The organism is Blastococcus sp. LR1 (genome assembly GCF_020166105.1).
In the GTDB taxonomy this organism is placed as follows: Bacteria; Actinomycetota; Actinomycetes; order Mycobacteriales; family Geodermatophilaceae; genus Blastococcus.
This window is the reverse complement of sequence record NZ_JAIUJY010000001.1, coordinates 168,966-226,636: the sequence shown is the minus strand read 5'-3', so window position 1 is coordinate 226,636 and position 57,671 is coordinate 168,966. Positions and strand designations below refer to the sequence as shown.

General features: G+C 73.4%; 50 protein-coding genes and 1 tRNA gene (2 of these 51 cut by a window edge). 34 read left to right on the top strand and 17 right to left on the bottom strand.

Annotation, left to right across the window (positions count from 1 at the left end; translation table 11 throughout):
- Nucleotides 1–329 carry the 3' portion of a hypothetical protein gene (locus tag LBW97_RS01115; RefSeq protein ID WP_224497563.1) on the top strand. It extends 235 nt beyond the left edge of the window, so 329 of the gene's 564 nt are visible here — the last part of the coding sequence; its start codon lies off the left edge, out of view; the stop codon is at nucleotides 327–329.
- Between the two features lie 31 nt (nucleotides 330–360).
- Here LBW97_RS01115 and LBW97_RS01110 read toward each other — a convergent pair whose 3' ends face one another.
- Nucleotides 361–1,155 (bottom strand): LON peptidase substrate-binding domain-containing protein, encoded by a 795-nt coding sequence (locus LBW97_RS01110; protein WP_224497562.1) that lies wholly within the window; start codon nucleotides 1,153–1,155, stop codon nucleotides 361–363.
- A 129-nt stretch (nucleotides 1,156–1,284) separates the two neighbouring features.
- Here LBW97_RS01110 and hisD point away from each other — a divergent pair, with 129 nt between their 5' ends.
- The 7 genes from hisD to LBW97_RS01075 all read left to right on the top strand — a co-directional run bounded on the left by hisD (nucleotide 1,285) and on the right by LBW97_RS01075 (nucleotide 8,276).
- Nucleotides 1,285–2,589: a histidinol dehydrogenase gene (gene hisD / locus LBW97_RS01105; protein WP_224497561.1), complete on the top strand. Its 1,305-nt coding sequence runs from the start codon at nucleotides 1,285–1,287 to the stop codon at nucleotides 2,587–2,589.
- On the top strand, nucleotides 2,586–3,713 hold the full coding sequence (locus tag LBW97_RS01100; protein ID WP_224497560.1) for a histidinol-phosphate transaminase: 1,128 nt from the start codon (nucleotides 2,586–2,588) through the stop codon (nucleotides 3,711–3,713). Before hisD ends, LBW97_RS01100 begins: the two co-directional genes overlap by 4 nt.
- 5 nt (nucleotides 3,714–3,718) lie before the next feature.
- Nucleotides 3,719–4,315 (top strand): imidazoleglycerol-phosphate dehydratase HisB, encoded by a 597-nt coding sequence (hisB, locus tag LBW97_RS01095; RefSeq protein ID WP_113812170.1) that lies wholly within the window; start codon nucleotides 3,719–3,721, stop codon nucleotides 4,313–4,315.
- 3 nt (nucleotides 4,316–4,318) lie between these two features.
- Complete coding sequence (locus LBW97_RS01090) at nucleotides 4,319–4,492, top strand: hypothetical protein (RefSeq protein WP_224497559.1); 174 nt, start codon at nucleotides 4,319–4,321, stop codon at nucleotides 4,490–4,492.
- A gap of 7 nt (nucleotides 4,493–4,499) precedes the next feature.
- A complete protein-coding gene (locus LBW97_RS01085) occupies nucleotides 4,500–5,090 on the top strand; it encodes a nucleotidyltransferase family protein (RefSeq protein ID WP_224497558.1) in 591 nt (196 codons plus the stop codon).
- Nucleotides 5,091–5,234: 144 nt separating this feature from the next.
- Nucleotides 5,235–5,873 (top strand): imidazole glycerol phosphate synthase subunit HisH, encoded by a 639-nt coding sequence (hisH, locus tag LBW97_RS01080; RefSeq protein WP_224497557.1) that lies wholly within the window; start codon nucleotides 5,235–5,237, stop codon nucleotides 5,871–5,873.
- Between the two features lie 72 nt (nucleotides 5,874–5,945).
- A complete protein-coding gene (locus tag LBW97_RS01075; protein WP_224497556.1) occupies nucleotides 5,946–8,276 on the top strand; it encodes a M28 family peptidase in 2,331 nt (776 codons plus the stop codon).
- A gap of 6 nt (nucleotides 8,277–8,282) precedes the next feature.
- Here the strand turns inward: LBW97_RS01075 and LBW97_RS01070 are convergent, their stop codons facing one another.
- Genes LBW97_RS01070 through LBW97_RS01060 form a run of 3 tightly spaced genes read right to left on the bottom strand, consistent with a single transcriptional unit; the run spans nucleotide 8,283 to nucleotide 10,202 of the window.
- Nucleotides 8,283–8,984 (bottom strand): hypothetical protein, encoded by a 702-nt coding sequence (locus tag LBW97_RS01070; protein ID WP_224497555.1) that lies wholly within the window; start codon nucleotides 8,982–8,984, stop codon nucleotides 8,283–8,285.
- A 39-nt stretch (nucleotides 8,985–9,023) separates the two neighbouring features.
- Complete coding sequence (locus tag LBW97_RS01065) at nucleotides 9,024–9,623, bottom strand: nitroreductase family protein (RefSeq protein ID WP_224497554.1); 600 nt, start codon at nucleotides 9,621–9,623, stop codon at nucleotides 9,024–9,026.
- Nucleotides 9,624–9,653: 30 nt separating this feature from the next.
- The gene (locus tag LBW97_RS01060) at nucleotides 9,654–10,202 is read right to left on the bottom strand and encodes a TIGR03086 family metal-binding protein (protein ID WP_224497553.1); all 549 of its coding nucleotides are present in this window, start codon (nucleotides 10,200–10,202) and stop codon (nucleotides 9,654–9,656) included.
- 38 nt (nucleotides 10,203–10,240) lie between these two features.
- Here LBW97_RS01060 and LBW97_RS01055 point away from each other — a divergent pair, with 38 nt between their 5' ends.
- Nucleotides 10,241–11,080, top strand: coding sequence for a helix-turn-helix transcriptional regulator (locus LBW97_RS01055; RefSeq protein ID WP_224497552.1), 840 nt, complete (start codon nucleotides 10,241–10,243; stop codon nucleotides 11,078–11,080).
- On the opposite strand, the gene LBW97_RS01050 is transcribed toward LBW97_RS01055, so the two are convergent.
- From LBW97_RS01050 to LBW97_RS01040, 3 genes are all read right to left on the bottom strand, one after another.
- Entirely contained in the window at nucleotides 11,062–12,090 is a 1,029-nt protein-coding gene (locus tag LBW97_RS01050; protein ID WP_224497551.1) for a lipase, read from the bottom strand. The two genes, LBW97_RS01055 and LBW97_RS01050, sit on opposite strands and share 19 nt — an antisense overlap.
- Before the next feature lie 81 nt (nucleotides 12,091–12,171).
- On the bottom strand, nucleotides 12,172–14,910 hold the full coding sequence (locus LBW97_RS01045) for an FG-GAP-like repeat-containing protein (RefSeq protein WP_224497550.1): 2,739 nt from the start codon (nucleotides 14,908–14,910) through the stop codon (nucleotides 12,172–12,174).
- A gap of 118 nt (nucleotides 14,911–15,028) precedes the next feature.
- Nucleotides 15,029–15,844 (bottom strand): alpha/beta hydrolase, encoded by an 816-nt coding sequence (locus LBW97_RS01040; RefSeq protein WP_224497549.1) that lies wholly within the window; start codon nucleotides 15,842–15,844, stop codon nucleotides 15,029–15,031.
- Between the two features lie 30 nt (nucleotides 15,845–15,874).
- Between LBW97_RS01040 and priA the strand changes: the two genes are divergently transcribed.
- From priA to hisF, 3 genes are read left to right on the top strand one after another with little or no spacing between them, the layout of a single operon-like run.
- Nucleotides 15,875–16,606 (top strand): bifunctional 1-(5-phosphoribosyl)-5-((5-phosphoribosylamino)methylideneamino)imidazole-4-carboxamide isomerase/phosphoribosylanthranilate isomerase PriA, encoded by a 732-nt coding sequence (priA, locus tag LBW97_RS01035; protein ID WP_224497548.1) that lies wholly within the window; start codon nucleotides 15,875–15,877, stop codon nucleotides 16,604–16,606.
- Nucleotides 16,603–16,995, top strand: coding sequence for a RidA family protein (locus LBW97_RS01030; RefSeq protein WP_224497547.1), 393 nt, complete (start codon nucleotides 16,603–16,605; stop codon nucleotides 16,993–16,995). Before priA ends, LBW97_RS01030 begins: the two co-directional genes overlap by 4 nt.
- Nucleotides 16,992–17,786 carry an imidazole glycerol phosphate synthase subunit HisF gene (gene hisF, locus LBW97_RS01025; RefSeq protein ID WP_224497546.1) on the top strand — a complete coding sequence of 265 codons (795 nt, stop codon included), beginning with the start codon at nucleotides 16,992–16,994 and terminating at the stop codon, nucleotides 17,784–17,786. The genes LBW97_RS01030 and hisF overlap by 4 nt, the downstream gene beginning before the upstream one ends.
- A 3-nt stretch (nucleotides 17,787–17,789) precedes the next feature.
- Here the strand turns inward: hisF and LBW97_RS01020 are convergent, their stop codons facing one another.
- The 3 genes from LBW97_RS01020 to LBW97_RS01010 form a co-directional block, all read right to left on the bottom strand.
- A complete protein-coding gene (locus LBW97_RS01020; RefSeq protein ID WP_224497545.1) occupies nucleotides 17,790–18,287 on the bottom strand; it encodes a hypothetical protein in 498 nt (165 codons plus the stop codon).
- A gap of 65 nt (nucleotides 18,288–18,352) precedes the next feature.
- Nucleotides 18,353–18,964: a TIGR03085 family metal-binding protein gene (locus LBW97_RS01015; RefSeq protein WP_224497544.1), complete on the bottom strand. Its 612-nt coding sequence runs from the start codon at nucleotides 18,962–18,964 to the stop codon at nucleotides 18,353–18,355.
- Between the two features lie 49 nt (nucleotides 18,965–19,013).
- Nucleotides 19,014–21,356 (bottom strand): hypothetical protein, encoded by a 2,343-nt coding sequence (locus tag LBW97_RS01010; protein WP_224497543.1) that lies wholly within the window; start codon nucleotides 21,354–21,356, stop codon nucleotides 19,014–19,016.
- A 153-nt stretch (nucleotides 21,357–21,509) separates the two neighbouring features.
- Between LBW97_RS01010 and LBW97_RS01005 the strand changes: the two genes are divergently transcribed.
- The 19 genes from LBW97_RS01005 to LBW97_RS00915 all read left to right on the top strand — a co-directional run bounded on the left by LBW97_RS01005 (nucleotide 21,510) and on the right by LBW97_RS00915 (nucleotide 46,513).
- The gene (locus LBW97_RS01005) at nucleotides 21,510–23,288 is read left to right on the top strand and encodes an ABC transporter ATP-binding protein (RefSeq protein ID WP_224497542.1); all 1,779 of its coding nucleotides are present in this window, start codon (nucleotides 21,510–21,512) and stop codon (nucleotides 23,286–23,288) included.
- Entirely contained in the window at nucleotides 23,285–25,120 is a 1,836-nt protein-coding gene (locus LBW97_RS01000) for an ABC transporter ATP-binding protein (RefSeq protein ID WP_224497541.1), read from the top strand. Before LBW97_RS01005 ends, LBW97_RS01000 begins: the two co-directional genes overlap by 4 nt.
- A 59-nt stretch (nucleotides 25,121–25,179) precedes the next feature.
- Nucleotides 25,180–26,034 carry a hypothetical protein gene (locus LBW97_RS00995; protein ID WP_224497540.1) on the top strand — a complete coding sequence of 285 codons (855 nt, stop codon included), beginning with the start codon at nucleotides 25,180–25,182 and terminating at the stop codon, nucleotides 26,032–26,034.
- Between the two features lie 9 nt (nucleotides 26,035–26,043).
- Nucleotides 26,044–26,526, top strand: coding sequence for a hypothetical protein (locus LBW97_RS00990; protein WP_224497539.1), 483 nt, complete (start codon nucleotides 26,044–26,046; stop codon nucleotides 26,524–26,526).
- A 10-nt stretch (nucleotides 26,527–26,536) separates the two neighbouring features.
- Nucleotides 26,537–28,204, top strand: a complete 1,668-nt coding sequence (locus tag LBW97_RS00985) for an FAD-binding dehydrogenase (RefSeq protein ID WP_224497538.1) — start codon at nucleotides 26,537–26,539, stop codon at nucleotides 28,202–28,204.
- A gap of 10 nt (nucleotides 28,205–28,214) precedes the next feature.
- The gene (locus LBW97_RS00980) at nucleotides 28,215–28,940 is read left to right on the top strand and encodes a hypothetical protein (protein WP_224497537.1); all 726 of its coding nucleotides are present in this window, start codon (nucleotides 28,215–28,217) and stop codon (nucleotides 28,938–28,940) included.
- A gap of 25 nt (nucleotides 28,941–28,965) precedes the next feature.
- A complete protein-coding gene (gene hisI, locus LBW97_RS00975) occupies nucleotides 28,966–29,343 on the top strand; it encodes a phosphoribosyl-AMP cyclohydrolase (protein WP_224497536.1) in 378 nt (125 codons plus the stop codon).
- Complete coding sequence (locus LBW97_RS00970; protein ID WP_224497535.1) at nucleotides 29,340–30,863, top strand: anthranilate synthase component I; 1,524 nt, start codon at nucleotides 29,340–29,342, stop codon at nucleotides 30,861–30,863. The genes hisI and LBW97_RS00970 overlap by 4 nt, the downstream gene beginning before the upstream one ends.
- Entirely contained in the window at nucleotides 30,860–31,495 is a 636-nt protein-coding gene (locus tag LBW97_RS00965) for a Trp biosynthesis-associated membrane protein (protein ID WP_224497534.1), read from the top strand. Before LBW97_RS00970 ends, LBW97_RS00965 begins: the two co-directional genes overlap by 4 nt.
- A gap of 110 nt (nucleotides 31,496–31,605) precedes the next feature.
- Complete coding sequence (trpC, locus tag LBW97_RS00960; protein WP_224497533.1) at nucleotides 31,606–32,415, top strand: indole-3-glycerol phosphate synthase TrpC; 810 nt, start codon at nucleotides 31,606–31,608, stop codon at nucleotides 32,413–32,415.
- A gap of 47 nt (nucleotides 32,416–32,462) precedes the next feature.
- Complete coding sequence (locus LBW97_RS00955; RefSeq protein WP_224497532.1) at nucleotides 32,463–32,795, top strand: hypothetical protein; 333 nt, start codon at nucleotides 32,463–32,465, stop codon at nucleotides 32,793–32,795.
- A 100-nt stretch (nucleotides 32,796–32,895) separates the two neighbouring features.
- Nucleotides 32,896–34,410, top strand: coding sequence for an HNH endonuclease signature motif containing protein (locus LBW97_RS00950; RefSeq protein WP_224497531.1), 1,515 nt, complete (start codon nucleotides 32,896–32,898; stop codon nucleotides 34,408–34,410).
- Nucleotides 34,411–34,478: 68 nt separating this feature from the next.
- A complete protein-coding gene (trpB, locus tag LBW97_RS00945; RefSeq protein WP_224497530.1) occupies nucleotides 34,479–35,828 on the top strand; it encodes a tryptophan synthase subunit beta in 1,350 nt (449 codons plus the stop codon).
- The gene (gene trpA, locus LBW97_RS00940) at nucleotides 35,825–36,625 is read left to right on the top strand and encodes a tryptophan synthase subunit alpha (RefSeq protein WP_224497529.1); all 801 of its coding nucleotides are present in this window, start codon (nucleotides 35,825–35,827) and stop codon (nucleotides 36,623–36,625) included. Before trpB ends, trpA begins: the two co-directional genes overlap by 4 nt.
- Nucleotides 36,622–37,560 carry a prolipoprotein diacylglyceryl transferase gene (gene lgt, locus LBW97_RS00935; protein WP_224497528.1) on the top strand — a complete coding sequence of 313 codons (939 nt, stop codon included), beginning with the start codon at nucleotides 36,622–36,624 and terminating at the stop codon, nucleotides 37,558–37,560. Before trpA ends, lgt begins: the two co-directional genes overlap by 4 nt.
- A 355-nt stretch (nucleotides 37,561–37,915) precedes the next feature.
- Nucleotides 37,916–42,589, top strand: coding sequence for a glutamate synthase large subunit (gene gltB / locus LBW97_RS00930; protein WP_224497527.1), 4,674 nt, complete (start codon nucleotides 37,916–37,918; stop codon nucleotides 42,587–42,589).
- 44 nt (nucleotides 42,590–42,633) lie between these two features.
- Nucleotides 42,634–44,124 carry a glutamate synthase subunit beta gene (locus LBW97_RS00925; protein ID WP_224497526.1) on the top strand — a complete coding sequence of 497 codons (1,491 nt, stop codon included), beginning with the start codon at nucleotides 42,634–42,636 and terminating at the stop codon, nucleotides 44,122–44,124.
- A 101-nt stretch (nucleotides 44,125–44,225) separates the two neighbouring features.
- A complete protein-coding gene (pyk, locus tag LBW97_RS00920) occupies nucleotides 44,226–45,641 on the top strand; it encodes a pyruvate kinase (RefSeq protein ID WP_224497525.1) in 1,416 nt (471 codons plus the stop codon).
- Nucleotides 45,638–46,513: an acyl-CoA thioesterase II gene (locus LBW97_RS00915; protein ID WP_224497524.1), complete on the top strand. Its 876-nt coding sequence runs from the start codon at nucleotides 45,638–45,640 to the stop codon at nucleotides 46,511–46,513. The genes pyk and LBW97_RS00915 overlap by 4 nt, the downstream gene beginning before the upstream one ends.
- A gap of 13 nt (nucleotides 46,514–46,526) precedes the next feature.
- Here LBW97_RS00915 and LBW97_RS00910 read toward each other — a convergent pair whose 3' ends face one another.
- Together LBW97_RS00910 and LBW97_RS00905 are read right to left on the bottom strand one after the other, a co-directional pair.
- A complete protein-coding gene (locus LBW97_RS00910; RefSeq protein WP_224497523.1) occupies nucleotides 46,527–48,167 on the bottom strand; it encodes an aminotransferase class V-fold PLP-dependent enzyme in 1,641 nt (546 codons plus the stop codon).
- A gap of 134 nt (nucleotides 48,168–48,301) precedes the next feature.
- Nucleotides 48,302–48,375, bottom strand: a tRNA-Leu gene (locus LBW97_RS00905).
- A gap of 75 nt (nucleotides 48,376–48,450) precedes the next feature.
- Between LBW97_RS00905 and LBW97_RS00900 the strand changes: the two genes are divergently transcribed.
- Together LBW97_RS00900 and LBW97_RS00895 are read left to right on the top strand one after the other, a co-directional pair.
- Nucleotides 48,451–49,050 (top strand): ANTAR domain-containing response regulator, encoded by a 600-nt coding sequence (locus LBW97_RS00900; protein WP_224497522.1) that lies wholly within the window; start codon nucleotides 48,451–48,453, stop codon nucleotides 49,048–49,050.
- A gap of 238 nt (nucleotides 49,051–49,288) precedes the next feature.
- Nucleotides 49,289–50,614: an ABC transporter substrate-binding protein gene (locus tag LBW97_RS00895; RefSeq protein ID WP_224497521.1), complete on the top strand. Its 1,326-nt coding sequence runs from the start codon at nucleotides 49,289–49,291 to the stop codon at nucleotides 50,612–50,614.
- A 301-nt stretch (nucleotides 50,615–50,915) separates the two neighbouring features.
- On the opposite strand, the gene LBW97_RS00890 is transcribed toward LBW97_RS00895, so the two are convergent.
- From LBW97_RS00890 to LBW97_RS00870, 5 genes are all read right to left on the bottom strand, one after another.
- On the bottom strand, nucleotides 50,916–51,767 hold the full coding sequence (locus LBW97_RS00890) for an ABC transporter ATP-binding protein (protein WP_224497520.1): 852 nt from the start codon (nucleotides 51,765–51,767) through the stop codon (nucleotides 50,916–50,918).
- Entirely contained in the window at nucleotides 51,764–52,768 is a 1,005-nt protein-coding gene (locus tag LBW97_RS00885) for an ABC transporter ATP-binding protein (protein WP_224497519.1), read from the bottom strand. Before LBW97_RS00885 ends, LBW97_RS00890 begins: the two co-directional genes overlap by 4 nt.
- Complete coding sequence (locus tag LBW97_RS00880; RefSeq protein WP_224497518.1) at nucleotides 52,758–53,756, bottom strand: branched-chain amino acid ABC transporter permease; 999 nt, start codon at nucleotides 53,754–53,756, stop codon at nucleotides 52,758–52,760. Before LBW97_RS00880 ends, LBW97_RS00885 begins: the two co-directional genes overlap by 11 nt.
- A gap of 3 nt (nucleotides 53,757–53,759) precedes the next feature.
- The gene (locus tag LBW97_RS00875) at nucleotides 53,760–55,067 is read right to left on the bottom strand and encodes a branched-chain amino acid ABC transporter permease (RefSeq protein ID WP_224497517.1); all 1,308 of its coding nucleotides are present in this window, start codon (nucleotides 55,065–55,067) and stop codon (nucleotides 53,760–53,762) included.
- Nucleotides 55,068–55,271: 204 nt separating this feature from the next.
- Entirely contained in the window at nucleotides 55,272–55,688 is a 417-nt protein-coding gene (locus LBW97_RS00870) for a PaaI family thioesterase (RefSeq protein ID WP_224497516.1), read from the bottom strand.
- A gap of 65 nt (nucleotides 55,689–55,753) precedes the next feature.
- Between LBW97_RS00870 and polA the strand changes: the two genes are divergently transcribed.
- Nucleotides 55,754–57,671, top strand: partial view of a DNA polymerase I gene (gene polA, locus LBW97_RS00865; protein ID WP_224497515.1) — the 5' portion only. Its footprint extends 821 nt past the window's final position; 1,918 of the gene's 2,739 nt are visible here — the first part of the coding sequence; its start codon is at nucleotides 55,754–55,756; the stop codon falls past the right edge of the window.

Below are 57,671 nucleotides of genomic sequence, written 5' to 3'. Positions count from 1 at the left end.
CGGGCGCGGACGCCGTCTTCGTCCTGGTGCTGCTCGGCCTCGGCCTGCTGGTCGGCGCGGCGTCCTGGGCGCTGCGCAGCCGGCGCGGAGTAGGCACCCTCGGAGTGCTCGCCGTCGGCGGCAGCCTCGCGTCCGTCGTCGCCTGGCAGCTCGGCGAGCTGCTCCGCAGGCCGCCGAGCCGGGCCGACCTGGCTGACGTCGGGGCCACGGTCACCACCGGGCTCTCGCTCGGTTCGCTGCCGGCGCTCGCCGCGACGTCGTTCGCGGCGCTGCTGGCCTACCTGATCTGCGCGATGCTCGCCGCCGACGACGGCCTGAACCGCAGCTAGGCCCGCGCGCTCCGAGGGACGGGGTCCCTCGTCAGTTCACGGTCATCGGGGTGGCGAATTGCTGCAACGGCGCGGGCACCGCGCTCAGCTCCTGCAGCAGCGTCAGCTCCCGGCGCAGCAGCCGGGACTCCGCGGCCAACCGCCGCCGGGTCGCCGACTCGGCCAGCAGCGCCTGCCGGTCCTCGGTGGTGAGCAGCGCCGAGGACGCGACCAGCCAGGAGAGCGCGCTGGGGTCGTCGGCCGCGGCGGCCAGCCGGACGGCCGCCTCCACGCCGTCCCCGTGGGAGCCGGCCCCGAGCGCCGACACCTCCGCCACGTAGCGGGTGAACAGGTCGCCGACGCCGCGGGCGAGCAGGTCGAGGGAGCCGCGGGCCACCGACGAGGCGACCTCGTCGGGGATGGCCAGCCCCGGGGCGTCGGTCACCGACTCGGCGTCCCCGGCCGCCTCCTCGGCGGCCTCCTCCTCGGCCATCCACTCGACCTCCGCCTGGAGATAGGGCGGGTCGTCGCCCACGACGACGTCGAGGATGCGGAAGCGCTCGCCGCCGACGCTCACGATGCGGAACCCGCCGTCGGGCTGCGGCTGGACGCGCTGCAGCCGGGCGGTGCAGCCGATGTCGTAGAGCGCCGCCGCCGGGGCGACGCGCTCGACCTCCCAGCCCTGCCGGATGGCGACCACGCCGAAGAACCGGCGGTCGCCGTGCTCGGGCAGGTCCATGAGGTCGCGCATGAGCCGGCGGTAGCGCGGCTCGAAGATCTGCAGCGGCAGCACCACGCCGGGGAACAGCGGCCGCCCCAGCGGGAACAGCGGGATCAGTTCACCCATCCGGGCAAGCGTACGGCCCGCGGGCACCCCCACCGGGCGGGACGCCCCGGGTGCGCCCCGAGGGCTCCGGAACCGCTGGCTACCCTGAGAAGCCCCGGCACCCCCTGCCCAGATCTCGGAGGCACCCCCGTGCTCGCACGCATCGACCTGCGCGGAAACGCCCTCCCCGGCGTCCGCGAGCTCGCCGGACTGCTGCCCCGGGCCGCCACCGACATCGACTCGGTGCTGGCCACGGTCCGCCCGCTCTGCGAAGACGTCCGGGTCCGCGGCGCCCAGGCGGTCCGCGAGATCACCGCGCGCATCGACGGCGTGGACGCCGAGGACTTCGCCGTCCCCCAGGAGGCGCTGGACCGCGCGCTCGCCGAGTGCGACCCGACGCTGCGGGCGGCGCTGGAAGAGGCCATCTCGCGGGTCAAGAAGGTGCACGAGGACCAGCGGCGCACCGACGTCACCACCCAGGTCGTGCCCGGCGGCACCGTGATGGAGCGCTGGCTGCCGGTCCGCCGCGTCGGCCTCTACGTGCCCGGTGGCCTGGCGCCGCTGCTGTCCAGCGTCGTCATGAACGTCGTTCCCGCCCAGATCGCCGGCGTGGAGTCGATCGCCGTCGCCTCCCCGCCGCAGCGCGACCACGGCGGCCTGCCCGACCCGGGCGTCCTCGCGGCATGTGCGCTGCTGGGCGTCACCGAGGTCTACGCCGTCGGCGGGGCCCAGGCGGTCGCCGTCTTCGGCTACGGCGCCGGCTCCTGCGAGCCGGTGGACATGGTCACCGGTCCGGGCAACGTCTACGTCACCGCCGCCAAGCGGCTGCTGCGCGGGCTCATCGGCATCGACTCCGAGGCCGGCCCGACCGAGGTGGCGATCCTCGCCGACGACACCGCGGACCCGGCGCACGTCGCGGCCGACCTGATCAGCCAGGCCGAGCACGACCCGCTGGCCGGCGCGGTGCTGGTGACGACGAGCGAGGAGCTCGCCGACGCCGTCCTCGCGCTCGTGCCTGGGCAGGTGGCCGCCACCAAGCACTCCGACCGGATCGGCACCGCGCTCGACGGCAGCCAGTCCGGGATCGTCCTCGTCGACGACCTCGAGGCGGGGCTGCGCGTCGTCGACGCCTACGCCGCCGAGCACCTGGAGATCCAGACCCGCAACTCGCGCGAGATCGCCATGCGGGTGCGCAATGCCGGCGCGATCTTCGTCGGCGCCTGGTCGCCGGTGTCGCTGGGCGACTACGCGGCCGGCTCCAACCACGTCCTGCCCACCGGCGGCTGCGCCCGGCACCAGAGCGGGCTGAGCGTGCAGTCCTTCCTGCGCGGCATCCACGTCATCGAGTACGACGAGGCGGCGCTCGCCGAGGTGGCGCCGCACATCGACGCCCTCGCCGGGGCGGAGGACCTCCCCGCCCACGCGGCCGCCGTGCGGATCCGGCAGCGGTCGTGACGTCGCTCGACGGGCTCCCGCTGCGGCCGGAGCTGCGAGGACGTGTGCCCTACGGCGCCCCGCAGCTCCCCGCGCAGCACCGGCTCAACACCAACGAGAACCCGCACCCCCTGCCGGCCGAGCTGCTGGCCGACCTGGGCGCGGCGCTCGGGCACGCGGCCCTCGAGCTCAACCGCTACCCCGACCGGGACGCCGTCGCGCTGCGCACCGATCTGGCGGCCTACCTGACCCGCACCAGCGGCGAGCCGATCGACCCGGCGCAGGTGTGGGCGGCCAACGGCTCCAACGAGGTGCTGCAGCAGATCCTGCAGACGTTCGGCGGCGCCGGTCGCACCGCGCTCGGGTTCACGCCGTCCTACTCGATGCACCCGATCATCTCCGCGGGCACCGGCAGCGGCTGGGTCGACGGGCACCGCGCTGCTGACTTCACCATCGACAGCGCCGCCGCCGTCGCCCAGGTGCGCGAGGAGCGGCCCGACGTCGTCTTCGTGACCAGCCCGAACAACCCGACCGGCACCGCGGTCGACCTGGACACGATCACCGCGCTGTACGAGGCGACCGAAGGCGTCGTCGTCGTCGACGAGGCGTACGCCGAGTTCGCCCGGCCCGGCACGCCGTCGGCGCTGACCCTGCTGCCGGGGCGTCCGCGGCTGATCGTCAGCCGCACCATGAGCAAGGCGTTCGGCATGGCGGGGCTCCGCCTGGGCTATCTCGCCGCCGACCCCGCCGTCGTCGACGCGATCCAGCTCGTGCGGCTGCCGTACCACCTGAGCTCGCTCACGCAGGCGGCCGCGCGGGCGGCGCTCGCGCACACCGACGCCCTGTTGGCGACGGTGGCCGCGGTCATGGAGCAGCGGGACCGGATCGTCGACGCGCTGCCCGGGATGGGGCTCACCAGCGTGCCGAGCGACGCCAACTTCGTACTCTTCGGCCACTTCGCCGACGCGCCCGCCGTCTGGCAGGCGCTGCTGGACCGGGGCGTGCTGGTCCGCGACGTCGGACTGCCCGGCTGGCTGCGGGTCACCGCGGGCACCGCCGAGGAGACCGACGCGTTCCTCACCGCGCTGCGTTCCACCACTACAGGTGAGATCGCGCCGGACCACCGCACGACTCTGGGAGACTGACGTCCATGACCCGCACCGCACGCGTCGAGCGACAGACCAGCGAGACGAAGCTCGTCGTCGAGCTCGACCTCGACGGCACCGGCACCAGCTCGATCAGCACGGGCGTGGGCTTCTACGACCACATGCTCACCGCGCTGTCCAAGCACAGCGGGATCGACCTCTCCGTGCGGGCCGACGGCGACCTGCACATCGACGCGCACCACACCGTCGAGGACGTCGCGATCGCCCTGGGCCAGGCGTTCGCGGAGGCGCTGGGCGACAAGCGCGGCATCACCCGCTACGGCGACGCGACGATCCCGATGGACGAGGTGCTCGCGCAGGCCGCCGTCGACCTCTCCGGCCGGCCGTACTTCGTGCACGCCGAACCCGAGAACATGACGCCGATGATCGGGCCGGACTACCCGACGTCGCTCACCAAGCACGTGCTGGAGTCCTTCGCGTTCAACGCGCGGATCAGCCTGCACGTGCGGGTGCTCTACGCCGGCCGCGACGCCCACCACATCGTGGAGGCGCAGTTCAAGGCGCTGGCCCGCGCGCTGCGCGTCGCCGTCGCCCTCGACCCGCGGGTCACCGACGTCCCGTCCACCAAGGGTGCGCTGTAACCGGTGAACTTCGGTCTGGCCCTGCTCCTGATGGGCGGGTTCCTGCTCGGCGGGGCGTGGAGCATCTGGCGCGCCGACTCCGACACCAAGGGGCGGACGGGTCCGCAGGTCGTCTTCGCCGTGATCCTGCTGGCCGGGGCGGTGCTGGCCAGCGTCTCGGGCATCCTCCGGATGTGAGCCGGGCGTGCCCGGAGGCGACGAGGAGCGCTTCCTCGGCATCGTGACGGCCGACCCGACGGTGCGGGCGGTGCTGGAGCGGGCGCCCGTGCTCGGCCTGACGGACTGGTGGCTGACCGCCGGCGTGCTCTTCCAGACGGTGTGGAACTCGCTCACCGGCAGGCCGCCGGGCACCGGCATCCGCGACGCCGACTTCTTCTACTTCGACGCCGACACGTCGTGGGAGGCGGAGGACGCCGTCATCCGCGCGGGGGCGGAGCTCTTCGCCGATCTGCCGGTGCCGGTGGAGATCCGCAACGAGGCGCGGGTGCACCTCTGGTACGAGCAGAAGTTCGGGGTGCCGGCGGAGCCCTTCCGCGACTGCGCCGACGCGATCGACCACTTCGCCGCCGTGTGCTGCTGCTACGGGATCCGGGTGGACGGCGCGGGCGCGGTCGAGGTCTACGCCCCGCACGGCTACGACGACCTCTTCGACCTGGTGGTCCGTCCCAACCGGCGCCTCGCCCCGCGGCACGTCTACGAGGCCAAGGCCGCGCGGTGGAAGCAGCAGTGGCCCGAGCTCACCGTGCTGCCGTGGGAACCGGCTCCCACGGACTGACCCGGCCGACTCCGGGAGGACCTCCGAACCACACGAACTCGTGGCCATCACCGCCTGATGGCCACGAGTTCGTGCAGTTCGGCACTGTGCGCCCGGGCGGGAATCCCGTCGGCCGCCGAATTGCTGGTCGGTAGCGTGGCAGGTGTGAAGAAGGTGGCGGTCCTCGACTACGGCTCGGGCAACCTGCGTTCGGCCGAGCGCGCGCTCCAGCGGGTCGGCGCCGACGTGACGGTGACCGCGGACGCCGACGTGGCGCTCGCGGCCGACGGCCTCGTCGTGCCCGGCGTCGGTGCGTTCGCGGCCTGCATGACCGGGCTGGACGCCGTGCAGGGACGCCGGATCATCGGCCGCCGCCTCGCCGGCGGCCGCCCCGTGCTGGGCATCTGCGTCGGCATGCAGATCCTCTTCGAGCGCGGCGTCGAGCACGGCGTGGACTCCGAGGGCGTCGGCGAGTGGCCCGGCGTCGTCGAGCAGCTCAAGGCGCCGGTCCTCCCGCACATGGGCTGGAACACCGTGCAGGCCGCTCCGGGCAGTGCGCTCTTCGCCGGCCTCGAGGACGAGCGCTTCTACTTCGTGCACTCCTACGGCGTGCGCGAGTTCCCCCTCGCCGAGGACGGCGTCACGGCGCCGCTCGCTCCACCGAAGGTGACCTGGGCCGAGCACGGCGACCACTTCGTCGCCGGCGTGGAGAACGCGGCGCTCTCGGCGACGCAGTTCCACCCGGAGAAGAGCGGCGACGCCGGCGCGCAGCTGCTCACCAACTGGCTGAACACCCTCGACTGAGCCTCCCCGCGCGGAAGGACGTCGTCACCTAGGGTTCCCCGGACCCGTTCCGGTGCTGCCCTGGAGGTCGGCGTGCCCGCTCCGCGTCCTGCCCACGACGGTCGGCCGGGCCGTCTCGCGGGCCTGCTCACCGCCGTCCTGCTACTGGCGCTGAGCGTCTGGACCGTCGCGAGCCTCCAGCCCCCGGACCCCCGGCCGGCCGACGCCCCGGCTGCCGAGTTCAGCGCCGAGCGCGCTTTCGCACACGTCGAGCGGATCGCCGAGGCCCCGCACGTCGCCGGCAGCCCGGAGAACGACGTCGTCGTCGCCGGCCTGGTCGAGACGCTCACCGACCTGGGCCTGGACACCCGGGTGCAGAACGCCGTCGGAGCGCGCGAGGGGGCACCGGGCGAGGCCGGGATGGCCCGGGTCCGCAACGTCGTGGCCGTGCTGCCCGGGACCGACCCGACCGGCCGGCTCTACCTGATGGCGCACCACGACTCGGCCGAAGCCGGGCCCGGAGCAGCCGACGACGCGGCCGGCGTCGCCGCGCTGCTGGAGTCGGTGCGCGCGCTCACCGCCGGCCCGGCGCTGCGCAACGACGTCGTCGTGGTGCTCACCGACGCGGAGGAGGCCTGCCTCTGCGGTGCGGACGCGTTCGCCGCCTCGCACCCGCTGGCCACGGGCGGCGTGGTCCTCAACTTCGAGGCCCGCGGCACCAGCGGCCCGCCGATCATGTTCGAGACGTCGCTCGGCAACGCCGGCCTCGCTGCCGCCTTCGCCGAGGCCGCGGAGCACCCGGTGGCCAGCAGCTTCGCCGTGGAGGTCTACCGCGCGCTGCCCAACGACACCGACTTCAGCGTGCTGCTGGCCGACGGCGACTTCACCGGCATGAACACCGCCTTCATCGACGGCGCCGCCGGCTACCACTCGCCGCAGGACACCCCCGACCGGCTGGACCGCGGAACCCTGCAGGCCCTGGGTGACAACGCGCTGGCCCTGACCCGCTCGCTCGGCGACCGGGACCTGACCGTCCTCGCCGAGCCCGCGGACGGCGACGCCACCTACTTCCCGCTGCCCGGCATGCTGGCGCAGTACCCGGGCACCTTCGTGTGGCCGCTCGCCGGGGCAGCTCTGGTCGCCGTCGCCGGGCTCGCGCTGGTGCTGCGGGTGCGCGGGATCAGCTCGCTGCGCCGCAGCGCCGGCGGTGCGCTGCTGGCTCTGCTGCCGCTCGCCCTCGGCCCGCTGGCGGCCCAGGGGCTGTGGCAGCTGCTGGTCCTCGCGCGCCCCGGGTACGCCACGATGCTCGACCCCTGGCGCCCCGGCTGGTTCCGGCTGGCCGCGGTCGCCGTCGTCCTGCTCGTGGTGCTGCTCTGGTACGCCCTGCTGCGCCGCCGAGTGGGGACGGCACCGCTGGCGGTGGGCGCACTGACGTGGCTCGCCGTCGTCGCCGCGGTGCTCGCCGCCGTGGCGCCGGGCGGCTCCTACCTGGCCGCCTGGCCCGCCCTGGTCGGTGCGCTGACCGGGATCGTCGCCGCGCTGACGTCCTCGCGCGTGGTCCGGGTCGGCGCCGCGCTGCTCACCGGTGCGGCGGCGGTCCTGGTGCTCGCGCCCACCGCCGCGCTCTTCTTCCCTGCGCTCGGGCTCTCGCAGGCGCTCGCCCCGTCGGTGGTCGTCGTCCTCGCCGCCCTCGCGCTGCTCCCGGCCGTGGAGCTGCTCTTCCCCGATCCCGGCGAGCGGGCCCGGCTCGCGGCGACCGGGGTGCCGGCGGCGGCGCTCGTCGCCGCCGTCTTCTGCACGGGCACCGGGTTGACCGTGGACCGCTTCGACGCCGCGCACCCGGTGCCTAGCCGGCTGGGCTACCTGCTGGACGCCGACGCCGGCGAGGCGCGCTGGGTGACCACCGAGACGCCGCCGGGGGAGTGGACCGCCGGTTTCGTCGACGGTCGCGGCACCCTCGGCGCGGACTACCCGTACTTCGCCGGCCGCGAGGTGCAGACCGGTCCCGCCGAGGCCGCCGACCTGTCGGCGCCGGAGGTCACCGTCGTCTCCGACACCGTGCTCGGCGAGCGCCGCGAGATCACCGTGCGGGTCACGCCCCGGCGCGACGACGTCCGGCTCGTCGACCTCGCCCTGGCCGTCGACGGCGGCAGCGTCGTCCGCGGCCGGATCGGTGGCCGAGCCGTGCCCGAGGGCGCGCTCGGCGAGGACTTCCTGCGGATCACGTTCCACGCACCGCCGGCCGACGGGCTGCAGGCCGCCTTCACCGTCGAGGGCGACGGTCCGGTGCGGCTGCGCGCGACCGACGCGAGCAACGGGCTCACCGGTCTCCCCGGCTACGAGGAGCGGCCGGAGGACGTCGACACCGCCGGCACGCACGGCGCGGACCTGGTGCTGGTCACGGGGGTCACCCAACTGGGCTGAGCGGCGTCAGCTCGCGAGTGGATCGGTGACGAACTCGAGGAACTGCTGACCCCACTGCGTGATCCGCGCCTTGTAGAGACTGTCGCCTGTCATCACCGCGTTGAGGCCGGGCGCGTTGATCAGGCCGTCGCGTCCAAGGTCCGCTATCGCAAGATCAAGGACGATCTGTCGGTTGGCGAGTTCGGGGATCCCAGCCTCAATCACCGATGCAAGTCCTCCGCTGAGCAGATTCAGCTTGGGAATCTGGTGGCGCGTAAACCAGTCGCCAGGGTCTGCCAGGAAGCTGAGCAGTATGAGGTGGGTGGGCGTGTAGTCATCGATCAGCCGCATGAAGATGGACTGCTCTTCTGCGTTCGGGGCCCCCGGTAGCGCCGAATTGAGTACAGCGTTTCGCAGCGCCTCCCGCTTCTCCGTCAAGGAGGATCGCTCGGCGATGCGCGTGGCTGCCGCGACCGCGTCCAGGAACCGATCCTCATGGGTCAAGGCAACGAGCTCGAGGTCTTCCACCCTGTCCACTAGGTCCTCCACTGCTGCGCCGAGGTCTCGAAGCCAAGCCTGCAGCCGTTGGTCATAGGCATGGGAGATGGCGTAGTCGAATGCCACTCCTGCGGGGCCGCCGACGACAGGGACCGCTGAGATGGCGCCTTCGACGGCCTTCTCGACGATCTCCTGGCCGGTCGACTTGTCGGGGATGGGGCCGAGAGTCATGCGGTATCCCTACCGGGAGCCACGTCGAGTGGCCACCGGTCACCAGCGACCGCGGTGCACGACCTCGTCGACGCCGCGGCGCCCGCGCTTCAGTGACGGCGACCGCCGGTCCTCGGCACCGGGGTAGCCGACGGAGACGCAGCCGACCGGCCGGTACTCCTCGGGCACCCCGAACGCGGCGCGGAATGCCTCCACCCGCTCGGCCGGCACACCGAAGAAGCACGCGCCCAGCCCCTCGTCGACGGCGGTGAGCAGCATCAGCAGCGAGGCCATGCCGGCGTCGACGTCCCAGTAGGGCACCGGCCAGCGGCCCTCGTCGCGATCGGTCCAGCCCTTGTCCGGCTCGGCGTAGCGGTCCAGGTAGGCGGCCTTGTTCGCCAGCGGCACGATCAGCAGGGGCGCCCGGCGCATGCGGGTCAGCCAGCGGTCGGGAGCCCCCTCGCTGGTCGTCGCCGCCCAGAACCGGTCGCGCTCCTCGGCCGACTCGAGCACCAGGAAGGCCCAGCCCTGGCTGAACCCGGCCGACGGCGCCCGGATCGCGTGCTCCAGCAGCCGGTCCCGCACCTCGGGGGACACGGGCCGGTCGGGGTCGTAGTCGCGGACCATGCGGCGGCGGCGGACGACGTCGGCGAACTCCACGCCGTCCACCCTGTCATCCGCGCGACCGGGTCAGGCCGCCCGGCCGAGACGGGCGAGCACGCGGGTCGCCCGGTCCGCGTCCTCCGGCACCTCGACGGCGGGCCGGCAGATCCCGTCCATGTAGAGCGCGGGGCCGAAGCTGTCGGCGCCGGCCTCCATCCGGTCCAGCTCCCCGTCGGTCAGCGCAGGGTCCGCGCCCACGGCCCGGGCGACGTCCCAACGGTGCCCGAGCATGTCCCAGACGTAGAACTGGAGGAAGGCGGCGCCCACGGTCGTCCGGCCGAAGAAGCCGTCGAACTCCCGCGCGGGCACGGAGTCGTCGGCGAGCGCCTCGGCCACCCGCGCCGCGTGCACCCGCCAGGCGGCGGCGGGGTCGGCGGCCACCTCGGGTGCCGGCCCCGCGTCCACGCCGTGCGTGCCGAGGAAGTCCCGCTGGGTGTCGATCAGGTGACCGACGACGTCGGCGGCGGTCCAGCCCTCGCAGGGCGAGACGCTCGACCAGGCGGCGGCGGGCACGCCGTCGAGGAGCGCGGTGAGGGGGCGGTCGGCGGCGGCGAACTGCGCGGCGGTCTCGTTCATGCCCCGGAACCTAGGGACGTGCGGCAGGCTCGGTCTTGATGAAACCCGACAGCCGCGAGCCGATGGACTCCATCGAGCGGGCTCACCTCAAGGACCCCGACGACGCCTCGCACGTGATGTACCGCTACTCGACGCCGCCGGAGTTCGACGGGTTGCTGCAGCGGTTCTGGATCCCGGTCTGGTCGGTGCCGCCGGGGCAGGAGGCGCCGCAGCGGGTGCTGCAGTACCCGGTGTCCCTCGTGGTCGTGGCGAGCGACTACGCCCGGTTCTACGGCGTCGTCTCCGGGCTCTCCACCACGACGCTGAGCGGAACCGGCTGGGCGTTCGGCGTCATGTGCGCGCCGGCGGCGGGGGCGCTGATCGCCGGCGGCCCGATGAGCGCATACACCGACCGGTACGTCGACGTGGTCGACGTCCTGGGCGCCGAGGGCGAGCGCCTGACCACCCGGGTCCGCGCGGCCATGGCGGACGACCCGCACGCGGAGGGCTCGCACGCTGCCGCCATGGCGGCGTTCGGCGACGCGCTGCGGCCGCTGCTGCCGATCGACGACGAGGGCCGGCTGGTCAACGACGTCGTCGCCTTCGTCGAGGGCGACCGTGAGGTCATCCGGGTGGCCCAGGTGTGCGACCGCTTCGACCTCTCCGAGCGGGCGCTGCAGCGGCTGGTGCAGCGCCGGATCGGGTTGAGCCCGAAGTGGCTGATCCAGCGGCGGCGGCTGCAGGAGGCCGCCGAGCGGCTGCGCGCCGGATCGGACGGCCTCGGGGAGGTGGCGGCGGTGCTGGGCTACGCCGACCAGGCGCACTTCACCCGCGACTTCGCGCGGATCACGACGATGACGCCGGGGGAGTTCGCCGGCCGTCAGCGGCGGAACACGTAGGGCTTGAGCGGCGGCTCGGCCGGCACGTCGGGAGCGTTCCCCGCGGGGTTGCCGGCGTAGGCGACCATCTCGAGGAAGTCGGGAACGGCCGTCGCCGGGTTCACCCCCGGCTGGAACGGCTGCGCGCACACGAGGGGGGAGATGCGCGCGCGCTTCGCCGGGCCCTCGTGGTCCAGGGCGTCGGCGACGAGGGCGTAGCCGACGGCGTCCGAGCTGCCGATCTGGAAGTGGTCGGCGACGTGGCCGGGGCACACCTCCTGCAACGCGATGTTCGCGATCCGGCCCTTTCCGGTGCGCAGCGGGGAGCTGGCCCCGGGGCCGACGTTCGGGACGACGACCTCGTCGGTGTTCGTGTAGGCGACCGTGTAGTCGATGCCGGCGAAGGTCTCGGCGCCGCTGTTGAGCGCCTGCAGGAACCGTGACCGCGAGGCCTGCTGGTGGAACGACGGGTTGCAGGGCCGGCGGCAGGCGATGTCGGCGACGAGGGTGCCGTGGTTGGACGGGCTCAGGCCGATGACGTCGTCGACGAGCGCGCGGGTGTCCGGCCAGAAGCGCAGCGCCCACCGCGGCACCATGCCGCCCTGGCTGAACCCGACGACGTCGACGTCGCGGCGCGCCTGGGTGCTCATGGTGCGCAGCGCGTGCACCACGTACTCGCCGGCGACCTGGATGTCGCCGGTGGCGTCGAACGGCAGCGTGACGCTGCACCAGCGGCGGCCCGCCTGGTCGAAGGCCCGCTGGTAGTTCCAGTCGAAGTTGACCTCGGGCGTCAGCGTCGTGCCCGGCACCAGCAGGATCGGATCGCGCTTCAGCTTGTCCAGCCGGCCGTTGCAGCGGAGCGACCTCTGCAGGTCGGCCGTCGGCACGCTCAGCCGGGGTCCGCGCTGGTCCAGCGACGCGAACTCGCCGGTGGCGGAACCGCGGTGCGGAGTGGCGGAGGCGGTGCCGACGCCGGCGGCGAGCAGCGCCGCGACCAGCAGGACGAGCAGGCGGAACCGGGGCAGGCGCACGAGCGTCTCCAACTTCTGGGTCCGCCGCGTCGCGCACCCGCGAGGACAACGAGACGACCGCGACCAGGTTGCGCCCCCACCTCACCGGTAGGTGACGCTCACCGCCCCGGTCCGGGAGTTCCAGGTCAGCGATCCGCCCTGGAAGTCGGTGCGCCGGCTGCCGGTCACCGCGTACTCGTCGCGGGTGGGCAGGCCCAGCCGCGAGCCGGGGCCGCCCAGCTCGGTGTACCGCCGCCCGATGGAGCCGTAGACGGAGTGCGTGCCGGTCGTGGCGCCGGTGTAGATCGCGCCGTAGTTCTGGAAGGTCGTGTACCGGGCGCCGGACGCCGTCGTCCGCTCACTGGCCGTGGGATAGCCCAGCGGACCGCGCTCCCAGCCGGTCGAGGCCCACAGCGACCGGGCCGCGCCGGTGACGGCGTGCGCCTTGGTGGCCGACGACCAGTAGATCGAGGCGTTCCCGGCGAAGTGGTTGTACCGGCCACGGCCGTCGGGGGTGCCCAGCTCGTCGGTCGTGGGGACGCCGTGCGGCCAGCCGAGTCCGCCCAGCGCCGTCCAGCGGTCCTCGATCGAGCCCTGCACCATCTTCGCCCCGCCGGTCGGCGTCCAGGTGACCACGCCGTTGACGAACGTGGAGTACCGCGTGACCCCGTCCGGGCCGCTGCGCTCGTCGGCGGTCGGGTAGCCGACCGGGCTGCGCTCCCTGCCCCGGTTGGCCCAGTGCTGACGGATCGACCCCTGTACGACCCACGCTCCGGTGGCCTGCGTCCAGTAGATCGACGCCGAGCCGAGGTCGTTGTACCGCCCGAGCCCGTCCGGCGTGGTCCGCTCGTCGGTCGTGGGAGCACCCAGCGCGCGGTGGCCACCGAGCGCCAGGTACTTGGTCAGGACGGGCCCGGCCATGAGGCGCACGCCGGTCGACGGCGACGAGTACAGGCGGCCGTTCGCGTACTGCTGCCAGGCGACCAGCCCGTCGGTCTGCTCGGCGCCGACCGGAGCGCCGAGGCGGGTGCGGAGCGCCGGCTCGGCGGCGTAGCGAGCGGCGATGCCGCTGGCGACCGGCTGCGCGCAGGGCCCGCCCACGACCAGGCTCTGGTTCACCGCGACACCGGTCAGGTCGGTCGCGCCGGTGGGGGAGCCCGCCGGCGGCAGCACCCGGACGTCGACCGTCGCCGGGCCGGCCGAACCCAACCCGAACCGCGCCTCGACCGGAACGGCGGAGGTGTACCCGTCGGTGGCCAGGACGGTGCGCCGGCCGAGGAGTCGCCCGGGATCGCCCAGGCCGCCGGCGGCGTAGACCTCGACCACGGCACCCGGCCCGGTGAAGCTGCGGCTGTCCAGGCCGACGGAGAGCCAGCTCCGGCTCGCCGAGGCCCCGCTGAACAGCCGGACCCCGGTGCCGGTGAAGAAGTAGTCGCCGACGACGTCGAGCCGGCCGTCGCGGTCGTAGTCGGCCCAGGGGGTGGCCACCCACGCCATCGAGGCGTTCGGCGTCGTCGGGCCCTTCACCGCGGCGATCGCGGGGGGCCGGGTGAACTGCGGAACGCCGTCGGCGGTGGTGGCGCCGGTTCCGCGGAACACCGCCGGAACGGCCGCGCCCAGCGACGTGCCGCTGGAGACGCCGGCGAGGATGTCGACGACGCCGTCGTTGTCCATGTCCTGCGCGTGCACCGGCGCCGACTTCGAGTCGATCCTCAGCGGCAGGCCGGCTGCCGCCGTCTCGTCGGTGAACCGCGGCAGGCCTGCCGAGTCCGGGCCCCGGTTGAGCAGCAGCCGCACCGGCGGCACCTCGTTGCCGGAGTGCTCGACGCTGATGTAGTGGGCGCCGAGCAGCAGGTCCAGGCGGCCGTCGCCGTTCAGGTCGGCGCTGGAGGAGCCGGTGTAGAAGTCGTTGACCAGCGCGCCCGGGCCCTTGTCGACCGGAGGGGGACCGGCCGGGACGTTGCGGCTCGCCTCGACGAAACCGCCACCGGCCCGGCGGACGAACAGCCGGTCGCTGCCCGCGACGAAGAGGTCGGCCAGGCCGTCGCCGGTGAGGTCGGTGGTGGTGGCGGAGAACCCCTCGACGTCGAGCGGAAGGCCGGCAGCGGCGGTCACGTCGGTCCAGGTCGCCCCGAGCGAACCGGGGTTGCGCAGCAGCCGGCTGGAGGCGCCGGAGTACCGGTCCTGCACGAAGTAGAGGTCCAGGTGGCCGTCGGCGTCGTAGTCCAGGACGCCGACGCTGCGCCCGCCGAGGCGGCCGCCGGGGCCGGCGGGCAGCGCGGCCGTCCGGACGAACTTCCCGCCGTCGTTGCGCAGCAGCACGGTGTTGCCGGCGGTGGCCCGGTCGAACTTCGCCTCGGCGAACCGGGAGACCACGAGGTCGTCGTCGCCGTCGCGGTCGAGGTCGGTGAACACGACCCCCGACGTCCACCCGACCAGGCTCGGGAACGTGGTGTCGACCCGGAAGCCGTTGCCGGTGTTGATCAGCAGCCGGTCGGGCTGGTAGTCGTTCCGCGGGTCGGTCCACGCAGGGTTCTGCATGAGCGGCGGATAGGCGGCGTAGGTGCCCAGGAAGAGGTCGAGCAGACCGTCGCCGTTGGCGTCACCCCACCCGGCCGCGTGGCCGTAGCGCCCGCGCAGCACCTCGGGCGGGAGCTGGGCGGTGCGGTCGGTGAAGGACGGCGCGGTCGAGCCGGCTGCCGGGGCGGCGGTGTAGCAGGTGGTCACGACCGGCGCGGCCGACGCCGTGCCGGCCGGCAGCGCGACGGCGAGCGCCGCGGCGGTCGCCACGGCGGAGAGCGATCCGAGGACGGCGCGCGGACGGAACCGATGGAACTCCACGCGAACCCCCGTTGCGCCGTGTGCCTCGAAGCGGCTCGACCGTAGGCGGCACCCGCGCTCCGGGGCAGAGTCCTAGTACCCCCGCAGGCCCTCGTGCTCCCGCGGACCGGACCGTGGGTCAGCGGGGAGCGAGGTCGGTGACGGCCCGCACGAGCTCGGCGCCGTCCAGGAGCACGAGGTCGTTGTGGCCCGCGCCGGGCACCTCCACGAGCGCGTGCAGCCGCCCTGCGGCCTCGGAGACGCGCCGGCTCTGCGCCGGCGGCACAAGGGTGTCGGCGGTGCCCAGCACCACCGTCGTCGGCACGTCCAGCCGGGCCACCTGCTCGGCGACCGGATAGCGGTCGCGCAGGAGCAGCCGGACCGGCAGGAACGGGTAGTGCTCGCCGCCCACCGCCGCGAGGTCCGTGAAAGGGGAGCGCAGCACCAGCCCGGCGGGCGGGTGCTGCAGCGCGAGCTCGGTGACGACCGCGCAGCCGAGGCTCTCGCCGAGGTAGACCAGCCGGTCCTGCGGCACGCCGGCCTCGGTGACCAGCCACTCCCGTGCGGCGCGGACGTCCAGCGCGAGCCCGTCCGCGCTGGGGCTGCCGGCGTTCCCGCCGTAGCCGCGGTAGTCGAAGAGCAGCACGGCCAGACCCTCGGCGGCCAGGGCGCGGGCCAGCGGGATCCGGTGCTCCCGGTTGCCGCCGTTGCCCGCGGCGACGAGGACCGCGGGGGCGTCCGGTGCCGGCCCCGGGACGAACCACGCGCCCAGCCTCAGCCCGTCGGCCGTGGTCAGCTCGACGTCGCGGCCGCCGGGGAGGACGTCGGCGGCGGCGGGCACCGGACCGTCGGCGGGGAGGTAGATCAACCGGCGCTGGAACGCCCACAGCAGGCCCACGAGGACAGCACACACGAGGGCGGCCACGAACGCCGTCCGGAGCAGCCGCCGCAACACGTCGTCATGGTGCTCCCTAGGCTGGTCGCCGTGCCGAAGCTGCAGCTGCTCCCCGCCGTCGACGTCGCCGACGGCCAGGCCGTCCGTCTCGTGCAGGGGGAGGCCGGGAGCGAGACCTCCTACGGCGACCCCCTCGAGGCCGCGCTGCAGTGGCAGCGGGACGGCGCCGAGTGGGTGCACCTGGTCGACCTCGACGCCGCCTTCGGCCGCGGCACCAACCGGGAGCTGCTGGCCCGGGTCGTCGGCGAGCTGGACGTCGACGTGGAGCTCTCCGGCGGCATCCGTGACGACGCCTCGCTGGAGGCCGCGCTGGCCACCGGCTGCCGCCGGGTGAACCTCGGCACCGCCGCCCTGGAGTCGCCCGAGTGGTGCGCCCGGGCGATCGCCGAGCACGGCGATCGGATCGCCGTCGGCCTCGACGTGCGCGGCACCCGCCTGGCGGCCCGCGGCTGGACCCAGGAGGGCGGCGAGCTCTACGAGACCCTCGCGCGCCTGGACGCCGAGGGCTGCTCGCGCTACGTCGTCACCGACATCACCAAGGACGGCACGCTCAAGGGCCCGAACCTCGAGCTGCTGCGCGAGGTCTGCGCCGCCACCCCGCGGCCGGTCATCGCCTCGGGCGGGGTCAGCTCGCTCGAGGACATCCGGGCGCTGGCCGGACTGACCGCGATCGGCGTCGAGGGCTCGATCGTCGGCAAGGCGCTGTACGCGGGGGCCTTCACCCTGCCCGAGGCGCTGCGGGTGACCGAGGAACTCGCGTGACGGTGATCCGGCTGGGCAGCGGCGCGCCCTGGGAGGGGCTCGTCGGCTACAGCCGGGTCGTCGTCCGCGGCGACACCGCCTGGGTGAGCGGCACGACCTCGACCGTCGACGGCGAGGTCGCCCACCCCGGGGACGCCGCCGCGCAGACCCGGCAGGTCCTGGAGACCATCGAGCAGTCGCTCGAGCGGGCCGGCTTCACCCTGCACGACGTCGTCCGCACCCGGATGTACGTCACCGACATCGCGCGCTGGGAAGAGGTGGGCCGGGTGCACGGCGAGTTCTTCGGCGACGTCCGGCCCGCGAGCACGATGGTCCAGGTGGCCGGGCTGATCGACCCGGAGCTGCTGGTCGAGATCGAGGCCGACGCCGTCCGCGAGGGCGCCGCGTGAGCCTCTCCGTGCGCGTCATCCCGTGCCTCGACGTCGACAAGGGGCGGGTGGTGAAGGGCGTCAACTTCGTCGACCTGCGCGACGCCGGCGACCCGGTGGAGATGGCGCGCGTCTACGACGCCGAGGGCGCCGACGAGCTGACCTTCCTCGACATCACCGCCAGCTCCGGCGACCGCGAGACCACCTACGACGTCGTCCGCCGCACCGCGGAGAGCGTGTTCATCCCGCTGACCGTCGGCGGTGGGGTGCGCAGCGTCGACGACGTCGACAAGCTGCTGCGGGCCGGTGCGGACAAGGTCGCCGTGAACACCGCCGCCGTCGCCCGCCCGGAGCTGATCGCCGAGATCGCGCACCGCTTCGGCAACCAGGTGCTGGTGCTCTCGCTCGACGCCCGGCGCACCCGCGACGGCGCGACCACCGACTCCGGCTTCGAGATCACCACGCACGGCGGACGCCGGGGCACCGGCCGCGACGCCGTCGAGTGGTGCGTGCAGGCCGCGGAGCTCGGCGTCGGCGAGATCCTGCTCAACTCGATGGACGCCGACGGCACCCGCGCGGGCTTCGACACCGATCTCATCCGGCAGGTCCGCCGCGAGGTCGCCGTGCCACTGATCGCCAGCGGGGGAGCGGGCGCGGTCGAGCACTTCCCGCCCGCGGTGGAGGCAGGCGCCGACGCCGTGCTGGCCGCCAGCGTCTTCCACTTCGGCCAGCTGCGGGTCGGTGACGTGAAGGCCGGCCTCGCGGCGGCCGGTGTCCCGGTCCGCCACGAGGCCGACACCCCGCTGGACTGACCGTCAGGGCCGGGCGGTTCCCGGCGTACGCCGGTGCAGCGCGGTGCTCGCGGTCATCACGAACAGCGACAGGCCGGTCTGCACCCAGGTCCACCAGCCGACGGGCGTGTGCCCGGCCAGCGGGCAGACCATCGTCATGACCGCCATGAGGCAGCCCGCGACCAGGCCGAAGGGGGCGGCCAGGCGGGAACCGCGCCACAGCAGGACGACCGCGAGGACGGCGGAGGCGAACGAGGCGAGTTCGATCGGCAGCTGCCACATCGGGTAGTGCACGTCGTCGCTCGGCATGGGCTCCACGAGTGGGCACGCGAGCCAGGCGAGGGCGAACGCCACCGCCAGCGACCTCTGGACCGTCGTGCCGGAGGGACGCGGAGCCGGGGGCGCCCACTGCTGCGGGGCGGTGGCGTGCCGCGGCACGGCTGCGGACACCGGCAGGGCGGCCGGAGCGACCTCGGCCGGATGTGCCGCCGTGACGACGGGCCCGGGCTCGGTGAGCGACATGGGCGCACCGTAGCGCCGCGCGGGACCGACGACGAGCAGGTTCGGGAACTCGGCCCCCGGGCGGGTCAGGCGACCTGGACCCGGGCGACGTCCCGGCGGCCGGACGCCCACAGCATCAGCTCCAGCGGCTCACCGGTCACCGTGCGGCTCCCGGCCCCGATGCGCTTCTCGACCCCGGGGGCGTCGCTGCGGCGCAGCACGAGGCCGCGGCGGCCGGCGGCGCGGCGGGCGTGCAGGGCCAGGCCCGACCACAGCTGGTCCTGCTCCTCCCGCGGGAGCTGTCGCGGCTCCCAGTCCGGCTGGGCGCGGCGGACGTCCTCGTGGTGGATGGCGAACTCCGCCACGTTCAGGGCCTTCGCCGCGGCCGGCAGGGTCATCGGGGACCACGACGGCGGACCGGTGCGCACCTGATGGACCACCTCGGCGTACGGGGTCGAGCTGCGCAGCCGGTCCTCGAGCCGGTGCGACCACCAGGCGAGCCGCTCACCCCCGGGCAGCAGCTCCAGCCCGTAGCCGGGCAGGGCGTCCGGGCGCCGGTCGCGCACGGCGAGGTGCGCGGCCAGATGGGCGGTGGTCCATCCCTCGCAGCAGGTGGGGGCGTCCGGACCGACCGTCTCCAGCAGGTCGGCGAGCGCAGCGCGCTCGCGCTCGGGCAGGGACTGCGGGGAGAGGCTCACCTGCGCGAAGCTACCCAGGAGCCGGGCCGCGCGACAGCCGACGACGTCCTCACCTGCCCGGCTTCCCCCGCTGGACCGTGTACGTGTGCTCGCCGGCGGCCACCGGCAGGGTCAGGCCGGCCTTGTCGATCGTCACCCGGACCGGGCGGCCGTCCTGCAGCACCCGGGTGCCGCCGGGGAAGTGCCCGACCAGACGGACGGCGCCCGCGCGGTCGGCCTGCGTGGCCACGGTCAGCTCCTTCTTCGGGTCGAGCCGGGCCCGTGCGAGGTCCACGGAGGCGGAGCCGGTGTTGGTCAGCCGCAGGTCCAGCCGGTTGGCCACCGGGATGCGGGGCTCGGCGCCCCACGAGCGGTTCACCTCGGTGTAGGGCAGCACCCCACCGACGACGCCGGCGCCGACGCCGGGGGAGCTGGGTGCGTCCCCGCGGCCGAAGCCGTGGCTGAAGGCGTCGACGAGTGCCTTGGCAGGGTCGCCCGGCTCGGATCCGGCGCCGGGCGCCGTGGAGGCCGGCCGCACTCCGGACATCCAGTACGCGTGGTCGTGCACCAGGCCGAGCGCGCGGTCGTCGGCGGCCGGCACGTAGGCGAAGGACACGTGGTGCGGGTTCCGGTCGACCCGTGACTCCCCGAGGAACTGTGTCGCGATCGGGACGTCGTAGCTCCGCAGGGCGAGCGTGAAGTGCTCGGCCGCCGGAACGAGGACGAAGCGGTAGCGGTAACCGAGCTGCTCGAAGCCCCGGACGCCCACCTCGGGCGCGCCCAGGTTCTGCGCCCGCGGGCCGACGATCGGCACCAGCTGGTCGGCGCCGGCGGCGACGTTCAGGTAGGGCACGTTGCGGGCGTTCTCCAGCCACAGGTTGGACAGCGTCTCGATGCCACCGGTGGGCGGGGCCGGCGGCAGCCAGATGCCGTCCCCGGGCGGGCCGACCGTGGAGAAGGCCCGGCCGAAGAGGTCGGGGTACAGGGTGCCGAGGCGGTAGGTCGCGTAGCCGCCCATCGAGTAGCCGCTGATCGCCGTCCGGTCCGGGTCGAGCGAGAAGCGCCGGGCGACGTCGTTCCACATCTCGAAGACGTCGTACTCGGCCTCGTGCTGGTACCAGCCGTCCGGACCGCGGGAGAGCGAGGTGGCCACGATGTTCCCGCGTGCCTCGCCGATCTGCTGGATGCCGGTCGAGCCGTTGTACTGCCAGTGCTGCTGCCCCAGCGAGTGCAGGGCGAGGGTGAAGCCGGTGCGGGTGCCGGGACGGTAGCCGCTGGGCACGTAGAGGCTGTAGGGCTGCAGCTGCCCGCGGTACTGGGGGAAGGTCGCGTCCAGGTCGCGTCCCTCGCCGAGCTGCAGCCGGCTGGGGAAGATCCGGATCGTCGTGCCGTGCGCGGGCACCGTGGTGCGGTTCTTCTTGGCGGCCAGCGCGGCGAAGTCGATGTCCCGGGCGTACCGGGTCGGGGCGTCGTCCCTCAGCACCGGAGCCTGCGCGGTGTCCGGCGGCGTGTTCGCCCCGGTCACCGGCTCGTCGAACCGGAAACCGAGGTTGTAGATGCCGTTCGGGGCGGGGTCCAGCACCCCGGCGCCACCAGGGCTGTCGGCATCGGCCACGGGCTGCGGGCGCAGCCAGCCGCCGGTCGCCCGGTCGAAGAGACCGGTCGCCAGCGTGGTGCGCCACGTCCGCACGGGATTGCTGACGGCGCGCGGCACGGTGACGGTGAGCTGGTTGGCCTGCAGGTCGGTGCGGACCTCGACCTTCGTCGTCCGCCGCGCCGCGCCGCCCGGGGCGAAGGAGGTGTGCTCGGCGCCGGTGCCCCAGACGGTGAGCACCTCGTCGGTGCCGGGGAACGGCGCCCCGGGGTCGCGCGGCAGCGTGGCGGTGCCGGTTGCGGCGTTCCGGTCGGTGTCGAAGGCGACGGCGAGGATCGTCGAGTCCTTCTGCAGCAGCGTGTTCAGGGTGAAGCGGTAAGACACCCGGTCGCGCTCCGGGGCGATCCGGAACTCCACGAGGTCGGCCGCGTTGCCCCCGTACCGCGCCGCGTCGGTCGGGTACGTGATGTCACCGGCCCGCTCGGACAGCGACGAGCCGCCCTGGCCGTTCGTCTCGGAGCCGTAGTCGTCGAAGAGGTGGTCCTGGTACAGGTACTCGCCTCCGACGTAGGCCTCGTGCCCGGAGACCAGGATCGGCTGCGCGCGGAACCGGGGATCGCGGTTCTCCAGCTGCGGAGCGGCCGGGCGCGGCGCGTAGAGCACGTCGGGGCCCGGCCGGGCGCCGCTCGGGACGGCGGGCAGCGAGCCCGCGGCGGGGTCCGGGGGGCGCCGGTCGCCGGTGCCCGAGGCGCTGCCCGGCGCGACCAGGCTCAGGGCGACGAACGCGGCGCAGCCGACGGCGAGGGACGCTCTGCTCATGCCGACCACAACGACCGGAGCGGCCAGGGGTTGCGACGCGCGTCACGAGCCGTCGGCGCGGAGTGGGAAGAACGCCGGTGCCGCCGCTGTTGCGCGCGGTGAGCGGGCCTGAGGAGAACTGGGCCGGCAGCGCTGTCGAACCCGAGGAGTTCCGTGTCCCGCCGCAGAGACGCCGTCGTGCGGCGCGGGCTCCGCCACATCGGCCGGGCCATCCACGAGCAGCCGGGCATGTTCACCCTCGCCCTGCTGGCCAGCAGCCTGTACGGCGCGATGACTGTCGCCAGCGCGTACGTGATCGGCGAGATCACCGACCGGGTGCTGCTGCCGTCCTTCGACGACGGCGTCACGACCGCCTCGGCGCTGACCCTCGCGGCGCTGGCGATCCTGGGCGTCGCCGTCCTCAAGATCCTCGGCATCATCGGCCGGCGGCTCTTCGCCGGCGTCATGAGCTACCGGCTGCAGGCCGAGTACCGCCGGCGGGTCACCGGTCAGTACCTCCGGCTGCCGCTGTCCTGGCACCAGCGCCATCCCACCGGCCAGCTGCTGTCCAACGCCAACTCCGACGTCGAGGCGTCCTGGTTCTTCGTCGCCCCGCTGCCCTTCGCCTGCGGAGCGCTGGTGATGATCGCGATCACCAGCGTCGCACTGGTGCTCACCGACCCGCTGCTGGCGGTGGTGGGGCTGATCGTGTTCCCGCTGGTCTTCGCCGCCAACGTCATCTACTCGCAGGTGATGAGCCCCCGCATGCAGCGGGCCCAGCAGCTGCGCGCCGAGGTCAGCGAGATCGCCCACGAGAGCTTCGACGCCGGCCTGGTCGTCAAGACCCTCGGCCGCGAGGACAGCGAGACCGAGCGCTTCGCGGTGCGCACCGACCAGCTGCGCGACGGGCTGATCGCGGTGGGGCGGGTGCGCGGACTGTTCGACCCGCTGATGGAGGCGTTGCCGAGCCTGGGCACGCTGGCCGTCCTGCTGATCGGCGCCCAGCGGGTCGCCGACGGCGTCACCGGCGCCGGCGAGCTGGTCTCGGTCGCCTACCTGTTCACCCTGCTGGCGCTGCCGATCCGCGCGATCGGCTGGGTGCTCGCCGACCTGCCGCGGGCGCTCGCCGGCTTCGACCGGGTCACCCCGGTGCTCGAGGCGTCCGGGGAGACCCCGCACGGCCCCGACTCGGCGGTCGCGACCGGCGGCGGTGCCGCGGTGGCGGTCAGGGAGGTCGGTTTCGCCTTCGACGGCGCCGCCCGGCCGACGCTGCACGAGGTCACCTTCGAGGTGCCGGCCGGCCGCACCGTCGCCGTCGTCGGGCCCACCGGCTCGGGCAAGTCGACCCTCGCCGGACTGCTGGTGCGCCTGGTCGACCCCTCCGACGGCACCGTCCTGCTCGACGGGATGGACCTGCGCCGGCTGCGGGAGGGCGAGGTCAGCGACCAGGCCGCGTTCGTCGCCCAGAGCGCGTTCCTCTTCGACGACACCGTCCGGGACAACGTCACGCTCGGCGGCCCGTTCAGCGACGAAGACGTGTGGGCCGCACTGCGCGTCGCCGCGGCCGACGGCTTCGTCTCCGCGCTGCCCGAGGGGCTGGACACCCGGGTGGGGGAGCGGGGCGCCTCGCTGTCCGGCGGCCAGCGCCAGCGCCTGGCGCTCGCCCGGGCCGTGGTGCGCACCCCCCGGCTGCTGGTCATGGACGACGCGACGAGCGCCGTCGACCCGGCGGTCGAGGCGCGGATCCTCGACGCCCTGCGCGGCAGCGAGTCCCCGGCGACGGTCGTGGTGGTCGCCTACCGCCAGGCCACGATCGCGCTCGCCGACGAGGTGGTGTGGTTCGAGGACGGCCGCGCCGTCGCCCGCGGAACCCACGACGAGCTGCTCGACCAGGTGCCCGGCTACGCCGCCCTGGTGCGCGCCTACTCCCAGGCCGCGGAGGTGCCGGCGTGACCGGCGGGCTGAGCGAGACCGCCGCCCGTTCCGAGGGCAGCCTGGCGACGCTGCGCCGGGGCCTGCGGATGATGCCCGAGTTCCGGCGCGGGCTGCCGGTGACCTTCGCGCTCGCGCTGGTGGCGACGGTCGGGCGAGTCGTCGTCCCGATCGCCGTGCAGCAGGTCATCGACCGGGGCCTGAACGCCCCGGGCGGGCCCGACCTCGGCCTGGTCCTCACCGTCGTCCTGCTCTCCGGCGTGGTGGTCCTGGTGACCGCCCTCGCCGTCTACCTGATGAACGTCCGGCTCTTCACCACGACCGAGACCGCCCTGGCCAACCTGCGGCGGAGGGCCTTCCGGCACGTGCACGACCTCTCCGTGCTGCACCAGCAGGGGGAGCGCCGGGGATCCCTGGTCTCGCGGGTCACCAGTGACGTCGACCAGCTCTCGGTCTTCATGCAGTGGGGCGGTGTGCTGGGCCTGGTGAGCATGGGCCAGCTGATCGTGGCGACGGTCGTCATGGCCGTCTACTCCTGGCAGCTGACCGTGCTGGTGCTGGTCTGCTTCATCCCGCTGGTCTTCGCGATCCGGTTCTTCGCCCGGAAGCTGGTGGACGTCTACGGCGTGGTCCGGGTGCGGGTCGGGGACGTGCTGGCCGCGGTCGCCGAGTCCGTCGTCGGCGCCCCGACCGTGCGCGCCTACGGCGTCCGGGGCCGCACCGCGGCCCGCCTGGACGCCGCGATCGACCGGCACTACCGCTCGCAGGTGGACGCGCAGAAGGTCACCGCCGCCGTGTTCGTCAGCGGCGAGTTCGTCGCGGCGCTGGCCAACGCCGCCGTCGTGGTCGTCGGCGTGCTGCTCGGCCTGGCCGGCGACATCACCGCCGGCACCCTGGTCGCCTTCCTCTTCCTCGTCACGCTGTTCGTCGCCCCGGTGCAGACGGCGAGCGAGGTGCTCAACGAGGCGCAGAACGCGGTCGCCGGCTTCCGTCGCGTGCTCGACGTCCTCGACACCGAGCCCGACGTCCGCGACCCCGCCGTCGCCACGCCCGAGCGCGCGCGGGAGCTGCCCGACGGACCGCTGGGCGTGCGCTTCGAGCACGTCACCTTCCGCTACGCGCCCGGTGCCCGCGCCGCCCTGGACGGCGTCGACCTGACCCTCGAGCCGCGCCGCCGGGTCGCCGTCGTGGGCGAGACCGGCTCGGGGAAGACGACGTTCGCGAAGCTGGTCACCCGGCTCATGGATCCCACCGGCGGCCGGGTGCTGCTCGGCTCCGATGCCGACGGCTGGGTTCCGCTGGCCGAGGTCGCCTTCTCCTCCCTGCGCTCGCGAGTGGTCATGGTGCCGCAGGACGGCTTCCTCTTCGACGCCTCGATCGCCGCCAACGTGCGCTACGGCCGGCCCGGCATGACCGACGACGAGGTCACCGCCGCCTTCGACGAGCTGGGCTTGAGCGCCTGGCTGGACGGGCTCGACGCCGGCGTCCTGACCCCGGTCGGCCAGCGCGGTGAGTCGCTGTCGGCGGGGGAGCGGCAGCTCGTGGCGATCGCCCGCGCCTACGTCGCCGATCCGCACCTGCTCGTGCTCGACGAGGCCACCAGCGCTGTCGACCCGGCCACCGAGCAGCGGCTCACCCGGGCGCTGGACACGCTGACCGCCGGGCGGACGACGCTCACCATCGCCCACCGGCTCTCCACCGCCGAGCGGGCCGACGAGGTGCTGGTCGTCGACGCCGGGCACGTGGTCCAGCGCGGCACGCACGCCGAGCTGGTGGACGCCGAGGGGCCCTACGCCCGGCTGCACGCCTCGTGGCGCCGGTCCTCGGCCGGGGAGCCCGAACCGGTCGCCTGACCTGCGCGTCCGTCGTCCAGGGGAACCGCGGAGAGCCGTTTCGGTCCTAGCCTGCGCGGATGCACCCGATCACGCAGGAGCCGGCACCGTCGGGACCCCCGGCAGCACGCCCCCCGGCGGTGGTGACGGTCGCCGGCATCCTGGCGATCGCCGGCGTCGTGCTGGGGCTGCTCCCGCTGCTCTCGGCAGCCAGGTACTTCTGGCTCGGCGACATCCCGGCACGGGTGGTCGGCCCGGCGCTCGAGAACCTCCCGCCCGCTGCCGCTTCCGTCTTCCTCCAGCTGGTCGTGTACGGACTGCCGGGCCTGCAGCTCGCCGGCGCGGTGCAGCTGCTGACCGGCCGGGGGCGCGGGCTGCTCGTGGCCTCGGGCCTGCTCGCGGTCCCGCCCACGCTGTGGGCGGTGGACCGGGTCATCGAGCGGCCGGAGGACTTCGGCTGGCCTCTGGCCGCGGCGGTGGCTGCGCTCCCGGCGCTCGCCGCCCTCCTCGGCCTCCTCCCGCAGGCCGGACGCTGGACGGCGTCGCCCACCCGGTCCGGAATGCCCGCCGCGGCGGCGGTGGCGGCCGTCCTCGCCCTGATGAGCAGCGGCCTGGTCCTCCTCCTGCGCCTGAGCGAGCTGACCGCGCGGGGCTTCGGTCTCGCGGGCGGCGAGGGGGCCGAGCCGATGGGCTTGGCGGTCGTCCGGGCGGTCGTCCTCGCCGCGCTCGTCGTCGGCGCTCTTCTCCTGCTGCTCGGGAGGTCGTGGCTGGTCCTGGCGGCCGCGGCCGCCGCCGAGGGCGCGCTCACCGCGTTCGCCGGCCTGGCGCAGGGTGGTCACGGCCTGGGCGCCGCGCTGCTGCCCCTGGCTCTGGCGGTGCTGGCCTCCCTGCCGACGGTGCGCCGGTGGGTGACCGAGGCCCGGAGCCCGTCCTAGGCTCCGGACGTGCCCTCGTCCGCCGCCCGCAGGTCGCCCCGTGCCGCGCCGGTGCAGCGCGCCGCGGAACCGGCCGGCCGCCCCGACCTGGTGCCGTACGTCGCGGTGTTCGGCCTGCTCACCGCGGGCGTCGTGCTCTACCTCGGCTGGCTGCTGCTCCAGGGGGACGAGGACGCCGGACTGCTCCTCGCCGTCCCCGCGGTGCTCGCGCTCGCCGTGGTCGCCGGGGTCGCGCTGGTGTGGCGGGGAACGCGCGGCGGCTGGGCGCTGCTCGCGGTCGCGTCGCTGGTCCCGTTCCTCGGCATCCTGTTCGTCGCGTTCCTGTTCGGCGCGCTGGGCGCGACCGGTGACATGTGGCTGGCGCTGCTGCTCGCCGTCGCCCCGCTGAACAGCCTGGTGCTCGCTCTCCGCGCACCGGTTCGCGCCTGGTGCACGCCCGCGCGGGGAACTCGCCCGGCAGGGGGGACGCGCGCCGCACGGCGTGCCCGCTAGCGTCGGCGGTGTGAGCGCGAACACCGCCTTCGAGGCCGACGTCGTCGTTGTGGGTGCGGGGCTGGCCGGACTGGTCGCCACCGCCGAGCTGGCCGACGCCGGAAAGCGCGTGATCCTGGTCGACCAGGAGCCCGAGCAGTCCCTCGGCGGGCAGGCGTTCTGGTCCTTCGGCGGGCTCTTCCTCGTCGACTCCCCGGAGCAGCGGCGGCTGCGGGTGCGCGACTCCCTCGAGCTGGCCCGGCAGGACTGGTTCGGCACCGCCGGCTTCGACCGCGACTCCGACCACTGGCCCCGTCAGTGGGCCGAGGCGTACCTGCAGTTCGCGGCGGGGGAGAAGCGGTCCTGGCTGAAGTCCCAGGGCATCGGCTTCTTCCCGATCGTCGGCTGGGCCGAGCGCGGGGGCTACACCGCCACCGGCCACGGCAACTCGGTGCCGCGCTTCCACATCGTCTGGGGCACCGGTCCCGCCATCGTCGAGCCGTTCGCCCGCCGGGTCCGCGAGGCCGCCGACCGCGGCCTGGTGCAGCTGAGCTTCCGCCACCGCGTCTCCGAACTGGTCGTCACCGGCGGCGCGGTCACCGGCGTGCGCGGCGCGGTCCTCGAGCCCAGCGACGTCGCCCGGGGCGAGGCCAGCTCGCGCGCCGAGGTCGGCGACTTCGAGTTCGCTGCACAGGCCGTCGTCGTCACCTCCGGCGGCATCGGCGGCAACCACGAGCTCGTGCGCCAGAACTGGCCGGCCCGGCTCGGGCCCGCGCCGCAGCGGATGCTCTCGGGCGTTCCGGCGCACGTCGACGGGCACATGCAGCAGGCCTCCATCGCCGCCGGCGCCAGCATGGTCAACAGCGACCGCATGTGGCACTACACCGAGGGCATCGCCAACCACTCGCCGGTCTGGGCCCAGCACGGCATCCGGATCCTGCCCGGGCCCTCGTCCCTGTGGCTGGACGCGACCGGCTCCCGCCTGCCGGTGCCGCTGTTCCCCGGTTTCGACACCCTCGGCACGCTGGCGCACATCGGCACGACCGGCCACGAGCACACCTGGTTCGTCGCCACGAAGAAGATCGTGGAGAAGGAGTTCGCGCTCTCCGGCTCCGAGCAGAACCCCGACCTCACCGGCAAGGACGTCCGGCTGCTGATCAACCGCGCGCGGGCCGGGGTCGCAGCGCCCGTGCAGGCGTTCCTCGACCGCGGTGAGGACTTCGTCGTCGCCGACACGCTGCCCGAGCTCGTCGCGGGCATGAACCGGATCACCGGCGGCAGCCCGGGGCTGACCCTCGAGCAGGTGGAGCGCGAGGTCGTGGCGCGCGACCGCGAGGTCGGCAACACGTTCACCAAGGACCTGCAGCTCACCGCCATCCGCGGCGCCCGCAACTACCTCGGCGACAAGCTGATCCGGGTCGCCCAGCCGCACCGCCTGCTCGACCCGGCGGCCGGGCCGCTGATCGCCGTCCGGCTCAACATCATCACCCGCAAGTCCCTCGGCGGTCTGGAGACCGACCTGTCCGGCCGGGTCCTGCGACCCGGTGGCGAGGTCTTCCCGGGGCTCTACGCGGCGGGCGAGGTCGCCGGCTTCGGTGGTGGCGGCGTGCACGGCTACCGCTCGCTGGAGGGCACCTTCCTCGGGGGCTGCCTGTTCAGCGGGAGGGTGGCCGGCCGGGCCGCGGCGGCCGCCCTGTGACGGTGACACGGTGAGCGATCCCTGGGCGGATCCGTCGACCCCGACGGAGCCTGGCTACACCGGGCCGCCGCCCACCGCGCGGCCGCCGGGGCAGCCTCCGTTCGGCCCGCCCGGGTACGGGGCGCCGTACGGGCCGCCCGGCTACGGCCCGCCTCCTGGCTACGGCCCTGCCTACGGGCCGCCACCGGCCTACGGGCCGCCTACCTACGGACCGCCGCCCGGCTACGGGATGCAGCTCTACGGAGGCGGGCCCTTCGGGCCGCCGCGCCCACCGGGTCGCCCCGGGCAGGTCGTCGGCGCCGCGGTGCTGGCCTTCGTGCAGGGCGCGTTGGTGCTCATCGCCTCCCTGTACGTGTGGTTCTTCGCCTCCGTCGCGGAGGTGGCGATCGAGGAGAACCCGACCGGCGCGCCCACCCCGGCGTACCAGTTCGCGGAGCTCGGCCCGACGCTCGCGATCGTCCAACTCGCCTCGGTGGTCCTGCTCGTCGCCGGCGGAATCCTGGCGCTCGTGCGGCGCGCCCGGATCTCCTGGCTGGTGCTGATATCCGCGCAGGCGGTCCAGCTGGTGATCACCGTCTACTGGGCGGTGCAGCTGCAGGACATCCTCGGTCGCATCGTGGAGATCGGGAGCGTGCTGGCGGTGTTCGCGCTGTTCTTCGCCGCCTTCCCGCTGATCTCGCTCGGGCTGGTGCTGTTCGGCACGGGGCGCAGGTGGTTCACCGGCCCGCAGGCCTGAACGCGGGGCACGGCAGACTGGCGGCATGTCCGCCGTCCCGCCCGCCGGTCCCGTGCTCGACCCGCAGGTCGCCGCGCTGCTGCGCCACGACCCGTCGGGGCTCGTCGCCGCCGTCGTCCAGCAGCACGACTCCCTGGAGGTGCTGATGGTCGCCTGGATGGACGACGAGGCCCTCCGCCGGACGCTCACCACCGGCCGCGCCACCTACTGGTCACGCAGCCGGCGGGAGTACTGGGTCAAGGGCGAGACCTCGGGCAACCGCCAGTGGGTCCGCGAGGTCCGGGTCGACTGCGACGGCGACGCGCTGCTCGTCCTGGTCGACCAGGAGGGCGCCGCCTGCCACACCGGCGAGCGCAGCTGCTTCTACCGGGAGCTGCCGGCGGTCGAGGGGGTCCGGGCGTGAGATTCGGCGTCACCACCCCGAGCCGCGAGGAGTTCGCGGCGATCGATGCGACGGTCGTCCCGGTCACCCGGCGGCTGCTGGCCGACGGGCAGACGGCGATCGGCGTCTACCGGGCGCTGGCCGGCAACCGGCCCGGCACCGTGCTGCTGGAGTCGGCCGAGCAGGGCAAGCGCTGGGCGCGGTACAGCTTCGTCGGCGTGCGCAGCGCCGGCGTGCTCAGCGAGCGGGACGGGCGCACCCAGTGGCTGGGGGAGGACGTGCCCGGCCTCACCGACGAGCTGCCGCCCGACCCGCTGGCGGCGGTCCGCCTGATGGCCCGGCGGCTGCGCTCGCCGCGCACGGAGGGCCTGCCGCCGCTCACCGGCGGACTGGTGGGCTACCTCGGTTACGACGTCGTCCGGCGGCTCGAGCGGCTACCCGAGACCAGCACCGACGACCTCGGCATGCCCGAGCTGGCGATGATGCTGGTGACCGACCTCGCCGTGCTCGACCACACCGACGGCTCGGTGCTGCTGATCGCCAACGCCTTGCAGGGGACGGAGCGGGGCGGGGGAAGGCAGGGCGGCAGCGGGTACGACGACGCCGTCGCCCGGTTGGACGACATGACCGCCGCCCTCACGGGCGCGGCCGCGCCGACCGCTGCGGTGTTCGAGCGGGCCGACGCGCCACCGGTGCGCAGCAACCTCGGCACCGGGGAGTTCGAGGCGGGGGTCGAGCGGGTGCGCGAGCACATCCGTGCCGGCGACGCCTTCCAGGTGGTGCTGTCCCAGCGCTTCGAGCTGGAGACCGACGTCGACGCCCTCGACCTCTACCGGGTCCTGCGCGCGACGAACCCCTCGCCGTACATGTACCTGCTGCGCTTCGCCGGGCGCGAGACGCCGTTCGACGTCGTCGGATCCTCGCCGGAGGCGCTGGTCACGGTCACCGGCAGCTCGGCGGTCGTGCACCCGCCCGCGGGCACCCGGCCGCGCGGCGCGACGGAGGAGGAGGACCTGCGGCTGGCGGAGGGGCTGCTCGCCGACCCCAAGGAACGGGCCGAGCACGTGATGCTGGTCGACCTGGCGCGCAACGACCTGGGCCGGGTCTGCGTGCCGGGCAGCGTCGAGGTGCCCGACTTCATGCGGGTCGAGCTCTACAGCCACGTCATGCACCTGGTGTCGACGGTGGCGGGCGAGGTGAGCCCGGACCGGGACGCCCTCGACGTCTTCGACGCGACCTTCCCGGCCGGCACCGTCTCCGGCGCACCCAAGCCGAGCGCGATGACGATCATCGAGACCCTCGAGCCGACCCGGCGCGCGCTGTACGCGGGCACAGTCGGGTACGTCGACGCCAGCGGTGACATGGACATGGCGATCGCCATCCGCACCGCCGTCCTGCACCAGGGGCGGGCCTACGTGCAGGCGGGGGCCGGGGTCGTGGCGGACAGCGACGCCGCGACCGAGGAGGCCGAGACCCGGCACAAGGCCCGGGCCGTGCTGTCGGCCATCGCGACGGCGGAGAGCCTCCGGGAGCTCGCGTGAGCGGCAGCAGTCCCCGCCGCGAGCTGACCACCGCGGTGCTGGGCGCCGCCGTCGCCGGCGCGCTCGCGCTGACGGCGGCCAGCCAGCGGTGGGCCGCCGTCACCGCCGAGCGGCGCAGTCCGCTGCCGCCGGTCGACGGGGCGCTCTCCGGTAGCGCGGCCGCGCCACTGGTCACCGCCGCCGGGCTGGTGCTGCTGGCCGCTGCGGTGGCCCTGCTCGCCGTACGCGGCGCCGGGCGCGCGGTGGTCGGGCTGCTGACCGCGGTGGCCGGGGGAGCGCTGCTGTGGTCGGCGCTGCGGGTGCTGGCCGGGGGAGTGTCCGATGCGGCGGCGGACCTGCCCGGCGTGAGCGGCGGCAGCGTCACCTCGGTCGCCGTCGACGTCTCCCCGGCCTGGCCGGTGCTCGCACTGGTCGCTGGGCTGCTCGCCGTCGCCGTCGGTCTGCTGGCGACCGTGCGCGGGCGCGGGTGGCCGGGTATGGGGCGCCGCTACGAGCGGACCCCCGCCGTGGCCCCGCCGCGCACCGACGAGGACCGGGCGCAGGAGGCGTGGAAGGCGCTGGACCGCGGTGACGACCCGACCGTGGAGCCGACCGACTCCCCGGCGGCCCCGAGGAACGGGTCCGGCGTATAGCGGAACCGCCGGGAGCCGGGGCACCGGCCCCCGGGCCGGGGGCTCCGGCGCCCCCTTCTAGAGTGGGTCCACCCAACCGCGGGCATGGACGAGCGAGAGGCAGGGACGCCGTGAACGTTCTCGACGAGATCGTCGCCGGCGTCCGCGAGGACCTCGCCGTGCGCGAGGCCGCCACGCCGCTGGACCAGGTGAAGGCAGCCGCCCAGGCGGCCCGGCCGGCGCTCGACGCCCTCGCCGCGCTGCGCGCCCCCGGCGTCGGCGTCATCGCCGAGGTCAAGCGCCGCAGCCCCTCGAAGGGCGACCTGGCCGACATCGCCGACCCCGCGGACCTCGCCGCCCAGTACGCCGCGGGCGGTGCGCGGGTCATCTCCGTCCTCACCGAGGGCCGCCGCTTCGGTGGATCGCACGCCGACCTGGCCGCCGTGCGCGCCGTCGTCGACGTCCCGGTGCTGTGCAAGGACTTCATCGTCAGCAGCTACCAGGTGCACGAGGCCCGGGCCTACGGCGCCGACGTCGTGCTGCTGATCGTCGCGGCGCTGGAGCAGAACGTGCTCACCGGTCTGCTGGAGCGGGTCGAGTCCCTCGGCATGACGGCGCTGGTCGAGGTGCACACCGAGGCCGAGGCCGACCGCGCGCTGGACGCCGGAGCGTCGGTGATCGGCGTCAACGCCCGCGACCTCACCACGCTGCAGGTCGACCGCTCGACCTTCGAGAAGATCGCGCCGGGGCTGCCGTCGGAGGTCGTGAAGGTCGCCGAGTCCGGCGTCCGCGGCCCGCACGACCTGATCAGCTACGCCGCCGCCGGTGCCGACGCGGTGCTGGTCGGCGAGGGCCTCGTCACCGCCGGCGACGCACGCCAGGCGGTCGCCGACCTGGTCACGGCGGGCTCGCACCCCGCCACCCCGCGCACCACCCGCTGATCCCGCCGGTAGCGGGTGATTGGGCACTGCGCGCGGACGAGGCGGCGATGCCGCCGCCGGGACTGACGTTGATGCCCGAGCACGGCGTCGACGTGCCGGTCTGGCACGGTCCTGACAGCCAGGACTCTGGGAACGTGACGGCCGAGGGGCTGTTGGCGTTGGGCGTGTCGAGCGGGCTCGTCGAGCGACTGCGTGCGTGGCAGGAGGGCTGGGAGCACGACCCCTTCACGCGGAGCAGCCCTCCTCAACTCCGACCGGGGACGCCGATGACCGTGCGGATGGCGCGGCACCTGCAGGCGGAACTGCCCGGCTACCGAATCTTTCTGGCCGTCGGATCGGAGCCCCGCCCTCTCGACGACTGGGTGGGCGACCGGCCGTAGCCAGCGGGCGGTGCGAGTGGTACCGGCCCGCGAAACTGTCGTACCTCGGCTCTAGCCTGCAGGTATGTCGGGATGCGGGTTCGCGGTCGGGGTGACTGTGATGCCTGTCGATCCCGTGCCCTCGCCGTGGGAGCTGGTGGATCCGGACCCGGCTCCTGGGTTGGACGAGCCGCTGAGCGATTGGTTGCCGGTGCGCCGGAGCGCGTCGGCGGCGGCGGGGCTGCTGGGGCAGATCGTGGCGGCCGAAGCGCAGCTGGCGGCTTTGCGCGCTGAACTGGTGATGGACCTGGCCGTTGCCCGGCCCGCTCCGGTCGACCCGTTGCCCGGCGGCGAGGGCGCCGGCCCGACCGGGCCGGCCGGGGTGAGTGAGTTCGTGCCCGATGAGCTGGCTGCTGTGCAGAACTGCAGCCGGGCTGCGGCGGTGACGCTGCTGGAGCACGCCGAGGTCCTGACCACGCTGCTGCCGGGGACCTTCGGGCTGCTGCGGCGGGGTCGGCTGGACTGGGCGCGGGCCCGGGCGATAGCCGCGGAGGTGGCTGCCACCGGCCGGGAGACCGATCCGGCGGTGATTGCCGGCATGGAGGCCGCGGTGCTCCCGCGGGCCGGGGAGTTGTCGGTACGCGGCCTGCGAGAGGCGGTGCGCGCCGAGCTGCTGGCCCGCGACGCCGCTGCGGCCGATCGGCGCCGGCAGCAGCGGGCGCGGGGCGCGGACGTGACGGTGCGGCCGGTCGGGGACGGGATGAGCGAGTTCCGCGTCCTCATGCCGCACGCCGAGGCCCGCGCCTGCCGCGACGCGGCCGACCAGCACGCCCGCGCCGCGAAGGAGGCAGGTGACATCCGTCCGCTCGGCTTGTTGCGGACCGGCGCGGTCGCCGACCTGATCCTGCGCCCCTGGCAGGAACGGCCGTCGGTCACCGCCCACCTGACCGTCGTCGCCCCGTTGGCGGCGCTGACCCCCGCCGGGTTCCTCTCCTCCGGTGCGGCGCGGCCGGCCGCGTTCATCCAGCCCGGCACCGCAGGGCCGATCGGCGAGGTCGACGGCGAGCCGATCACCGCCGCCCATCTACGCGAGCTGCTCACCCGGTTCGACGCCCTGGGCCTGCGGGCGCCGGCCGGCGGCACCCTCGACATCGCGATCACCGACCGCACCGGCCGACTGCTGGCGCTCACCAGCCCCACCGAACTCGGCCGGCTGGCCCGCCACGGCTGCCCCGACCACCCCGACACCGCGTGCGGCTGCCCGGTGCTGGGCCCACCCGGCCCGGTTGACCGCTACCGGCCCTCGGCAGGCCAGTACCGCTTCACGAAGGCTCGGGACCGCACCTGCCGGCACCCCGGCTGCACCGTGCGCGCCGGATGGGCCGACCTCGACCACGTTCTCGCCCACGCCGACGGCGGCGAAACCAGCTGCGAGAACCTCTGCTGCCTCTGCCGCCGCCACCACCGGCTCAAGACCTTCGCCCCGGGCTGGCAGCACACGATGAGCGACGACGGCGTCCTCACCGTTCTCACACCCTCCGGCGTCACCCGGATCAGCCGACCACCGGGCTACCGCGTGCTCACCGAGCCACCGCCACCACCACTCGACCCGGCCGACGACCCACCGCCCTTCTGACAGCGATCGGATGACTCGGCGGCGACCCCTGCGCCGCGGTGTGGTCGTCACGGGAGACACTGGGAGACATGACGACCACCCGCCCGCCGCAGACCGGAGAACTCTCGCTTCCGGCGCGCCCGGGCTGGCCGGACGAGACCGGCCACTTCGGCATCTTCGGCGGCCGGTTCGTGCCCGAGGCGCTGATCGCCGCGCTGGACGAGCTGACCGAGGCCTACGAGGCGATGCGGGTCGATCCCGCGTTCCTGTCGGAGTTCGCCCGGCTGCAGCGCGACTACACCGGCCGCCCGAGCCCGGTCACCGAGGTGCCCAAGTTCGCCGAGCACTGCGGCGGCGCCCGCGTGCTGCTCAAGCGCGAGGACCTCAACCACACGGGCTCGCACAAGATCAACAACGTGCTGGGCCAGGCACTGCTCACCAAGCGCATCGGCAAGACCCGGGTCATCGCCGAGACCGGCGCCGGCCAGCACGGCGTCGCCACCGCCACCGCGGCCGCGCTCATGGGGCTGTCCTGCACCGTCTACATGGGCGAGGAGGACACCCGCCGCCAGGCGCTCAACGTCGCCCGGATGCGGCTGCTGGGTGCGGAGGTCATCCCGGTGACCACCGGCTCGCGCACCCTGAAGGACGCGATCAACGAGGCGTTCCGCGACTGGGTCACGAACGTCGAGACGACGAACTACGTGTTCGGCACCGTCGCCGGCCCGCACCCGTTCCCGGCGATGGTCCGGGACTTCCAGCGGGTGATCGGCGACGAGGCGCGCGTCCAGGTGCTCGAGCGCGAGGGTCGGCTGCCCGACGCCGTCCTCGCCTGCGTCGGCGGCGGGTCCAACGCCATCGGCATCTTCACCGCCTTCGTGCCCGACGAGGGCGTGCGGCTGATCGGCCTGGAGGCCGGCGGCGACGGCGTCGACACCCCGCGGCACGCGGCCACGATCACCGGCGGCTCGCCGGGCGTCCTGCACGGTGCCCGGTCGTACCTGCTGCAGGACGACAACGGCCAGACCATCGAGTCCCACTCGATCAGCGCGGGCCTGGACTATCCGGGCGTCGGACCCGAGCACTCCTATCTGCACGACATCGGGCGAGCGGAGTACCGGCCGATCACCGACTCCGAGGCCATGGAGGCGTTCGCGCTGCTCTGCCGGACCGAGGGCATCATCCCGGCGATCGAGTCCGCGCACGCGCTGGCCGGGGTGATGAAGCTCGGCCGGGAGCTGGGTCCGGACGCCATGCTGCTGGTGAACCTCAGCGGCCGCGGCGACAAGGACGTCGAGACGGCGTCCCGGTGGTTCGGCCTCGGGGACCGCGAGGAGGTCGACCCGGGCCCCGGCCTGGACACCGACCAGCAGCCCACCGAGGGCGCGGTCAGCAACGACGAGGCCGTCGCCGGCCAGGACGCGGGAGAAGAGCTGTGAGCATCCTCGCCGAGCGCATCGGCGCGGCCAAGGCGGAGGGGCGCGCCGCCCTGGTCGCCTACCTGCCGGTCGGCTACCCCGACGTCGACACCTCGATCGCCGCGATGGTCGCCGCCGTCGAGGCCGGGGCCGACGTCATCGAGATCGGCGTGCCCTACAGCGACCCGGGCATGGACGGGCCGGTGATCCAGGAGGCCGTCGAGGTCGCCGTCCGCGCCGGCGTCGGCATGCGGGACGTGCTGCGGGCCGTCGAGGCCGTGGCCTCCGCGGGGGCAGCCGCGACGGTGATGAGCTACTGGAACCCCATCGAGCGCTACGGCGTCGAGCGGTTCGCCACCGACCTGGCCGCGGCCGGGGGAGCGGGGGCCATCACCCCCGACCTGATCCCCGACGAGGCGGGCGAGTGGATCGCCGCGAGCGACCACGCCGGTCTGGACCGGGTGTTCCTCGTGGCGCCGTCCTCCACCGATCCGCGGCTCGCCGCCACGGCCGCCGCCAGCCGCGGCTTCGTCTACGTCGCCTCCACCATGGGCGTCACCGGAGCCCGTGCCAGCGTGGGCGACGCGGCCCGCACGCTGGTGGACCGCACCCGGCAGGCGCGCCCGGACATCGCCCTGTGCGTGGGCCTCGGGGTCTCGAACGGCGAGCAGGCCGCGGAGATCGCCGCCTTCGCCGACGGCGTCATCGTCGGGTCGGCCTACGTCCGCGAGATGATCGAGGGGCGGGGCGCCGACGGCGTCCGCGCCCTCACCGAGGATCTCGCCGCGGGCGTGCGCCGGGCAGAGGTGCGCGCGTGAGCGTCCTCGCCGCCATCCCGAGCCCGACCCAGGGCGTCTGGGAGCTCGGTCCCTTCCCTCTGCGCGCCTACGCCCTGGCCATCGTCGCCGGCATCATCGTCGCGATCGTGCTCACCGAGCGGCGCTGGATCGCCCGCGGGGGAGCGCCCGGCGACGTCCTGGACATCGCGGTCTGGGCGGTGCCGTTCGGCATCATCGGTGGCCGCCTCTACCACGTGATCTCCAGCCCGCGGCCCTACTTCGGGGAGGGCGGCGACCCGCTCCGGGCCTTCGCCATCTGGGAGGGCGGCCTCGGCATCTGGGGCGCCATCGCCCTCGGCGGCGTCGGGGCGTGGATCGCCTGCCGGCGCCGCGGCATCCCGCTGCCGGCGTTCGCCGACGCGCTCGCGCCGGGGCTGCTGCTCGCCCAGGCGGTCGGGCGGCTCGGCAACTGGTTCAACAACGAGCTCTACGGCCGGGCCACCGACCTGCCCTGGGCACTCAAGATCTACGAGTGGGACGGCGGCCGCGCGGTCACCGGCGCCGACGGCGAGCCGGTGCTCCTGGGCACCTTCCACCCGACGTTCCTCTACGAGCTGCTGTGGAACCTGGCGGCCGCCGTCCTGGTCATCTGGGCCGACCGGCGGTTCCGCCTCGGCCACGGCCGGGCCTTCGCCCTCTACGTCGCCACCTACTGCGCGGGCCGGCTCTGGATCGAGCTGCTGCGATCTGATCCGGCGGAGACCTTCTTCGGTGTGCGGGTCAACGTCTTCACCTCGGTGATCGTCGGCCTGCTGGCCGTGGCGTACTTCGTCTGGCAGCGCGGCCGGCCGCGCGAGGAGATCGACCGGTCCGACGTCGCGGAGCAGCGCCGGATCGAGCAGTCGCCCCGACGGACGGCAGCCGCCAAGGCGCCCGCGCGTGAGAACGATCACGAGCCGCCGGCACCCTCCTGAGAACCCGCGAGAACCCTGGTCCGGACAGGGATCGCAGCGATCCGGACAGCGGGGCGTGGCGTGGCTTCCGTCATGTCAGTTCCGTGTTACGGCTGTGTACCCTCTCGCTTGACTCGCCAGAGATCCTGGCCGGGTCGTAGTGTCGGACCGGGCCAGCGTCGCCCCGCGGACGACGGCCCAGCGGCACCACCCGCTGGGTCTGCACGCCAGGAACGGTCGGGGCATCTCTGTCCGGCCGGTCCCCGGCGCTCCGCACGTGCCGCCTTCTCCGCCGCCTTCGACCCCCGGCTGGGCCTCCGCCCCCCGTCCGCCCTCACTCCCGAGGGACGACGGTGCGCCGACGACGGGAGTGACTGTGACCGACCTTCCCGCCCCCGCCACTGACGGCGCCTCGCGCCCGAGCGGGACCGCCGTCCCGTTCTCGGCCGTGCCGCCCGTGCAGGGCCTGTACGACCCGGCGAACGACAAGGACGCCTGTGGTGTCGCCTTCGTGGCCGACGCCCGCGGGCGACGGAGTCGCCGCATCGTGCAGGCCGGTCTGACGGCGCTGCACAACCTGGACCACCGCGGTGCCGCGGGTGCCGAGCCCAACTCCGGCGACGGCGCCGGCATCCTCACCCAGGTCCCCGACGCGCTGCTCCGGGCGAGCGTCGACTTCGACCTGCCGCCGCTGGGCGAGTACTCCGTCGGCATCGCCTTCATGCCGGCCGACGCCGACGAGCGCGCCGCCCGGGTCGCCGACGTCGCCCGGCTCGCGGAGGAGGAGGGGCTGACCGTCCTCGGCTGGCGCGACGTGCCGGTCGACCCCGACGGTGCCGACCTCGGCCCGACGGCCCGCGCGGTCATGCCGCACTTCGCCCAGCTCTTCGTCGCCGAGACCATGGGCGCCCGCGCCGACGGGGCGGCCTTCGGCGGCAACGTCGAGTGCCACGGCGTCACCCGCCTGGAGCGGCGCTCCTTCGTGCTGCGCAAGCGGGCCGAGCGTGCCGCGGTCGACGCCGGCAGCTCGCTGTACATCTCCTCGCTGTCCTCGCGCACGATCACCTACAAGGGCATGCTGACCACCGACCAGCTGCCGCTGTTCTTCCCCGACCTGCGCGACGAGCGCTACGAGTCGGCGATCGCGCTGGTGCACAGCCGCTTCTCCACCAACACCTTCCCGAGCTGGCCGCTGGCTCACCCGTTCCGCTTCATCGCGCACAACGGCGAGATCAACACCATCAAGGGCAACCGCAACCGCATGCGGGCGCGCGAGGCCAAGCTCTCCACCGAGATGTTCGACGGCCCCGCGGGTCCGGCGTCCGAGCTCGGCCTGGAGCGGATCTTCCCGGTCACCGCGAGCGACTTCAGCGACTCGGCGACCTTCGACGAGGTGCTCGAGCTGCTGCACCTGTCGGGCCGCTCGCTGCCGCACGCGGTGCTGATGATGATCCCGGAGGCGTGGGAGAACCACGACGAGATGGACGCGGCTCGCCGCGCCTTCTACCGGTTCCACTCCTCGATCATGGAGCCGTGGGACGGGCCGGCCGCGGTCTGCTTCACCGACGGCACGCTGATCGGCGCGGTCCTGGACCGCAACGGCCTGCGTCCCGGCCGCTGGTGGCACACCAAGGACGACCTGGTCGTCATGGCCAGCGAGGTCGGCGTGCTCGACATCCCGGCCGCCGACATCGTCGCCAAGGGCCGGCTGCAGCCGGGCCGGATGTTCCTCGTCGACACCGCCTCCGGGCGGATCGTCTCCGACGAGGAGGTCAAGGGCGCCCTGGCCGCCGCGCAGCCGTACGACGACTGGCTGCACGCGGGCCTGGTCCACCTGCCCTCGCTGCCCGAGCGTCGCCGCTCGCGGCCCAGCCACGAGTCAGTCGTCCGCCGGCAGCTGCTCTTCGGGTACACCGAGGAGGACCTGCGCGTGCTCATCACGCCGATGGCGGCCAGTGCGGCCGAGCCGATCGGTTCCATGGGCACCGACACCCCGATCGCGGCGCTGTCGGACCGCTCGCGGCTGCTCTACGACTACTTCGGGCAGCTCTTCGCCCAGGTCACCAACCCGCCGCTGGACGCCATCCGCGAGGAGCTGGTCACCAGCCTCGGGCGCACCTTCGGGCCGGAGCAGAACCTGCTCACCGCGTCCCCGGCGTCGGTCCGGCAGGTCCACCTGCCCTTCCCGGTCATCGACAACGACGAGCTGGCCAAGATCCTGCACATCGACGACGACGGCGACCTGCCCGGTTTCGCCGCCGTGCGGATCACCGGCCACTTCGACGTCAACGGTGGCGGCACGGCGCTGGCCGAGGCGATCGAGCAGCTGCGGACGAAGGTCTCCAAGGCCATCTCCGCGGGCGCCCGGATCATCGTGCTCTCCGACCGCGACTGCGACGAGAAGCGCGCCCCGATCCCGTCGCTGCTGATGACCGCCGCGGTGCACCACCACCTGGTGCGCGAGAAGACCCGCATGGAGGTCGGTCTCGTCGTCGAGTCCGGCGACTGCCGCGAGGTCCACCACGTCGCGCTGCTGCTCGGCTACGGCGCGGCCGCCGTCAACCCCTACCTGGCCTTCGAGTCGATCGAGGACCTCATCCGCGACGGCGAGCTGACCGGCATCGAGCCGGCGCAGGCCGTGCGCAACGTGGTGAAGGCGCTCGGCAAGGGCGTCCTCAAGGTCATGAGCAAGATGGGCATCAGCACCGTCGGCTCGTACACGATGGCCCAGATCTTCGAGGCCGTCGGCCTGTCCAAGGACCTCGTCGACGAGTACTTCACCGGCACCTCCGCCCCGCTGGGCGGCGTCGGCATCGACGTCCTCGCCGAGGAGGTGGCCCTGCGCCACCGCCGCGCGTACCCGGTGAACCCGACCGAGCGCGCGCACCGGCGGCTGGAGACCGGCGGCGAGTACCAGTGGCGCCGCGAGGGCGAGGTGCACCTGTTCAACCCCGAGACGGTGTTCCTGCTCCAGCACGCCACCCGCTCGCGGCAGTACGACGTCTTCGAGAAGTACACGCAGACGGTCGACCAGATGTCGGAGGACGCCGCCACGCTGCGCGGTCTCTTCACGCTGAAGACCGGCGTCCGCCCGCCCGTGCCGATCGACGAGGTCGAGCCGGTCAGCGAGATCGTCAAGCGGTTCAACACCGGCGCGATGAGCTACGGCTCCATCTCGCAGGAGGCCCACGAGACGCTCGCCATCGCGATGAACCGGCTCGGCGGCCGGTCCAACACCGGTGAGGGCGGTGAGGACCCCGACCGCTTCAGCCCCGACGCGAACGGCGACCTGCGCCGCTCGGCGATCAAGCAGGTGGCCTCCGGCCGGTTCGGCGTCACCAGCGAGTACCTCGTCAACGCCGACGACATCCAGATCAAGATGGCGCAGGGCGCCAAGCCCGGCGAGGGCGGCCAGCTGCCCGGCGCCAAGGTCTACCCGTGGGTGGCCCGCACCCGGCACTCGACGCCGGGCGTCGGCCTGATCAGCCCGCCGCCGCACCACGACATCTACTCGATCGAGGACCTCAAGCAGCTCATCCACGACCTCAAGAACGCGAACAACGAGGCGCGGGTGCACGTCAAGCTGGTCGCCGAGGTCGGGGTCGGCACGGTCGCTGCGGGTGTCAGCAAGGCGCACGCCGACGTCGTCCTGATCTCCGGGTTCGACGGCGGCACGGGTGCTGCGCCGCTGACCTCCCTCAAGCACGCCGGCTCCCCGTGGGAGCTGGGGTTGGCGGAGACCCAGCAGACGCTGCTGGCCAACGGCCTGCGCGACCGCATCACCGTGCAGGTCGACGGCCAGATGAAGACCGGCCGCGACGTGATCGTCGCCGCGCTGCTGGGCGCCGAGGAGTTCGGTTTCGCGACCGCGCCCCTCGTCGTGTCCGGCTGCGTGATGATGCGGGTCTGCCACCTGGACACCTGCCCCGTCGGCGTGGCCACCCAGAACCCGGAGCTGCGCAAGCGGTTCACCGGGCGGCCGGAGTTCGTCGTCACCTTCTTCGAGTTCCTCGCCGAGCAGGTGCGGCACTACCTGGCCGAGCTGGGCTTCCGGTCGATCGACGAGGCCGTCGGCCACGCCGAGCTGCTGGACACCCGCAAGGCGGTCGGGCACTGGAAGGCGCAGGGACTGGACCTCTCGCCGGTCCTGGTCGTGCCCGAGCTGCCCGAGGGCGCGCCGCTGCGGCGGATGCGCGGGCAGGACCACGGCCTCGACGTCGCACTGGACCAGACGCTGATCCAGCTGTGCGAGGGCGCGCTGCTCGACGCGCGGCCGGTGAGCCTGGAGCTCCCCGTCCGCAACGTCAACCGCACCGTCGGCACGATGCTCGGCTCGATGGTGACCCGCCGCTTCGGTGGCGAGGGTCTGCCCGACGGCACGATCGACCTGACCTTCGGCGGATCGGCCGGTCAGTCCTTCGGTGCCTTCGTGCCGCCCGGTATCACCATGCGGCTGTTCGGCGACGCCAACGACTACGTCGGCAAGGGCCTGTCGGGCGGGCGGATCATCGTCCGTCCCTCGCGCGAGGCGCCCTTCCTGGCGGAGGACAACGTCATCGCCGGCAACGTCATCGGCTACGGCGCCACCCGCGGGGAGATCTTCCTGCGCGGCCGGGTCGGCGAGCGGTTCTGCGTCCGCAACTCCGGTGCGCTCGCGGTCGTCGAGGGCGTGGGCGACCACGCGCTGGAGTACATGACCGGCGGCAGCGCGGTGATCCTGGGCCCGACCGGGCGCAACATCGCGGCGGGCATGTCCGGGGGCGTCGGCTACGTGCTCGACCTGGCGAGGCACCGGGTCAACACCGAGATGGTCGACGTCGAGCCGCTGGACGGCGAGTCCGCGCAGTGGCTGCGCGACGTGCTCGTGCGCTACGCCGCCGAGACCGAGTCGACCGTGGCCGCCGCGCTGCTGGCCGACTGGGGCCGCTGGTCCGAGCAGTTCAGCGTGATCATGCCGCGCGACTACCGGCGGGCGATGGAGGCCCGGCGGGCCGCCGAGGCCGCCGGCATCGACGTCGACCGGGCAGTGATGGAGGCCGCACGTGGCTGACCGGACCGCCCACCGCACCATCGAGCAGCAGGAGGAGGCAGCACGTGGCTGACCAGACCGGTTTCCTGAAGTACGACCGCGCGCTGCCGCCGCGCCGTCCGGTCGAGCTCCGGCTCATGGACTGGAAGGACGTCTACAGCCGGCGGGAGAACGGCGAGGACCCGTTGTTCCCGACGGCCGAGGTCCGCACCCAGGCCGCGCGCTGCATGGACTGCGGAATCCCGTTCTGCCACCACGCCTGCCCGGTGGCGAACCTGATCCCGGAGTGGAACGACCTCTCCCGCCGTGACGACTGGCAGAGCGCCATCGAGCGTCTGCACGCCACGAACAACTTCCCGGAGTTCACCGGGAAGCTCTGCCCGGCGCCGTGCGAGGGCTCCTGCGTGCTCAACCTGCAGGAGTCGCCGGTGACGATCAAGCAGATCGAGTGGGAGATCATCGACCGCGCCTGGGACGAGGGCTGGGTGACCCCCCAGAACGCGGCCGAGCGCACCGGCAAGAAGGTCGCCGTCGTCGGCTCCGGGCCTGCCGGCCTCGCCGCCGCGCAGCAGCTCACCCGCGCCGGGCACGACGTCACCGTGTACGAGCGGGCGGACAAGATCGGCGGCCTGCTCCGGTACGGCATCCCCGAGTTCAAGATGGAGAAGTCCGTCCTGGACCGGCGGCTGGACCAGATGCGCGCCGAGGGCACCCGCTTCGTCACCGGCGTCGACGTCGGTGGGAGCGCCGAGGCCGACCTGTCGGTCGAGCAGCTGCGCGGGGACCACGACGCCGTCGTCCTCGCCGGTGGCGCCACGATCGGCCGCGACCTGCCGGCTCCCGGCCGCGAGCTGGCCGGCATCCACCTGGCCATGGAGTACCTGCCCTACGGCAACCTGCAGGCGATCGGCGAGCTCGACGAGCCGCCGATCAACGCCGCCGGCAAGCACGTCGTGATCATCGGCGGCGGTGACACCGGCGCCGACTGCCTCGGCACCTCGCACCGCCAGGGCGCGGCCTCGGTCACGCAGCTGGAGATCATGCCGTCGCCGCCGGACCGCCGGGACCAGGGCAGCAACCCCTGGCCGACCTACCCGATGATCATGCGCGTCTCCAGCGCGCACGAGGAGGGTGGCGAGCGGCTCTACTCGGTCAACACCGAGCGGTTCCTGGGCGATGACAACGGCAACGTGCGGGCCCTGCTGCTGCACGAGGTCGAGCGGGTCGACGGCCGCTTCCAGAAGATCGAGGGCACCGAGCGCGAGCTGCCGGCGGACCTCGTCTTCCTCGCGATGGGCTTCACCGGCGCGCAGACCGAGGGCCTGGTCGACACCCTGGGCGTCGAGGTCGACGGCCGCGGCAACGTGTCCCGCGACGCCGAGTACATGTCCACCGTGCCCGGCGTCTTCGTCGCCGGTGACATGGGGCGCGGGCAGTCGCTGATCGTCTGGGCGATCGCGGAGGGGCGCGCCGCGGCCGCCTCGGTCGACACCTGGCTCACCGGCAGCTCCATGCTGCCGCGGCCGGTCACCCCGACGGCGGTCGCGCTCCGCTGAGCGGGCCGGGCCCGGAACCTACTGGTCGGTAACGCCGACACGCGGGATCCGGGCTCGGGCCGCTCCGCCATGCAGTTCGTCGTAGCACTAGCGTTATCCGCATGTCCCGCCGCGCGAAGATCGTCTGCACCCTCGGTCCGGCCACCAGCTCCGCCGACCAGATCAACGCACTGGTCGAGTCGGGCATGGACGTGGCCCGGCTGAACTTCAGCCACGGTGCGCACGAGGACCATGCCTCCGCCTACCGCCTGGTGCGGGCGGCCTCCGACCGGACCGGCCACGCCGTCGCGGTGCTGGCCGACCTTCAGGGCCCCAAGATCCGGCTCGGCACGTTCGCCGACGGCCCGGTGGTCTGGGAGACCGGCAGCCAGGTCTGCATCACGGTCGAGGACGTCGCCGGCACGGCCGAGCGCGTGTCCACGACGTACAAGAACCTGTCCAACGACGTGAAGGTCGGCGACCGGCTGCTGGTCGACGACGGGAACCTCTCCCTCAGCGTCGTGCGGGTCGAGGGCCCCGACGTCTTCTGCCTGGTCGTCGAGGGCGGCAAGGTCTCGAACAACAAGGGCCTGTCGCTGCCCGGGGTCGCGGTGAGCGTGCCCGCGCTGTCGGACAAGGACACCGACGACCTCCGCTTCGCACTGTCGCTGGGCGTGGACTTCATCGCGCTGTCCTTCGTGCGGTCGCCGACCGACGTCGCGCTGGTGCGCGACATCATGCGCCAGCAGGACATCTACGTCCCGGTCATCGCCAAGCTGGAGAAGCCCGAGGCGGTCAGGAACCTCGACGCGATCGTGGAGGCCTTCGACGGCATCATGGTCGCCCGCGGTGACCTCGGCGTGGAGCTCCCGCTGGAGCAGGTGCCGCTGGTGCAGAAGCGGGCGATCCAGGCCGCCCGCGAGCGCAACAAGCCGGTCATCGTGGCCACCCAGATGCTCGAGTCGATGATCACCAATTCCCGGCCCACCCGCGCCGAGGCGTCCGACGTCGCCAACGCGGTGCTCGACGGCGCCGACGCGGTGATGCTGTCCGGCGAGACCTCGGTGGGTGCGTACCCGATCGGCGCCGTCCGCACGATGGAACGCATCATCGACGCGGTCGAGAGCGACCACCTGTGGGTGCCCGAGGTGGCCCGCCGGTCCCGTTCGCGTTCGGGCGCGATCGTCCGGGCGGCCCGCGACATCGGCGAGTCCCTCGACGTGAAGGCGCTGGCCACCTTCACCCAGACCGGCGAGACCGCCCGCCGGCTGGCTGCGCTGCACCCCCGCCAGCCGCTGCTCGCCTTCACCGTGGACGCCCGGGTGCGCAGCCAGCTGGCGCTCTCATGGGGTGTGGAGACGTTCCTGGTGCCCGCTGTGGAGCACACCGACGACATGGTCGAGCAGGTGGACTTCTCTCTGCTCTCGATCGGCCGGCTCAAGGTGGGCGACCGCGTCGTCGTCCTCGCCGGCAGCCCGCCCAACACCGTCGGATCGACGAACCTGATCCGCGTGCACGAGGTGGGTACCGACTCGTGACCGGCGGACGGGGCGACAGCCAGGCGGCGGCGCTGCTGGCCGTGCTCGACCTCGAGGAGCGCGACACCGACGTCTACGTCGGGAAGACGCCCTCGACCGAGCGTCAGCGCATCTTCGGCGGGCAGGTCGCCGGCCAGGCGCTGGTCGCCGCCGGACGCACCGTGCCGGCCGATCGCGGCGTGCACTCGCTGCACGCCTACTTCCTGCGCCCCGGCGACCCGTTCGCCGAGATCCGCTACGCCGTCGACCGGATCCGCGACGGGCGCTCCTTCACCACCCGCCGGGTCGTGGCCTGGCAGGAGCGCAAGGGCGAGGAGGTCGCCATCTTCGCGCTGACCGCGGACTTCCATGCGGGTGAGACGCCGGTCGCCGAGCACGTCACGCCCGCGCCCGACGTCCCGTCGCCGGAGGAGGCGCTCGGCACCGCCGACGTCGTCGCCCGGCACGGGGACAAGGCGGCGTGGATGAACGCGATGGAGCACGTCGTCGAGCAGCGGTTCCTGCAGGACCCGTTCGCCGCGCCGCCGAAGTCCCCGCCGCACACCGAGACCCGGACCTGGTTCCGGGTGGCGGGCGACCTGGGCGACGACCCCGCCGTCCATGCCGCGGCCCTGACGTTCGTGAGCGACATGACCCTGCTGTCGGCCGGGTTCGCCCGGCTCGGCGGCGGCTGGCCGGACTTCGCGGGCGCGAGCCTGGACCACGCCATCTGGTTCCACCAGCCGGTGCGGGCCGACGACTGGCTGCTCTACGAGACCGACAGCCCGGCGGCCTCCGCCGGCCGCGCGCTGTGCTTCGGCAAGCTCTGGTCCGCCGACGGCCGGCACGTCGCGACGGTGGCCCAGGAGGGCCTCATCCGCCCCGCCGGATGAGGCCCGGCCCCGCTCATGCGGGGTCGCCGGTCTCCTCGGGGACGGTCTCCGCCGGCTCCTCCGTGGCGGCCGGCCCGGTGGCCCCGGCCTCGGCTGCCGTCGCCTCCACCTTCTGACGGTCCCGCTCGGCGCGCTCCTGCTCTGCCCGCGCACGCTCGGCAGCCCGGACAGCGGCCTGCTCGGCCGCCTGTGCGGCGAAGTCGGCGGCCAGCCAGTCGTGGCCCTCCTTCAGCAGCGCCCACACCCGCTCGACGTGCTGGCGGGTGGTCGCCGGCGAGCCGATGGCCACGCGTAGGACCGGCTGCCGCTCGATCGTGGTGTGGGTCAGGAAGACCTCGCCGCCGTCGTTGAGCCGGTCGAGCAGCGTCATGGTGGCGACGTCGGCGTCGACGCCGACGGGCCAGCGGGGCTTCAGGCAGACCAGCGACAGCGGGTGCTTGGTGACGACGTCGAAGCGCTCGTCGGCCTCGGCCCATGCCGCGAGCTCCTGGGCGAGCGCCACGTGCGAGCGGATGTGCGCGCGCAGGCCCTCGGCGCCGTACCAGCGGAGCACGAACCACAGCTTGAGCGCCCGGAAGCGGCGGCCGAGCGGAATCTGCCAGTCGCGGAAGTCGACCACGGCGCCGGCGTCGGTCGCGGCGTTGCGGAGGTACTCGGGGAGGATCGCCAGCGCACCGGTGAGGGCGGCCCGGTCGGCGACCCAGAAGAGCGTGGCGTCGAAGCCGGTGAGCAGCCACTTGTGGGCGTCGGTGGTGTAGCTGTCGGCCCACTCGACGCCGGCCTGCAGCTCGCGCAGCTCCGGGGCGATCGCGCTGACACCGGCGTAGGCGGCGTCCACGTGCAGCCAGACGCCGTACTTTCGGCAGATCGGGCCGATGGCCGCCAGCGGGTCGACGGCGGTGGTCGACGTCGTCCCGACGGTGGCGCAGACCAGCACGGGGCGGTAGCCGCGGTCGACGTCGCGCTGGAGGCGGGCGGCCAGCGCGCCGGGGTTCATGGCCAGGTCGCCGTCGACCTCCACGATGCGCACGGCGTCGGTGCCCAGGCCCGCGATGCGGACGGCCTTCTCCATCGACGAGTGCGTCTCGCTGGAGACGTAGACGGTCGCCCGCTCGGGCTGGACGCCCTGGCGCACGGTGGCGCCCCCGGCGGCCCGGTGCAGGGCGGCGAGCAGCGCGACCAGGTTGGCGCCGGAGCTGGAGTCCTGCACGACGCCGCCGCCGGTGCCCGTGGAGCGGAAGGACTCCGGCAGGCCGAGGAGGTCGGCCAGCCAGTCCATGACGTGCTGCTCGAGCTCGGTCGCCGCGGGGCTGGTCACCCACGACATGCCCTGGACGCCCAGGCCGGCGGAGACGAGGTCGCCGAGCACCGAGGGGCCTGACGTGTTGGCCGGGAAGTAGCCGAAGAAGCCGGGGTGCTGCCAGTGCGTGATGCCGGGCAGGACGACGCGGTCGAGGTCGCCGAGGATCGCGTCGAAGCCCTCGCCCTGCTCGGGGGCGGACTCCGGGAGAGCGGCGCGGACGTCGCCGGGGGAGACCTGGGACCGCACGGGGAACGAGCCGATGCGCTCCCAGTAGTCGGCGATCCAGTCGATCACCTCGTGCCCGTGGCGCCGGAACTGCTCGGGAGTCATGTGCGGAACGGGCTCGGTCACAGGGTCACGCTATGACACTGCGGTCCTCCGGACCGCACCGCGGCCACGTGCCACCACGGTCGCGTGGAGCCGCTGCGTCGCGGCTGCGCGGAGCCCTCCGGGCCCCACTCGCCACGACAGAACCGAATGCACGGTGCCCCCGGTGCGACTCGAACGCACACTGCGCGGGTTTTGAATCCGCTCCCTCTGCCGATTGGGGTACGGGGGCCTGCCGGGTGCGACCGGCGCCCGAGAAGCCTAGCGGGGGAGTGGTCGGCGTCCGACGCCGCTAGGCTCCCGCCCCGTGAGCACCGATCCGATCCGCGTCCTGATCGCCGAGGACGAGGCCCTGATCCGCCTCGATCTCAAGGAGATGCTCGAGGAGGAGGGGTACAGCGTCGTCGCGGAGGTCGGCGACGGGCAGCAGGCGGTCGACCGCGCGCGCGAGCTGAACCCGGACCTGGTCATCCTCGACATCCAGATGCCGGTGCTCGACGGGCTCTCGGCCGCGGAGCAGATCGCGACGGCCCGGATCGCCCCGGTGATCGTGCTGACCGCCTTCAGCCAGCGCGAGCTGGTGGAGCGGGCGCGGGACGCCGGTGCCATGGCCTACCTGGTGAAGCCCTTCTCCAAGAACGACCTGGTCCCCGCCATCGAGGTGGCCCGGGGCCGCTTCGCGGAGATGACGGCGCTGGACGGCGAGGTGCGGACCCTCGAGGAGCGGCTGGAGACCCGCAAGGTGGTCGAGCAGGCCAAGGGCCGCCTGATGAGCGACCAGGGCATGACCGAGGCCGAGGCCTTCCGCTGGATCCAGCGCACGGCGATGAACCAGCGCACGAGCATGAAGGCGCTGGCCGAGGCGATCCTCACCGGGAGTGCCGCAGCGGGCGAAGCGCCCGCCTGATCGTCCGCCCGGGCCTCACCACAGCCTGTCAAAGCGCTTCGTCATCGACCGCGCACGTTCTGTGCTCGTTTCGTCCCGCTGACGTCATCGAGGTCACGACCTCATCACTATCGCTTCGGGGTCTGGACCGATCGGCGGAATCGGCAGCTACGTTCTGCCCACTGATCGGGCGCCTCCCCGACCGGGTCCTCCCGCGAGGCGCGTCCGACGCTTGTCAGATGACACTGGGAGTTGCTTGATGCGCACTGGCACCACTGCCCGAGGCATCGCCGTGACCGGTGCCGCCCTCCTCGCCCTCACCGCCTGTGGCGGCGGCGACAGCGGCGACACCGCGGACTCCGGCGACAGCGGCGAGAAGCAGGTCAACGTCTACGGGACCGACGGCAACATGGGCAACGCCCTCGGAGAGGACTTCTCCGAGGAGGGCGCGCTCGCCGGCATGAAGGGCACGTTGCCCCTCACGGACCTCTCGCAGGAGTTCCGCGACCGCCTCATGGAGGTCGACCCCGACCTCCAGGACTTCAACTACGCCGGCGAGACCTACGACGCCGTCGTCCTGGTCGCCCTGGCCGCTCAGTCGGCCGGCACCAACGACGCCAACGTCTTCAAGGACTACATGAACGGCCTCACCTTCGGTGGGGACGCCTGCGAGGACTTCGCCAGCTGCGCGGAGATCCTCGGTGGCGGCGGCAACGTGGACTACGACGGCCAGTCGGGTCCGCTGAGCTTCGCCGACGCCGGTGAGCCCGCTCAGGCCAGCTTCGGCCTCCAGCAGTTCGGCGACGACAACCAGATCGACAACGACGCCACCGAGTTCGTCATCGCCGGTGACGAGGCCAACGCCGCCACCGACGAAGGCCCGGCCCCGGCCGCGGCTGCCGCCGCCGGCGAGCCGCTGGTCATCGGCACGCTCCTCCCGCTGACCGGGAACCTCGCGTTCCTCGGCCCGCCCGAGGTCGCCGGCGCCAAGCTCGCCATCCAGGACATCAACGCGGCCGGCGGCGTCTTCGGACAGCCCGTGCAGCTCGTCGAGGGTGACTCCGGTGACGCCTCGACCGACACGGCCACGCAGACCGTCGACCGCCTCCTGCAGTCCGGCGTCAACGCGATCGTGGGCGCCGCCTCGTCCGGCGTGAGCCTGACCGTCATCGACGCCATCACCGGCGCCGGTGTCATGCAGATCTCGCCGGCCAACACGTCGGACCAGTTCACGACCTACAACGACAACGGTCTGTACTTCCGCACCGCGCCGCCGGACACCCTGCAGGCTCGCGCCCTGTCCGACCTCATCATCGAGGACGGCAACAACACCGTCGGGATCCTTGCCCTCAACGACCCGTACGGCACGGGCCTGTCGGACAACACGAAGCAGAACCTGATCGACGCCGGCCTCGCCGAGGACGACATCGTCAGCATCACCTACGACCCGCAGGCCGCGAACTTCGACTCCGAGGTCCAGGAGATGGTGGAGTTCAACCCCGACGCGATCGTGGTCATCGGCTTCGAGGAGTCCTCGCGGATCCTGGAGAGCCTGAACCAGAACGGGGTCGGCCCGCAGCGCTGATCCCCGCTACCGGGTCCTGACCCGGTAGGAGCCACCACAGTGGCCCGGCACCCCGGGGTGCCGCGCCACTGTGCTGTCCGGGCTCCGGTGCTGTCCGGGCTCCTGTGAGCCACCCGCCGTCCTCGCCCTCGGCACGCCGTCCTCGAGCTCGACCGCGTGGACGCCGTTCCGGAGGTGAGGACGACGCCATGAGCCGGTCCCCAGCGGACGCTTCACGCCGACGTCGCCGGCGGACACCCTCGAACGCCGCAGCGCCGGCCCCCTGGAAGGGGACCGGCGCTGCGAGGGGACGAAGGGGGGCCTACTGGGCCTTGGCCAGCGTGCCCAGGTAGAGCTCGATGACCTTCGGGTCGTTCATCAGCGACGCCCCGGTGTCGGTGTAGGCGTTCCGCCCCTGGTCGAGCACGTAGCCGCGGTCGCAGATCTGCAGGCACCGGCGGGCGTTCTGCTCGACCATGATGATCGAGACGCCGGTGGCGTTGATCCGGCGGCAGCGGATGAAGACCTCGTCCTGGTAGGCGGGGGAGAGGCCCGCCGACGGCTCGTCGAGCAGCAGCACCGACGGGTCCATCATCAGCGCCCGGCCCATGGCGACCATCTGCCGCTCACCGCCGGAGAGGGTGCCCGCCTTGGCCTTGCGCCGCTCGCCCAGCAGCGGGAAGAGGTCGACGACGTAGTCGAAGCGCTCCTTGAAGGTCTTCGGCCGCAGGTAGACGCCCATCTGCATGTTCTCCTCGAGCGTGAGGGAGGGGAACACGTTGTTGTTCTGGGGGACGTACCCGACGCCGAGCGACACGAGCCGGTGTGCGGGCGCCGAGGTGATGTTCTCGCCGCGCAGGGTCACCGCACCCGACCGCACCGGGATGAGCCCGAAGAGCGCCTTGAGCAGCGTCGACTTGCCGGCGCCGTTCGGGCCGATGATGCCGACGAGCTCGCCCTCCTGCAGGTAGAAGTCGCAGCCACGGAGGATGTTCACGCCCGGCACGTAGCCGGCGATCAGGTCGTCGGCGCGCACGAGGGCGCCCTCGGCGAGCCGCACATGCTCCTCGCGGGTCGCGGCCTTCTCCGCGGGGGAGAGCTCGGCGCTCTCCGCCAGGTCGGCGCGGGTGACCTCCTCGCCCGTCTCGTCGACCTCGAACACCGGCTCGCTCATCGGCCCGTCCCCTTGCTGCTGTCGGCGGAGCCCGGGGTGTCCCGGTGCTCCTCGCGGGCGATCTCCGCCTCGACCTCGGCCAGCACCCGGTCCTCGTCCTCGACGGTGAGCGGGGCGTCGTGGTGGGCGCCGAGGTAGGCGTCCACGACTGCCTGGTTCTGGCTGATCGACTCGGGCGGGCCCTCGGCGATGATCTTGCCCGCGGACATGACCACGACCCAGTCGCTGATGTCGCGGACGACGTCCATGTCGTGCTCGACGAAGATCACCGTCATCCCCTCCTCGCGGAGGTCCTTGACGTGGCCGAGCAGGCTCTGGGTGAGCGCGGGGTTCACGCCGGCCATCGGCTCGTCGAGCATGACGACCTGCGGGTCGCTCATCAGGGCCCGCGCCATCTCCAGCAGCTTGCGCTGCCCGCCGGAGAGGATGCCGGCGAAATCGTCCTTCTTGGCATCGAGCTTGAACCGCTGGAGCAGGTCCATCGCCTTCTCGGTGTTCGCCTTCTCCTGCGCCCGCCAGGTGCCGGGCACCAGGGCGCGGAAGAAGCTCTCACCGCGCTGGCCCTGCGCGCCGAGCAGCATGTTCTGCAGCACGGTGAGCCGGGAGAGCGCCTTGGTGAGCTGGAAGGTGCGGACGACGCCGAGCCGGGCGACCTGGTGCGGCGACATCTTGCCCAGTGACTGGCCGTTGAACGACCAGGTGCCGGTGTCCGGCTGGTCGAAGCCGGTGAGCAGGTTGAACAGCGTCGTCTTGCCGGCGCCGTTCGGCCCGATCAGCCCGGTGATGCCACCGCGCTGGATCTCCAGGTGGTCCACCGAGACCGCGGTCAGACCGCCGAACGTGCGGGTGACGCCGTCGACGACCACGGCAGCGTCGGGCTTGGGCACGCCGACCTCCCAGGGGAGGTCGCGCAGCGCCGCCTGGGCCAGTCGCTGGGGAGCGGCCCCGGTCGTGCCGGCGCCGGAGGCCGTCGCACCGTGCGGTGGAAGGTCAGCGGGCATCGAGCATCACCTCTCGTCGGTCCCCGAAGATGCCCTGAGGGCGGAAGATCAGCAGCAGCATGAGCCCGAGTCCGACGAGGACGAAGCGGATCTGCGCGACGTCGGTGGAGGACAGCAGGTCCTCGGGGATGATCCCGTTGCTGATCAGCAGCCGCAGGCCGGTGTCGGCGAACTGCAGGATGAACAGCAGGATCATGGAGCCGATCACGGGGCCGAGGACCCGCGCCGCTCCGCCGAGGATCAGTGCGGCGTAGGCCAGGAACGTGTTGGCGTTCTGGTACTGGTCCGGCACGGCCGAGCCGGTGCCCACCGCGTAGACCATGCCGCCGAGGGCGCCGAAGATGCCGCCGAGCACGAGCGCCTGCATCTTGTAGACGTAGACGTTCTTGCCCAGCGCGCGGACGGCGTCCTCGTCCTCGCGGATGGACTTGAGCACGCGGCCCCAGGGGCTGCGCATGAGCGCGAAGACCAGCAGGCTGCCGAGGATCACCAGGATCCAGCCGACCAGCGCGACCCACAGCTCGCCACCGGACCAGCTGGTCCCGAGGATCGAGTAGCGCTGGGAGGTGTTCCACGGCGCCAGCGCGATGAAGTCGGTGTTGAAGGCCGACAGGCCACGGGTTCCGTTGGTGACCGGCGTCGCCGATACCGAGCGGAACAAGAGGCGGAGGCCCTCGGCGGTCGCGATCGTCGCGATCGCCAGGTAGTCCGCGCGCAGCCGGAGCGTCGGCAGACCCAGGAGCAGGGCCAGCACGACGGCGGCCGCCAGGCCGACCAGCACGCCCACCCAGAAGGGCAGGCCCCACTTGCTGACCGAGATGGCGATGCCGAACCCGCCGAGCATCGCGAAGGCGATCTGGCCGAAGTTCAGCAGGCCGGCGTAGCCGAACTGCACGTTGATGCCGATGGCCAGCAGCGCGAAGAAGATCGCCTGGAACCCGAGCGCGGACTTGCCCGCGACGGCCAGGGCGTTGAGGAGGTCGGCCATGGGTCAGCCGATCCGTGCGCGGCTGCCCAGGATGCCCTGGGGTCGGATGACGAGGATGACGATCAAGAGCAGCAGCCCTCCGACGTACTTCACGTCATTCGGGATGACGAGAGTCGACATCTGCACGAACACACCCACGATCAGGCTGCCCACGAGGGCGCCGTACGCGGTGCCGAGGCCACCCAGGGTGACACCGGCGAACATCAGGAGCAGCAGGCGGAAGCCCATGTCCCACTGCACCTGGTCGGACAGGCCGAGCAGCACGCCGCCCAGTGCGGCGAGCGCGCCACCCATCATCCACACGACCAGGATGACGCGGTTCACGTCGATGCCCGACGACGCCGCGAGGTCGCGGTTGTCGGACACGGCGCGCATGGCCTTGCCGATCTTCGTCCGCTGCAGCATGACGGCCACGAGGACGAGGACGACGATCGAGATGATCACCGAGGCGAGGTCGGCGTTGGTCATCGTGAAGGGGCCGTAGTCGACGGCGCGCCCTCCCGAGAAGCCCTGGTAGGGGCTCGACCGGCCGCCGTAGACGATCTGGATCAGGTACCGCAGCAGCAGCGACAGGCCGATCGAGACCACCAGCGCGGCGATCAGGCCCGTGCCACGCCGCCGCAGCGGCCGCCAGAGCGCCAGCTCGTTCAGCGCCCCGACCGCGGCGCCGACGACCATCGCCAGGACGGTCGCGACGATCAGGTTCACGCCGCCGGAGACGTTGATGTACCAGCCGGCGACCGCGCCGATCGTGACCAGCTCGCCGTGCGCGAAGTTGGTCAGCCCCGTGGTGCCGAAGATCAGCGAGAGGCCGACGGCGGCCATCGCGATCAGCAGACCGAAGCGGATGCCGTCGACGAGGAGCTGGACGGCCTGGATGTTGCCGCCGCCGGAGCCGCGGCTGCCGTCCTCGAGACCGATGATGACCGCCTGGCGCCGGCCGTCGTCGACCGTGACGGTGCGGCTGGCCTCGCCGGCGAGCTCGACGCCGTCGGGCAGGTCGTCGGCGTCGATCGAGACGGTGTACTGACCGGCACCGGGGAGGTCCACCGCCCAGCGGCCGTCCTCGTCGGTCTCGACCTCGTCGACGTCCTCACCGGCGGTCGTGGTGACCGTGACGCCGATGCCCTCGATCGGGCCGCTCCGGCTGGTCTGCAGCGTGCCGGCGACCTGCTCGCCCTCGGCCGAGGCGATGCCCGGCGTCAGCGCGGCCAGGCCGAGCCCGAACGTCAGGACCAGCAGCAGTCGGACGACGACGGGGGTTCCCGCTCGACGACCATGCCGGCGGGCACGGTTTCCCGCGTGCGTCACTCGACCTCCCAGACGGATTTGTTGAGGTCGGACCCTAACCCGGTTCTGTGTCGGTGCTGTTGCCGCGTGCTGAGCTGTGACCTTTCCGCGACACGCCGGAGGCGTCACGCTCCGCCATCGACCGGCTCGCAGCGGTGATCCCAGCAGGTGGGAGGCCGGTCCGGCGGGCGATCGCGGGGACCGTTCCCCGGTCCTGCGCGGAGCTCAGTCGCTCTTCCGGGTGTTCAGCGTCATGCAGGTCAGCCGGGCCGTCGCGGTCTGTCGGCCCTGGTCGTCGGTGATGTCGATGACGAACGTGGAGAGGGTGCGACCCCGCCGGACGGGGGTGCAGACGGCGGTCACCGTTCCGGCGGTCGCGGCGCGGATGTAGCTGGCGTTGAGCTCGATGCCCACGACCTGCTTGTCGGGGCCGGCGCCGATCGCGGCCGCCATGGAGCCGATCGTCTCGACCAGCGTGCAGGTGGCGCCGCCGTGCAGGAGGCCGAACGGCTGCTCGTTGCCGGCGACGGGCATGGTCGCGACCATCCGGTCCGGATTCCAGTCGGTGATCTGGACGCCCAGCTTGTCGTCGAGAGGGCTGCTCACGCCGTCGGGCAGCCAGGCCGGGGGAGGAGTGCTCATTCCCGCACCGTAGCCATCGCCCGGGGCGTCCCGGGTGTCGGCGGCTGCACTTACGATCGGCGGCGATGTCCGCTCCCGTCTCCGCCCCCGTGTCCACCGCCCCCACGACCTCCGGGGTGCGCCCGCGGCTGCTGCTCCTGGACGGGCACTCACTGGCCTACCGCGCCTTCTTCGCGCTGCCGGTCGAGAACTTCTCCACCACCACGGGACAGCCGACGAACGCCGTCTACGGCTTCACCTCGATGCTGATCAACATCCTGCGGGACGAGAAGCCCAGTCACCTCGCCGTCGCCTTCGACGTGGGCCGCAAGACGTTCCGCAGCGAGATCTACGCCGAGTACAAGGCCAACCGCGCGGAGAGCCCGACGGACTTCCGCGGCCAGGTGAGCCTCGTGCAGGAGGTGCTGGGGGCGCTGCGCGTGCCGGTCATCACCGCCGAGGGCTACGAGGCCGACGACGTCATCGCCACGCTCACCGTCCAGGCCGTCGAGCAGGGCATGGACGTGCTGATCGCCACCGGTGACCGCGACGCGCTCCAGCTGGTCAACGAGCACGTGACGGTGCTCTACCCGCGCAAGGGTGTCTCGGAGATGACCCGCTTCACGCCGGAGGAGGTGGAGGCGAAGTACAACCTCACGCCGGCGCAGTACCCCGACTTCGCCGCGCTGCGGGGCGACCCGAGCGACAACCTGCCGAGCATCCCCAGCGTCGGCGAGAAGACCGCCGCGAAGTGGATCCGCGAGTACGGCAACCTCGACGCGCTCGTCGACCAGGTCGACACCGTCAAGGGCAAGGTGGGGGAGAAGCTGCGCGAGCACCTCTCCTCCGTGCTGCAGAACCGCCGGCTCACCGAGCTCGACCGCGCGGTGCCGCTGGAGCTGGGCCCGCAGGACCTCGCCGTCCAGGCGTGGGACCGCAACGAGGTGCACACCCTCTTCGACAACCTGCAGTTCCGGGTGCTCCGCGACCGGCTGTTCTCCACGCTCACCAGCGCAGAGCCCGAGGTCGAGGGCGGCTTCGACGTCACCGTCGACCAGGTGGCTCCCGGCGACCTCGGAGCCTGGCTGGACGCGCACGCCCGCACCGGGCACACCGGCGTGATCTTCCGCGGCACCTGGGGTCGTGGCACCGGCGAGCTCACCGGCCTGGCGCTCGCGGCTGCCGACGACCACACCGCGTTCGTCGACCTCGGCCCGGACCTGGACGTCGCCGACGAGCAGGCGCTGGCCGCCTGGCTCGCCGACGCCGACCGGCCCAAGGTCGTGCACGAGGTCAAGGGCCCGCTGCTGGCGATCTGGGCCCGCGGCTGGGAGCTGGCCGGCGTGGCCAGCGACACCGCCCTCGCCGCCTACCTGGCCCTGCCGGGGCAGCGCTCCTTCGACCTCGGCGACCTCGCCGTGCGGTACCTGCGCCGCGAGCTCAAGGACGCCGCGGAGCCCGAGGGGCAGCTGACCCTCGACGGGCTCGGCCCGAGCGACGACGACGTCGCCGCCGAGGCCGCGAAGGCCGACGTCCTCAAGGCCGTGGCGGTCAACGACCTCTCCGACGCCCTCGAGCAGGTGCTCGGCCAGAAGGGCGGGGCGCACCTGCTCGGCGGCATCGAGCTGCCGCTCACGCGGGTGCTCGCCTCGATGGAGTACCGCGGCATCGCCACGGACGTGGACTTCCTGCAGGAGCTGCAGAAGGAGTTCGCCGACGCCGTCGCCGCGGCTGCCGCCGAGTGCTACGCCGTCATCGGACGCGAGGTGAACCTCGGTTCCCCGAAGCAGCTGCAGGCGGTCATCTTCGACGAGCTGGGACTGCCCAAGACGAAGAAGAACAAGACCGGCTACACCACCGACGCCGACGCGCTCACCTGGCTGTTCGAGCAGACCGGGCACCCGTTCATGGAGCACCTGCTCCGCCACCGCGACGTCACCCGGCTGCGCACGGTCATCGACGGGCTCATCCCGATGGTGGACGACGGCGGCCGCATCCACACCA

What these genes read in the sequence shown, in the direction of transcription:
- LBW97_RS00995 (WP_224497540.1), top strand. Translation starts at nt 25,180, where the DNA reads ATGCACCCGATCACGCAGGAGCCGGCACCGTCGGGACCCCCGGCAGCA.
- LBW97_RS00885 (WP_224497519.1), bottom strand. Translation starts at nt 52,768, where the DNA reads ATGCCCGCTGACCTTCCACCGCACGGTGCGACGGCCTCCGGCGCCGGC.
- LBW97_RS00880 (WP_224497518.1), bottom strand. Translation starts at nt 53,756, where the DNA reads ATGGCCGACCTCCTCAACGCCCTGGCCGTCGCGGGCAAGTCCGCGCTC.
- hisI (WP_224497536.1), top strand. Translation starts at nt 28,966, where the DNA reads ATGTCCGCCGTCCCGCCCGCCGGTCCCGTGCTCGACCCGCAGGTCGCC.
- LBW97_RS00895 (WP_224497521.1), top strand. Translation starts at nt 49,289, where the DNA reads ATGCGCACTGGCACCACTGCCCGAGGCATCGCCGTGACCGGTGCCGCC.
- hisB (WP_113812170.1), top strand. Translation starts at nt 3,719, where the DNA reads ATGACCCGCACCGCACGCGTCGAGCGACAGACCAGCGAGACGAAGCTC.
- pyk (WP_224497525.1), top strand. Translation starts at nt 44,226, where the DNA reads ATGTCCCGCCGCGCGAAGATCGTCTGCACCCTCGGTCCGGCCACCAGC.
- LBW97_RS01110 (WP_224497562.1), bottom strand. Translation starts at nt 1,155, where the DNA reads ATGGGTGAACTGATCCCGCTGTTCCCGCTGGGGCGGCCGCTGTTCCCC.
- LBW97_RS00870 (WP_224497516.1), bottom strand. Translation starts at nt 55,688, where the DNA reads ATGAGCACTCCTCCCCCGGCCTGGCTGCCCGACGGCGTGAGCAGCCCT.
- LBW97_RS00950 (WP_224497531.1), top strand. Translation starts at nt 32,896, where the DNA reads ATGCCTGTCGATCCCGTGCCCTCGCCGTGGGAGCTGGTGGATCCGGAC.
- LBW97_RS01020 (WP_224497545.1), bottom strand. Translation starts at nt 18,287, where the DNA reads ATGTCGCTCACCGAGCCCGGGCCCGTCGTCACGGCGGCACATCCGGCC.
- trpB (WP_224497530.1), top strand. Translation starts at nt 34,479, where the DNA reads ATGACGACCACCCGCCCGCCGCAGACCGGAGAACTCTCGCTTCCGGCG.
- LBW97_RS00955 (WP_224497532.1), top strand. Translation starts at nt 32,463, where the DNA reads ATGCCGCCGCCGGGACTGACGTTGATGCCCGAGCACGGCGTCGACGTG.
- LBW97_RS01055 (WP_224497552.1), top strand. Translation starts at nt 10,241, where the DNA reads ATGAAACCCGACAGCCGCGAGCCGATGGACTCCATCGAGCGGGCTCAC.
- LBW97_RS01070 (WP_224497555.1), bottom strand. Translation starts at nt 8,984, where the DNA reads ATGACTCTCGGCCCCATCCCCGACAAGTCGACCGGCCAGGAGATCGTC.
- LBW97_RS01060 (WP_224497553.1), bottom strand. Translation starts at nt 10,202, where the DNA reads ATGAACGAGACCGCCGCGCAGTTCGCCGCCGCCGACCGCCCCCTCACC.
- LBW97_RS00890 (WP_224497520.1), bottom strand. Translation starts at nt 51,767, where the DNA reads ATGAGCGAGCCGGTGTTCGAGGTCGACGAGACGGGCGAGGAGGTCACC.
- LBW97_RS01010 (WP_224497543.1), bottom strand. Translation starts at nt 21,356, where the DNA reads ATGAGCAGAGCGTCCCTCGCCGTCGGCTGCGCCGCGTTCGTCGCCCTG.